Below are 54579 nucleotides of genomic sequence, written 5' to 3'. Positions count from 1 at the left end.
CGTGTAGCCAAGGAAAAGTCATCCCTTTCTTCTACTTATCATCAAAGGTTGGTGTGCGACATGGCTCACTCTGTTTGCGTCTATTGTGGATCTCGTGATGGCAAGAATCCTGCCTATGCCGCGGCAGCGGAGGCACTTGGCCACGGTCTAGCAGTGCGGGGCTGGCGGTTGGTGTATGGTGCCGGCGATGTTGGGTTAATGGGCCGGGTTGCGCGCAGCGCCCAAACAGCGGGCGGCGATACATTCGGCGTCATCCCCACGCACCTGCTGCAACGCGAAGTTGGCAAACGCGACTTGGGCACCTTTATCATCACCGAAACCATGCATGAGCGTAAAAAAGTCATGTTCATGAACGCCGATGCCGTCGTCGTTTTGCCCGGGGGCGCAGGAAGCCTTGATGAACTGATGGAGGTTCTTACGTGGGCCCAACTGGACCTGCACGCAAAACCTATCGTTTTGCTGAACACAGATGGCTACTGGAACCCACTTTTGACATTGTTGCAGCATGTCGTGGATGAGGGATTTGCGGACGCATCGCTGCTGTCACTCTTCACGGTTCGCGATGATGTTACTGGCGCATTGGATGCGACACAGCCTTAGCGCAATGTAACGGCTTTCATAGCGTCATGACGCCAATGTAAGCCCTTGCACAACGAAAAAGCACGCCCGAAGGCGTGCTTTTGTCTGGATCGTTCAGCCTGCACTTACATGCGGGATGCGACGTTTTCCCAGTTCACGAGATTGTCGAGGAAGTTCGACAGGTACGCGGGGCGTTTGTTGCGGAAGTCGATGTAGTAGGAGTGTTCCCACACATCACAGCCCAAAAGCGCTGTCTGACCAAAGCACAGCGGGTTCACGCCGTTTTCAGTCTTGGTCACCGCAAGACCACCGTCAGCCGTTTTCACCAGCCACGCCCAGCCAGAGCCGAACTGACCAGCACCCGCAGCAGAGAACTGCGACTTGAATTCTTCGACCGAGCCAAAGCTCTCAACCAAGGCTTTTTCCAGCTCACCCGGCATGGCCGATGCGCCTGGGCCCATCATTTCCCAAAACTGGTTGTGGTTCCACAGCTGCGAGATGTTGTTGAAGATACCATTTTGGGCCACGGCTGTTGCGTCGTATGTGCCCTTGATGATGTCTTCCATCGACTTGCCGTCCCACTCGGTGCCGGCAATCAGCTTGTTGCCGTTGTCGACATAGGCTTTGTGGTGCAGGTCGTGGTGGTATTCCAGCGTCTCTGCGGACATGCCTTTGTCGGCCAAAGCGTCATGGGCATAGGGAAGGTCAGGCAGTTCAAAAGCCATGTAGGTCTCTCCTGTAGGTCTTGTGGATCGTTAACGCTCAATGTCGTGTGACCGGCCCCAAGGTCAACCCCTGACGGCACGGTTTCACACCATCGGCGGGTTTAGCGGGCGAAAACCCCCACCTCAGACCCGGCACGCGCTGACATCTTGAGCGCGCCGAACACGTAATCCGCGACCGAGCGGAAGCAGATTATTTGCGCTGTCTCGGGGTCTTCTAGCCAAAACGCGGCAGCAACCTGTGCCAAGCGGGTGCGACGCACCTCACCGGGGGCGAGCGTGGCTATGTCAACGGGGCACAATTTGGCCAAGACTTCCTGAGTACCAGCGCCCTCAACGCGCACAACGGCACGAGCGTCCGACACCACATGCACCAACGCATGGGTTTCCGCCAACGCGGCCTGCACCTTTTGTGCAAGTTCGGGTGCGTCTGCGTACTCCGTAATCAGCAAAACCTCATCGGGTGCCATCCACGCCACGCCATCCGCAATCTGGCGCACCGCTGGTACCGTGATTCCACATGACCCAAGCGCCGCGACCGTCGCCGCATCGGACAAATCCGCGCGGACTGTGACCATGCCCGCCAGACCTGCATCCCTTACGGTTACGAAACCTTCGGCCACAACGCCCCCTAACACGCTCGCTGCATTAGACATTTTGCTTCTCCCCCTCAGGGTCATAGAACACAGGATCAACGATCCGCGCATAGGCAACCGTGCCATCAACACGTGGGAAGGCAAGCACCTCACCCATACGGTCCGGCCCGTGCAACACCAACCCCATCGCGATCCCGCGGCCCAGCGTGGGCGAGTAGTAGGTTGAGGTCACACGCCCAATCATATTGCGCTGCCCGTTTTCATTGTGGCCATCCGCAACGGCATAGGCACCATCCGGCAGAACACTTCCGTCAACAGTCTCAAGGCCCACCAGCTTCCACCGGGTCGGGTCCGCCATATGGCTGCGGCTGTGGGCGCGCTTGCCAAGGAAGTCCTCTTTCTTTTTCGACAGAGCCCAATGGAGACCAAGATCTTGCGGGATCACTGTGCCGTCGGTTTCATCACCGATCATGATAAAGCCCTTTTCGGCCCGCATCACATGCAGTGCTTCGGTGCCGTACGGGGTGATCCCAAAAGGTTCACCAGCCTCCATCAGCGCTTCCCAGAAAGCAAGGCCTTCGGACGCTGGCACCGAAATCTCATAGGACAATTCTCCTGAGAAACTAATGCGGTATACACGGACGTTAAAGTCACCGATCTTACCATCGGCCCAGCCCATGAAGGGCAGCGCCTTCGCGCTCAGATCCATGCCGCCCAGCGTTTCCAGCATCGTGCGCGCGTTCGGCCCAACAACGGCGACCTGCGCGAACTGCTCCGTCAGGTTCAGGGTCCAAACCTTCCAATCCCACCACTCGCACTGAAGCCAATCCTCCATCCACGCATGGATGCGATCGGCACCGCCAGTGGTTGTGTGGCACAGCCACGTGTCTTCATCGATGCGCGCGACCACGCCGTCATCCATCAAGAACCCGTTTTCCGAGCACATAAGCCCGTAGCGACATTTGCCCGGCTTCAGGTTCGACATCATGTTCGTATAGAGCATGTCGAGGAATTTGCCCGCATCAGGCCCCTTGACCACGATCTTACCCAAGGTCGAGGCATCAAGCAGGCCAAGGCTACTGCGGGTGTTCGTGATCTCACGGTTTACCGCGGCCTCAACGCTTTCGCCCGGCTGTTGGAAGCAATAGGGCCTCCGCCAATGACCAACAGGTTCCCAGTGTGCGCCATTCTTTTCGTGCCAGCCATGCATCGGCGTCCGGCGCAGCGGTTGGAAAATTTCACCCCGTGCTTCGCCCGCAATCGCGCCCATCGAAATGGGTGTATAAGGTGGACGGAACGTGGTCGTACCCACCTGCGGGATGCCTGTATCCAGTGCATCAGCCAAGACGGCAAGGCCGTTGATATTGCTCAACTTACCTTGATCTGTGGCCATCCCGAGGGTGGTATAGCGCTTGGCGTGTTCAACGCTTTCAAAGCCTTCTTGTGCGGCCAATTGAACGTCCGACACTTTGACGTCATTCTGAAAATCGAGCCACATCTTGTTGCGCGTCGCGATCGAGGCACCTTGGGGCATGATCCAGACCGGGGCGATGTCACCTTGGTCGATCTCACCGTTGGCCCAACCGACGACCGACACAAAGCCTTCGCCCGTTTGGTTGGTGGGCGGTCGGTTGGGGTCGGGCCGGAACATCGCCTGACCTTCATCCCACGTCAGTTTGCCCCCACAGTGGGACCATAGGTGCACCACCGGGGACCAGCCGCCGGACATGGCCACCGCATCACAGTCGATAACCGTGCTCGCGCTTCCGTCGCTGTCTTGGGCGCAAACGGCAACACCCGTGACGCGGTCTTTGCCTTTTACCTTGGCAATCGCAGAGCCAACTTTAACCTCAACCCCCAAACCCTTGAACTTACTAATAAGGGTATCATCCACGCTAGACCGTGCATCGATGATCGCTGGCACCGTCAGGCCAGCGTTTAGCATCACCTCAGCGGTGCGGTAGGCATCATCATTATTGGTCACAACCACGGTCCGTTTGCCCGGGGCAACCGCATGGTTCACCACGTAATCCCGGACCGCAGAGGCCAGCATCACACCCGGCAGGTCGTTGCCCGCAAAGCTGAGCGGACGTTCCAGCGCACCCGTAGCTGTTACAACGTGGCCCGCGCGGATCCGCCACAAACGGTGGCGCGGCACGTCGCTGGCAGGTGCGTGATCAGTGATCCGCTCATACCCCAAAACATAGCCGTGATCGTAGACGCCCGCGCCCATGCACCGATCGCGCAGCGTGACGTTTTCATTGTTTTCAAGGCCCTGCAACGTAGTGCTGATCCACTCATCCGCAGGTTTGCCCTCGACCACAGCGCCGTCCACTGGCGCGCGACCGCCCCAGTGACCATTCTGCTCCAGCACGATGACCCGTTTCCCTTCGGCTGCGGCATCCCGAGCAGCCATCAGGCCTGCGACACCACCGCCCACAATCAACACGTCACAGAACGCATAAAAATGCTCATAGGTGTCGGCATCGGCTTCTTTGGGCGCCGCGCCCAAACCCGCCGACTGGCGGATGATCGGCTCAAACACGTACTTCCAGAAGTGGCGTGGGTAGAGGAACGTTTTGTAGTAAAAGCCAGCGGGCAAGAACCGCGCAAACTTAGCATTGATCGCGCCGACGTCGAACTCAAGGCTCGGCCAATGGTTTTGGCTGCGCGCAGCCATACCGTCGAACAGCTCTGCCGTGGTGGCGCGTTGGTTCGGCTCGAACCGGCCACCTTCACCGATGTTCATCAGCGCGTTCGGCTCTTCGGCCCCGCTGGCGACAACGCCGCGTGGACGGTGGTATTTGAACGAGCGCCCCATCAGCATCTGATCGCGCGCAAGCAGCGCGGAGGCCAGTGTGTCACCCGCAAACCCGCGCATGATGCGCCCGTTGAAGGTGAATTTTAGTTCGGACGTGCGGTCGATCAGGCGACCGCCGCTTGGCAGACGAAAGCTCATGTCTCTGGGCTCCAGTCGGGGCGTTTGGATTTGATGGCGTCGATGATCTCGGCCGGAGGTGCAGGTACTTGGGCCGAATAGGTGCCAAACACTTCTAATGTCGTGGTACAGCGCGCCGCGAGGAACCATTTCCCGCAACCATAGGCATGACGCCACCGCTCGAAATGGACGCCTTTGACGTTGGGGCGCGTGAACAGATACGTCTCAAAGTCGTCATCGCTGGAGCCAGGGCCAAAGCGTTTGAGGTGCGCTTCATAGCCGGGGGACAATTCTGTCTCACAGGCTTGGACGCCGCAGTAGGGGCATTTGAGGGTTAGCATGGGTGCATCCCTTTTTTAGTGATTGGTCGATGGGCGCAAGAATTGGACGGGACCGGGCGGGATGTAGCAATCATCAGTGTGCCACCCCAGCCGCAACGCTTTCGTCGATGAAACGGCCTTCGCGGAAACGCTCCATCCCGAATTCGGCCGTGAGTGGCGAATAGCCCTTGGCCATTAATTCCGCGAACCCAAAGCCCGAACCCGGGATCGCCTTGAACCCGCCGGTGCCCCAGCCGCAGTTGATGTAGCATCCCTCTAGCGGTGTTTTAGAAAGGATCGGAGACCGATCCCCCGTGACATCCACAATCCCACCCCACTGGCGCAACATCTTGAGCCGCGAAATCATCGGGAAGGTTTCGATCAAGGCACGTACGGTTTCCTCAATATGGTGGAACGAGCCGCGCTGCGTGTAGTTGTTATAGCCGTCGGTGCCGCCACCGATCACCATCTCACCTTTGTCAGATTGGCTCATGTAGCCGTGGACGGTGTTGGCCATAACGACCACATCCATGCAGGGCTTGATCGGTTCAGAAACAAGGGCTTGCAAGGCGACGCTTTCGATTGGCAGGCGGAAGCCCGCCATTTCGGCGACATGGCTCGAATGACCCGCCACGACGATCCCAAGCGAGTTACAGCCAATGTCACCAAGCGATGTTTGCACGCCCGTCACCTTGCCCCCCTCAGAGGTCACACCCGTCACTTCGCACTGCTGGATGATATCCATCCCCATGTCCGAACACGCCCGCGCATAGCCCCAAGCCACAGCATCGTGCCGCGCAGTTCCGCCACGGGCCTGCCACAAGCCGCCCAAAACAGGATAACGCGGCCCCTCGATATTCATGATCGGACACAGCTGTTTGACACGCTCCGGCCCGATCCATTCGGTCTTGACCCCTTGCAGGGCATTGGCATGAGCCGTGCGTTGATAGCCGCGCACCTCGTGGTGGGTCTGCGCCAGCATGATGACCCCGCGCGGGCTGAACATCACGTTATAATTCAGGTCCTGCGACAGCGTTTCATATAGCGATCGCGCTTTTTCATAGATCGCCGCGGATGGATCCTGCAAATAGTTGGACCGGATGATCGTGGTATTGCGGCCCGTATTGCCGCCCCCCAACCAACCTTTTTCCAACACGGCCACATTCGTGATGCCATGGTTTTTGCCAAGGTAATAAGCGCTGGCCAGCCCGTGGCCACCAGCCCCTATGATAATAGCATCATAGCGTTTTTTAAGCGCGCGTTTGGCCCACGCGCGTTCCCACCCTTGGTGGTAATTCGCGGCCTCACGGGCAATAGCAAAGGCAGAATAGCGTTTCATGCGCACAGGGCTCCCGGGTCAGTCTTGGATGAGGGTATCTCTCGCAAAACAATCTTCAAGCCGCGCGCAGGCGTCTCTTAAATCGTCAATTGCGACATTGCCGAAAAACACGTCCGTTTTGCCGCAACTTTGGGGGTTTTGCCCAAGCCCCGTGCATACTAAATCTAATGAAACCGACGGGAGTGTAGGAATGATTTTTTGGCTGGTTGCTGGGGCGACCTTGCTTGTGGTCGTGGGGCTTTTGGCGCGGACGGTCTTTGGCGCCGATGCAGAGCAAAGCGGCGCCGCGCAAGATGTGGAAGTTTACCGTGATCAGCTGCGTGAGGTCGAGAAAGACGTTGCGCGCGGCGTACTTACGGCAGATGCCGCAGAACGCACCCGGCTAGAGATTTCGCGTCGTTTGCTAGAGGCCGACCGCAACACCGGGCTCGGCCACGGCGTGGGCCCCCGCAGCGTAGCGATCACTTTGGCTGCCGTGATTGTCATTGGCATTACAGTTGTCACCTATCTGCAAATTGGTGCGCCGGGATATCCTGACCTGCCGCTTAAGACCCGGATCGCACAGCTTGAAGATGCGCGCGCCAGCCGCCCCAGCCAAGCACTGGCCGAGGAACAAGTGACCTCGCGCCCTGCCCCGCAGATCGACGCCGAAGACGTCTCTGAACTGATGACCCAGTTGCGCGCAATATTGCAGCAGCGCCCCGATGATCTGCGCGGCCACCGGTTGTTGGTGCGCAATGAGGCGGGCCTTGGCAATATGGTCGCCGCCTACACCGCGCAGCAGCGCGTGATCGAAATTCTTGGTGTGAATGACGCCCCCGCAAGCGAGGTCGCGACGTTGGCCGAACTGATGATCCTTGCGGCTGGTGGCTATGTCTCACCCGAGGCAGAGGCCGTGTTGCAAAACGCGCTGGGTCGCGACCCACGCAACGGCACCGCGCGCTATTACACCGGCCTGATGTATGTGCAGGCCGGCCGCTACGATTTGGCTTGGCCCACATGGCGCCGCCTGCTCGCCGACAGCACGGCAGACGCCCCATGGCTTGAGCCTATCTTGCTTCAGATCGAGGATGTCTCGGCGCTTGCGGGCGATGCGACACCCCTTGATCAACTGCCGATCCCGCGCGCCGATGAACCCGTGACCGGAACAGGCGGCCTCCGCGGCCCTAGTTCTGACGATATCGAAGCGGCGGGCGAAATGTCGATGCAGGACCGTATCCAGATGATCCAAGGCATGGTGCAAGGGCTGGCAGAACGTCTTGGCTCCGAAGGGGGGCCGCCCGAAGAATGGGCGCGGCTGATCACATCGCTGGGTGTGTTGGGCAATACGGATGCAGCCTTTGGCGTCTATTCCGAGGCGATCTTGGTATTTGAGGGCGATCAAGGCGCGCTTGATATCTTAAACCACGCTGCAGACCAGGCAGGGGTGAACCCGGGATGAGCGTCTTTGAAACGCTAGAGGAATTCGCCACCGCCCTGCCCCCATTCACCGCAATCGCGGGGTTGGATTTGGGCACGGTAACCATTGGCGTCGCGGTCTCGGACAGTCTTTTGTCGATCGCCACGCCATTGGAAACGATCAAGCGCAAGAAGTTCGGCCTAGACGTGGACAAGCTGGACGCGATCATCGCAAAGCGCGCGTTGGGTGGGATCGTGCTAGGAATGCCCCGCAATATGGACGGATCCGAAGGGCCACGGGCGCAATCCACCCGCGCCTTTGCACGCAACCTATCCGCCCGCTGCCCCCTGCCGATCACCTTTTGGGACGAACGGCTGAGTACCGTGGCAGCCGAACGCGCCTTGCTAAAGGCGGATACGTCGCGCAAACGTCGCGCAGAGGTCATTGATCACGTCGCCGCTGGGTTTATCTTGCAAGGGGCGTTGGATCGTCTGCGCAATCTAAGGAACACTTGAACAATGACCGACACCCCGCCCGTCTGGCGTCGCGCCGAGATCGAAAGCCCTTGTGTGCAGGTCTGCGTTGTCCACCCCGAGACACGTCTATGCATCGGCTGTTCGCGGTCCATTGATGAAATCGGTGCGTGGTCCAGCATGGCGCCCGATGTACGCCAAGCCATCATGGCCGAACTACCAACCCGTGAGCCACAGCCCAAAGGGCGGCGCGGCGGGCGCACCGGGCGGCAGGCACCCCAGCTTTAGGCAAGCCAATCTGTGATCGTCGGTAGTTCTGGACGGAAATAGACCGCGCGGCGTGGCTGTGCCGTGGGGCTGCCCCAAGGTGCGATGCCGTGCAAAAGTGCGCGGTGCAGAACAATCATCTGCCCCGGCTTGACCCCTAGCTCAACGCGTGGACATTCCGCAAAACACGCCTTGCGCGTGGTTGCGTAAATATCCGTTAAATCAATGTCAGACATTTGCGGTTCCGGGACATCGCGCAGGGCTGTCCGCATCATATCCAGCAAGCGAAGATGGCTGCCCTCCCACACCACGAGAGGGCTGCGCCCCCCGCGACTGTCATCAAGAGCAATTCCAACGATAACCCCATGAGGTTCCATGAACTTTCGCCGCCGCATTGGCCCAACGGGAAGCAAACCATCCAGATGGGCGCCGTCACGCATCGCCCTGAATCGATGGTTGGCCACGCTTTCCTGTGGATCGCGGCGCGGATAGCCGGGATAGGCAACTGACAATTGCCCGCGCCCCCAATCCCCGCTCCAATCGTCTGACATTTGGGTGGCTGCAAACTCAATGCCAGCGCCGCCCAGTTTGGGTCCGCCGGGCATCGCACCAGACGGCGCGCAGCCCATCACATCCACACCCACAAACCACGTCCGTCCATGGCGCAGGTTTTCGCGTGAACGGCGTGGGTCGCGCATTACGGCCCCGGCGCGAATGTCTGCTGCCGCACACCATGCCTCAACCGCTGGTTCTGGATCAAAAATCGCCCAGCCTCGGCTTTCGAACAACGCGCCAGTCATCCCATGATTGCTTTGCGGATCATGTTCAGCGCCACCAAAAACAGAAACACCGCGAACACGCGTTTTAGCACGTTCGGGTTTAACCGATGCGCAAGATTGACGCCAATTGGCGTGGTGATCGTGGTCATCGCCACGATGATCGCAAAAGCCGGGAGGTTCACCAAACCCACAGTTCCGGGGGGGGCACCAACGCTCGTCGGGCTAAGCAAGAAACCAATCGCGCCGGGCACCGCAATCAGCAAGCCAAAGCCCGCCGCTGTCCCAACTGCGCTGTGGATTGGGCGGCCATGCAGCTTCATCAGCGGCACCGCAATGCCGCCCCCGCCGATCCCCATCAGGACGCTCAGGAAACCAACGCCGACGGACATTGCCACACGGCGCGCGCCCTGTGGCATCGCTTTCGCCAGCCGCCAGTGGTCTTTGGACAGCCCCATATAGGCCGCAACGCTCAGCGCAAGGCAGGCAAAGATCACCACCATCGTGTCTGAGCGGAGTTGATTGGCCACCAGCACACTTGTGGCCGCGCCCGCGACGATCCCGGGGGCCCAGGTGCGCAATATCTGCCAATCGACCGCGCCCTTGCCGTGGTGCGCTCGCACGGACCGCACCGATGTTACGATGATGGTCGCGAGCGACGTGGCCACGCACACCTGCATCAACTGCGGACCGGTGTATTCAAGCTGTTGAAACACAAAGTAAAACGCAGGCACCAAGACGATGCCGCCCCCAACACCCAACAATCCAGCCAAAACACCCGCAAAGGCCCCAACGACCAAGAGAAACCCCACAAAGGGGAGCAGAATTGAAATATCTGGCACAGTGATTTCCGATGCTTAGGAGGTCGTCTGCGGCATGACATGAGCCAGTGCCGCGTGCAACACCTCTACTCCGGCGCTCGGCTGAGCGGCCCCCTCGGACAGCGTCCGCCGCCATGTGCGCGCGCCCGGCTGACCCGTAAACAGACCCAACATATGCCGCGTAACCTGACCCAATTTTCCACCCTCGGCCAGATGCGCTTCGATATGCGGGACCATCGCGAGTGCTGCGTCATGACGCGAAATCACGGGGCGGTCTTTGCCAAACACCCGCTGATCGACCTGCGAAAGAATGGCGTAGGGTTCATGATACGCCGCGCGCCCGATCATCGCACCGTCCAGCCCGCCGTTGATGAACGCCAGCGCCTCATCCAACGACCCGATGCCCCCATTGACCGAGATATCAAGGTGCGAAAACAGCATCTTCATCTCACGCACGAGGTCGTAATTGAGCGGTGGGATATCGCGGTTTTCCTTGGGCGAAAGACCCTGAAGCCATGCTTTGCGGGCATGGATCGTCACGCGTTCACACCCGGCAGCCACAATGCGCGACAAAAATTCGGGCAGAGTATTTTCAACCTCTTGATCATCAACGCCGATCCGACATTTGACCGTGACAGGCACATCCCCTGCCGCTGCCCGCATGGCCAAGACGCACTCGGCCACAAGGCCCGGGCTTTCCATTAGGATGGCGCCGAAACTGCCCGACTGCACCCGATCAGAAGGGCAGCCAACGTTCAAGTTCACCTCCGCATAACCGGCCTCAACACACAAACGCGTAGCGGCAGCCAGTTCCACCGGGTCGGAGCCGCCAAGTTGCACCGCAACCGGGTGTTCAGAGGCGTCAAACCGCAAAAGATGCAACGCCCCACCACGCACCAGCGCGGGTGCGGTGACCATCTCGGTGTATAGCAACGCTTCTTGCGACAAAATCCGATGGAACGCCCGACAATGCCGGTCGGTCCAGTCCATCATCGGGGCGACGGACAGTTTGCTGCTTTGGCCGATCTGGGGTGTTGGGCTTGTGGGCACTGGTGCGCTCCGCGTTTTCGAGGGGGCCTGCGTCGGCGTTGGGATGCTTTAAGCCCAATTTGGGGGGTGGGTTCAACGGTGTTGTCACGCAAATGAACAACACCGGTTTGAAGGTGGCTCGCGGACAGTTCGCGCGAGGTCGCCCGAGCCGCTGATTATGATCGAGCAAACGGCATCTAGCGCACCGCCGGCCTTTAAGGAATTGACGAAAATCAAACCGCGAAATCAGCCGCCTGATACTTTCCCAAAGTACCTTACAATCCTTAAGGAGCACACAATGTCTTATCAAGATTACCTCCCCACAAACTGGATCCGCCACCGCAAAGACGACGACCACCCCTTGGTCGCGCTGCGCAAAGAAGTGGACAGCCTGTTTGATGATTTTGGCAACGGCTTTTTCAACGGCGCGACTGAGATGAACGTGCGATCCAATGTCAGCGAAACCGATGCCGAATTTTGCGTCACCGCCGAATTACCCGGCATGACAGAGGCAGATGTTGACGTGTCCATCGCCGGGGATCGCATCATTATCAAAGGCGAAAAGAAATCCGAGAAAGACGAAGAAAGTGACGAAAAGGGTCGCCATTTTCATCGGATTGAGCGGATGTCAGGCGCATTTCAACGCATGATGACCCTGCCCTTTGTGATCGACGCAGACACCGTCGAGGCAGTAGTCAAAGACGGTATCTTGACCGTGACAATCCCCAAACCGCCCGAAACTGTGGCCGGTAGTAAAAAGATCAAAGTGGCCCACGGAAAATAACACAATCGCGGCTTTTCCTGTTGGGGCGAGGCCGCAATTCTATCTTTTTCTGACGAAAGCGGCACCATGATTGAAAAAATTCTGTTGGCCTATGATGGCTCAGACACGGGTCGCCGCGCCCTGCGCGTGGCGGCAGAATTATCATCGAAAATGAAGGCAGAGCTTTGCATCGTTCACGTCCTCATGCATGGGCGGCCCAGCAAGGAATTGGTCCGCATGGCTGAGGTGGAACACCTTGTGGCCCAAGCGCAAAAGGCCCTGCCCCCAAGCGAAACCACCGTGACCGGCCGCCCCTATGATCTGCTAGGCATGCGAACTGGCGGACAATCGGCGCGCGTTATCTCAGTGATTGGGGATCTCCTGCTCGATTTCGCAAAAGCCACGGCCACAAGTTTGGGGGCCACCGTCGGTGAAACGGCAGTCCTCTCAGGCGATTTCGCCGACGAGATCATTGAGGCCGCAGAAAATATGGGTGCCGATATGATTGTGCTCGGGTCGCGGGGGCTGGGTGCCGTTCGTGGGGCCGTCTTGGGCAGCGTGTCGCAAAAAGTGCTCCACTACGCAGAGCAAATGGTGCTCACCGTGAAATGAGCACAGTTTCTAGCGCAGCTGCCAAATAGCGCATAGCTTAGTGACTGACGCCGCCGACAGGTCAAAATAACGCGCGATTTCTGCGTCCGACAGGCCGAGGTCCACAAACGCCGCAAGCGTTCGCATAGGCGATGGGCCCAATGCAGCCAGATCCTTGCGCAGCTGCTCTGGAAGATCTCCCACGCTAACCAACCTCGGTTGGCATATAGTTTGGGCAGCGTAGTCCGGCTGTCTTGGGATATCGATGAGCTTTTCCATTTGTAACATCCTGCATTCAAATAAATTTAGATCAAAAACTTTCGATACATCGTCGCAGTGCCGTTGAACTTGCTTTCAATCAATGATCGATCAAATCCATTGTAAATACGGCGAAAATCAGCCGACGATTGGTCCAGCGCGTGATCTTGCACAGTCGCCCACCGGGGAGCAGTTTGGCTATAACAATGCATCTTTTGATCCGTATTGAGCCACTTCACGGCATCACATAATCATTCAGCCGCACAGTTTTATGACAGAACCGATGACGATCCCGTGAGTAGATGCATTTGCAGGAAAATATGGATCACATGATATGACCTCTTCTCCAGCACCTTTGCCACTCATCCCGCAGACGCGCTTGGAAAGCGGACCGACGTCACTTCTGCGATGTAGAACGGAAAATAGTCTTCTGTGCCAAAATGGTTTCCGGCTTCAACACGGGTGGGCAGGCGAAAGCCGTCAAAGGTTTGAAACGTCGACAAATACGCGCCGAACGGTTGCACCCGATAAACACCCTCTGGGTTGGCATTGCTCCAGCGCGGAAACACAACTTTGCTTGGGCAGCCGTCCGTTTCAACCGTGACTTCAACGCTTTGCTCTAGGCCGCCATATTGTATCGACACGCGAAAAGTGGTGTCACTCACACCCTCCCACAGCACGTTTTGCATTTGCAAATAGGCCCCCGGCGTCCAAAATAGCGCCTCAGCCATATAGCGTCCGAAGGCCGCGCGCCGGTGGTTCAACGTCCCACCGAACCGCGCGACAGGGACTATCCCCCCGAGCCAAAATCGCGTCCACCCAGCACTGTCTGATCCTGACATGCGCCCGAGGCCTGAGCCGCACACCATCTTCCAAACGAAACCCTCTGGCGCGGCCAAGACTTGGGACGCGGACATCGTTTGATAGTTGGGCGAGGCCTTGGAGCCGAGAGAAAACCGGCCCTGCATTTCAAGGACCGCGACCTTGAACAAAGGCGTGCCCTCGGCGATCGCGTAGGTAAAATACCGGCGCGCGGGATCTGGCAAATCGGCGACCATTGCGGCGGTGAACCGGTCCGGGTCTTTGGGTTGGCATGCGAACAGCCGCGCCATCTCTGCGCGGTCGGCGCGATGATCCAACATTCGCCAACCGCACAAAACGAACAAGCCCACCCCCACAAAGGCGAGCACACCCCACATAGCGAACGATCCCAGCATCACACGGTTGCGAGCGAGATCAAACCGGCGGCAAGCAGTCGCTTGGGCTGAGATCTTTTACCGGATCATCCGGGCCGCACTCTTGGCCAGATATAGGGTAATGATCCGGGTCGGTGCACCCGCTAAGGCCGAGTATGGCAAACACCAAGACGAGGGCTGCAATGCGTTTCATGGTTGTGTCCTTTCTGTTGAAAAATCTGGTGAAATGGGTGCCTTTGCAGCCCTGCGTCGCCTTTTGCGCTCCGACGCCCCAAGCGCTTCGAACCCGACGATGACATCCAACAATTCCGTAGTGATCTCATCTTGGCGCAGGGTGTTTGCCTGAGATTTCAGCGCCTCCAATCGCTCCTCAACGGAGCGCTCTGCTTGCTGCATCAACGCAAGACGCGCGGCGTTCTCTGCCAACATCGCCTCAGCCGCAGCACGGACGAGGCTTGCGAAAACATGCGCCCGGATTAGCGCCCGAAACAGGGCGTCAGGTGGCATCGCGAAAGAGGGCCGCGCGCGGGACTGCCACGGTCTGCCGCTAAGCTCAGACACCAAAGCATTGCTCAGCGGCAGAAGCGGCACGACACTAGGTCGTTGCGTGCCATCCGCGGCCCGTGACACGTATGCAAGTTCAACCGAACTGCCTCGTGAGCTACTGGAGTTTTGCGCCGTTTCAATGTGTTGCGTCAAAAGGTTTGCCAACCGCGCCAAGCCATCAACCGACGCGGCGGGTAGAAACACGTGCCCAGGCCCCAGCCTCCGATCGCGCAACACATCCGCCATTTGCGCGCCAACACAGTCAATTTGACGAGCCTCAGCCGCAATCCCATCAAGGTCCTTTGCGATATGGACCGCTATAGCCTCATTATAGGTGCCGCACAGCCCATGGTCCGAGCCAAACACCACGATATGACGCCGCCCCAAAGGCTCATTCGGCAGTTCCGCCCCACCAGTCGCCACGAAAAACGCATGCAGGCTATCCAAAACCGTCTGGTGATAATCCTGAACAGCGCGTGCGGCCTGCTCAAAGGGGGCAGCATTCAGGAACGAGAGCGTTTTCATGGTGTGGACCACGCTATGAATGCTCTCCATCCCGGCCATATGTCGGGTCAACGTCTCAAGCGAGTGGGACATCTTGGCCCCCTTTTACCGCTACGCAAGCGTGTTGGGCCAACGCACACATTTCCGCTTGGGCATCGTCGTCCAATTCAGTGCCCTGCGCGATCTTCTGGGCAATCTCAGGCAATGCATCGGGGGCCACATCGTTTATCTGGTCCATAGTCGCGCGCAGGGCCGCCTCAGTGAGATCGTCAAACACACCAGCCTGCGCCGCTGTCAGGATCACGAGTTGAGAGATCGCCGGCATCGGGTTCCGCTCAGCCTGTCGCAAGGCACCACGTACCGCCGCCCCACGCGTCAGACGCGCCCGCGTCGCGTCATCCAACCGGGTGCCAAAGCGCGCAAAATCCTCAAGCTCTTCAAACTGTGAAAGCGTCACACGCAGGTTGCCCGCCACCCGTCGAAACGCCGCTGTCTGTGCCTTGCCGCCCACACGACTGACGGACTTGCCTAAATCCACGGCCGGAAACTGGTTTTTGCGGACCAAACGGGGGGATAGGTATATTTGTCCATCAGTGATCGAAATCAGGTTGGTCGGAATATAGGCAGACAGGTTTTCAGCCTGTGTTTCAACAACCCCCAACGCCGTGATGGATCCGCCCCCCACCGCATCGGCGAATTGACCCGCGCGCTCCAAAAGACGGGCATGGATATAGAAAATATCTCCGGGAAAAGCCTCACGGCCCGGAGGGCGGCGTAACAGAAGCGACAACTCTCGGTAGCTGCGCGCATGGTGTGTGAGATCGTCAAAAACGATCAACACGTCTCGCCCCTGCCGTGAGAAATACTCGGCCATCGCCATGGCGCTGTAAGGGGCGATATAGGCCAGCCCCGTGGCGTCCTCGTCCCCGGCGGCCATTACGATGACGCGCCCCAACATGTCTGCCGCGCGCAGAGCCCCGATCACCTTGGCCACGACATCGCCCCGCTGTCCCACCGCGCAATAGATGCAGATCACGTCGCTTTGGGCTTGGTTCAGCATCGCATCGACGCATAGGGATGTTTTGCCGGTTTGCCGGTCACCAATCACCAACTGCCGCTGCCCCAATCCGACAGGTACGGCCGCGTCAATCGCCTTGATCCCCGTGGCCAAGGGGCGTGTGATGGCGTGGCGGTCTCGGATGGCGGGCGCCTCAGACTCAACCGGATACAGGGCCGCGTATTTCACCGCACCAAGCCCGTCGCGCGGGATACCCAAAGGGTCCACAACCCGCCCCAAAAGCCCCGGCCCCACCCGGGTGCTGACAACCTTGCGGGTGCGTTTGACAGCCTCGCCAATCGTGATCTGATCTGAAGGCCCCAGAACCACAACACCCAAGCGCCCCGGCTCTAGGTCCAAAACGATGCCGCTAAGCCCACATGCGAATTCAAGCACTTCATCGGCCAATGCACGTTCCAACCCGATCACGCTAGCGATGCCGTCACCCACCTGTGTGACGGTGCCCACTTCGCTCAGCAGCGGTGCGGGCGACGGGCTGCGCAGTAGCAGATCAAGCACCGCTTGAGGCTCAATCGGTTGCGGGCGGAGCGAGGCGTTCATACCGCCCCCAAATGAGCGTCATGGCCCCGGCTCAGTTGTTCGCCAAAGGCCGCGCCCAAGCCCTCAATATAACTATCGACGGTCCAAACGATTTGCGCGCCACCCAGTTGCACCGCTACGCCCGGGGCCTGTGTCGGGTCCGTTACAAAGCGCGCTTTGGTCTGAGGGAAATGCTGCGCCAACGCGGTCCGAAATGCATCTTGTGCTGCGTCAGGCAGTGTCGTGCTGCTGGTGACAATCGCTTCTGTTGGCTCCCCTGCCGCATGGAGGACATCGTCCTTCATCGCCGCAAGCTCTGAGCCCATATGTGCAGCCATCTGCGCCTCAAGACTGGTTCCGGCCAAATCGCCCAATGCCTTGCGCGTCATCTCTAACAGGGCCTGGCCACCCGCGCGTTGTAGTTTGACCGCAAAGCTATGAGCCTCAGCGTCTTGGTGGGCCTGCCACGCGGCGCGCTCTCGGTCGATACGCTGGTGTGCCTCGGCCAGTAGTGCGTCACGCTCCTGCTGGGCCTGATGCCGGATAGCCTCAGCCATCTTGGCGTGTTCGGATTGCAGGGCATCACGCTTAACCTCAAAAGTTGCTTGCACGGCGGCGGCGTCCTCCTTGGCACGGGTCGCGGCATCCATCCGCTCGGTAATTTCCGCTTCGCGCGCATCGATCCCATCTAGGATCGGGCGGTACAAAAACCGTTTGAGCAGCCACACCAGCACGAGGAAATTGGCGATCTGAGCCGTGACTGTGATCCAGTCGATGGACATGATTTCACCCGCCCGCCGTCGTTTGCGCCACCGCGAGGGCCGCGTTCCAGAACGGGTTGGCAAAGATCAAAATCATCGCAACCACAAAGCAATAAATCGCAGTCGACTCGATCATCGCAAGGCTGACAAACAGCGTCCGCGTCAAGTCAGAGGCCGCATCAGGTTGCTGGGCAATCGCGCTTAGCGCTTGGGACGCCGCCCGCCCCTCACCCAAGGCGGGGCCAATTGCCCCGAATGACACCGTCAACCCGGCGGTGAAAATGGAAATAGCGGCGATGATCGCAAGGTCAGTCATTTCGCGTCCTTTTGTGGTGAAGATTGGGTTTGCGGCGCCGTCGCGCTGGAAATGTAGACCGTGGCCAATATCGCAAAGATGTAAGCTTGGATGATGCCCGTCAGCAGCCCCAAAAGGTCCATCACAACCGGAAAAAAGAACGGTGCCACGCTGAGCAGAATGGCCGCGATGACCGCGCCGCTCATGATGTTGCCATAAAGCCGGATCGCGAGCGAAATACCGCGTGAGGCTTCGGCAATGATGTTGAACGGCAGCATCACTGGTGACGGCCGCAGATAGCTGCGCAAATAGCCCCCAACCCCTCGGCTGCTGATGCCAAACAGCGGCACCGCCACCAGAACCGATAGCGCCAGCGCAGTCGTCGTGGACAGCGAAGATGTCGGTGGTCGGAACCCCGGGATCACCAGCAAAAGGTTGGATCCTGCAACGAACAAAAACAGCGTCCCCACAAAGGACAAAAGGTGTCTTGAGGGCGCTTGCGCGATCTCGGCGATTTGGGTCTGGATGCCTTGAACGACTACTTCTAGTGCCGTGCGCCAGCGGTTCGGCGGGACATCCGGGCGCAAGTTTCGCGTGATCAACATGGACGCGCCGGTCAGCACCGCCATCACGATCCACGTAAAGAAAAGCGTGGCATTGATTGGCACCCCCCAGAGGGTGAACATGGTGATTTCATCGGGCGATAGCGTCATGGTGCACCTTTTGCGGCCACGCGGCCCCCGACCATATATGTGGCCACCCGGCGGCTCAGCACAAAGCCTATGCCAAAACCTGCGAACCCCCACAGTCCAAGCTGCATCAGAACAAGCCAAGCCGCGCCCACGCAGGCCGCAATCCGCAACACGGCGCTGATCGAAAAGATAGCCAGCGCGTGCACACTCAGCATCGCCCGACGCACGCCAACCGCGAGCCCCGCAAAGAACAAGCCACCAACCAGGAACCCCACCAAGCCCCCAAAAGCCAGTAGGCTCCAATCCACATGTCCCATCATCGTCCCCCTTCTTTGTTGACCCAAGCCGCCGCAATAAACGCGCCGATGACGACCCCGCCCAAGATCAACGCAATCGTCCATGAAAACCCCTGTGGGGCCACCCGATCCAACCACAGGCCTAGGAATGCGCCGCCCACCGTCGGCACCGCGATCGACCAGCCGATCATCCCGAATGTTCCGATGCCGCGAAGCGGGCTGGCGCTTGGGTGATCGCGTGCGGATTTCATGCGTCGGGCTGATCCGACGATGTCGCGACTCGGTTTGTCGGGGCTTGGGGTCATGGCTGCGGCCTGTGCAAATCGGCAAACCGTCGGACCATATCCGCCTCTAACCGCGATAGCGCGGCGCGGGCCTGACGCTCCTCTTCGTCCATCTGGACAAAGGTGGTTTCGACGGTTTTTTGCAGGCTCAGCAGATCGTCCCCCGAAACGCCGCGCAACGCGCTCATCGTGACGACATGCCCCTTTTTCAACAGCACGCCTTCGTCGAGGCCAAAGAACCTTTCACGGCCGTCAACGGCTTGTAACGTCAGAACAGACGGCACCAGGGCAGTCACGAAATCCACATGATTGGGCAACATCCCGAACGCGCCCGTGGGTCCAACAGCCCTAAGGCGCTGCGCACGCCCTTCAAACAAAGTGCGGGTTGGCAGGCGCAGGATCACCTGCATGTCGGTGGCCATGCTCACGCCGATGCCTCCTGCGGGGCGCACGCGTCATCCAAGCCGCCGATCATGTAATACGCGCTCTCGGGCAACGCGAATTCGGTTTGCGTCAGGATTGTTTCGCACCCATCAAGGGTTGCAGCGATGGGCACGGATTTGCCCGCCATGCCGCTAAACCCTTCGGTCGTGACAAACGGCTGGGTCAAAAATCGCTCTAGCCGGCGGGCGCGTTCCACGGTCAGCCGATCGGCAGAGGACAGCTCCTCTAGGCCCAGCATTGCGATGATGTCGCGTAGTTCCTCATATTCGGCCAGAGTGCTACGCACCGCGCGCGCGATATCATAATGCCGCTGCCCCACCACCGCTGGCGTCAACATCACCGAAGCCGAAGCAAGTGGATCAACCGCAGGGTACAATCCCTCGCTTGCCCGTTTGCGCGACAAAACCACCGAGGCCGACAGGTGCGAAAAGATATGCGCCGCCGCCGGATCGGTGAAATCATCCGCCGGTACATAGACCGCTTGGATCGAGGTAATCGCCCCAGATTTGGTTGACGTGATCCGCTCCTGCAAGGCTGCCAATTCGGTGGCCAGTGTCGGCTGATATCCCACCCGCGACGGCATCCGCCCCATCAGGCCGGACACCTCTGAGCCCGCCTGAACAAAGCGAAAGATGTTATCGATCAACAGCAGGACATCTTGGCCTTTGTCGTCACGAAAAAACTCGGCCATGGTCAAGGCGGTGTTGCCAATCAAAAACCGAACACCGGGCACCTCATTCATCTGGCCAAAGAGCATGACGGTCTTTTCGCGCACGCCCGCGGCCCCCATTTCGCGGTAAAGCTCTTCGGCCTCGCGGGAACGTTCGCCAATGCCGCAAAACAGACTGACGCCTTGGTGGTGCTGGACTGTGTTGTTGATCAGCTCAGTGATCAGAACGGTTTTGCCGACACCAGCCCCTCCAAAAAGCCCCGTCTTGCCCCCGCGTTCAATCGGGGACAACAGGTCAATCGCCTTGATCCCGGTTTCTAGAAACGCGGCGTGAACGACGCGCTCGCTGAGCGGTGGGGGTGCTTGATGGATCGCCCGTGTGATCGTCGCATGTGGCGCGGGGTGGCCATCAATCGGCGCGCCAAACACGTTCAACATACGCCCCAAGACTGCCTCACCCACCGGCACTTTGATGGGGCCGCCACTCGCCCGTACCCGCATCCCCAACCCCAGACCGCGCACCGGAGCCATGGCCATGGCCCGAACCATTCCGCCGCCGATCAGTGACGCGACCTCAAGCGGCACGTCACCTGCGTACAACAAGTCGTAGATGCGCGGGACACCCCCCTCAAACGCCACATCGACAACGCCACCTCGGATGGCCGTGATGATACCATCGGTCGTCTTTCGCTGATCTGCTTGGCTGGTCCTATCCGGTCCCTCGGATCGCGGCTCAGCCGATTGGCTCTTTGTCATGGTGTTGCCTTCTGTCAACGACGCGGCGACGTGCAGCCGAAACAACACGCGCCCCCACCCCAAGGGTTAGCCCGTACCGTGACAGAGATTGGCGACGCCCAATTGATGCACATCAATGCAGGCGTCAGCCGCTGCGATACATGGGTGCAAACTGCGAACCGTTTCCGTCTGCGCAGTGATGAAAGGGCGCAACATGGCGCATGTCAGCTCTGTCTTTGATCAGGCAAACCACAATGCCGCCCCCAAGGGTCGTGCCCTGAATATGACCGCTAACGCGGCACCTTTGCCACATTCCCACACCACGTTAGAGCAAGCCTTGGACAAGGGCCTAAAGGCCGCGCTGGCCAAGGTCACCGCGGGGTTGTCGCCCATCGCATTAATGGCCGCCTACTCTGATTGGGCGCTGCACTTGTCTGCGGCCCCCGGCAAACGGCTGGAGTTGATGGAAAAAGCCAGCAAAAAGGCATGGCGGCTGGCCAGCTATGCCGCGTTTTGTGCCGCGGCCCCAAACACCCAAAAAACCTGCATCACCCCCCTGCCGCAAGATCGCAGGTTCCGCAGCGAGACGTGGCAAAATTGGCCTTTCAATTTGATCCACCAATCCTTTTTGCTGAACCAGCAATGGTGGCATAATGCGACAACCGGGGTCGAGGGCGTCACCAAGCAACACGAAAACGTTGTGGAATTCGCCGCGCGTCAGATGTTGGATGTGGTGTCCCCCTCCAATTTCATTCTGACCAACCCCGACGTTTTGCAGCAAACGATACGCGAAGGGGGCTTGAACCTTGTGCGCGGCTGGCAAAATTGGATTGAGGACGCCCAACGCCTGAATGCCGGGCAAAAACCCAAAGGCGCAGAGGGTTTTGAGGTTGGCCGCAATATGGCCACTACGCCGGGAAAAGTTGTTTACCGCAATCGACTGATTGAGCTGATCCAATACACACCCACGACCCAATCCGTTCGACCAGAACCCATATTGATCACGCCAGCATGGATCATGAAATACTACATACTGGACCTGAGCGAGGAAAACTCCTTGGTTCGGTTCCTGACGGATCAGGGGTTCACGGTATTCATGATCTCTTGGAAAAACCCCGACGCAAGCGACCGTGACCTTGGGATGGAAGACTATCGCACCCTTGGCATTGAAGCCGCACTAAAGGCGGTCCAGCGGATCACCGACGGGCAAAAAATACACGCGATTGGCTATTGTTTGGGCGGCACTCTTCTGACGATTGCGGCAGCTGCGATGGCGCGCGATGGCCGCGATACGTTAAAGTCCCTGACGCTTTTGGCCACACAGATCGATTTTACCGAAGCGGGTGAATTGCAGCTCTTTATCAATGACAGCCAGCTGACCTTCCTTGAGGACATGATGTGGGACCAAGGCTATTTGGATAGCAGTCAGATGACCGGTGCCTTCCAATTGCTCAGATCCAATGACCTCATCTGGTCCTACATGATCCATCACTATCTGATGGGAGAACGCGCCCCGATGATTGATCTAATGGCATGGAACGCCGACGGAACCCGCATGCCCTACCGCATGCATTCGGAGTACCTTCGGCAATTATTCTTGAACAATGATCTGGCCGAGGGTCGGTATCATGTGGGGGATCAACCCGTCACAGTGTCGGACATTCGCGTGCCGACCTTTGTGGTCGGGACAGAGCGAGACCACGTCGCGCCTTGGCACTCCGTCTATAAGTTCAACCTGCTGTCGGACACAGATGTGACCTTTGTCTTAACAAACGGGGGGCACAACGCGGGCATCGTGTCCGAACCGGGGCATCCGCGTCGCTACTACCGGATCGAAACACGGGCCGATCATACCCCCTATGCCGACCCGGACCGTTGGCGCGATCAAACTGAGCCAAAGGACGGATCGTGGTGGCCTGCCCTCACCGATTGGCTGAATGCCCAATCGGGTGAGCCAAAGACGCCGCCCCCTTTAGGTGCCGCGGACCAAGGATACCCACCGCTATGCGATGCGCCCGGCACCTATGTCTTTCAGCAGTAAAGGCCGTGCGCTACCCTGCGACAAACATCTAAAATCACACATGAATGAGCAGTCATGACCGGCGATATTCTGACCCTTAACTGCGGATCGTCCAGCGTGAAATTCGCGGTATTTGACGCCGACGCGCCAGCCGCACCCGCAAAGATCACTGGCAAGGTTGCCGGCATCGGTCGGGCGCCCTCATTCCGTGCGCAGGATAGGAATGGCCCGCTAACCACGCCCGTGCCGTTGCACGCATTAACCCCGACCGACACCCACGAAGACCTGATCCCGCTGTTGCTCGATTGGCTTGCGGAGCATCGCGGCGCGCACCCTTTGCGTATGGTGGGCCACCGGGTCGTACATGGCGGCACAACCTATACAGAGCCGACGCGCATCACGTCGAAGGTTATGGCAGACCTAGACGCACTTTGTGCACTTGCTCCGCTGCACAAACCGCACAACCTAGCCGCAATCCGCGCCGTGGCGGCGTGGCACCCGCACATCCCTCAGATCGCGTGTTTCGACACGGCGTTTCACCGAACCCAAGACCGCGTCCAAACGCTCTTTGCCCTGCCCCGTGACCTAACCGCAGAAGGCATCGTGCGGTACGGGTTTCATGGGCTATCTTACGCCTATATCGCGGGCATCTTACCCCAGTATTTGGGCGCCCGCGCGAAGGGTCGTGTCATTGTGGCCCACCTTGGGAATGGGGCCAGCATGTGCGCGATGCACAACCGTCAAAGCAAAGCCACCACTATGGGCTTCACCGCCCTTGATGGGCTAGTCATGGGGCGCCGCTGCGGCACGCTTGATCCCGGGGTGATCCTGTATCTGATGCAATCCAAAGGCTTGAGCACCGCTGATGTTGAAACACTGCTTTACCGTAAATCAGGGCTGCTTGGGGTATCTGGCATCAGCAACAACATGCACGATCTCGAACTCAGCCACGCCCCAGAAGCCCAAGAGGCGATTGATCTGTTTGTCAGCCGGGCCGCCCGTACATTGGCTGGCCTAATCCCCACGATTGGCGGGCTTGATGCGGTGGTTTTCACCGCCGGGATCGGCGAAAACTCGGCCCACATTCGCACCGCGATCTGTGCGCAACTTGACTGGATGGGCCTGCACCTAGACCCCGATGCCAATGCGCGCGGCGATATCAAGATCAGCGCGAACAACTCCGCCATCGATGTCCTTGTTTTGCCCACGGATGAAGAAGCGATCATCGCTGATGCCTGCCGCGCGCAATTGCAGATCTAACTCCGCCCATATTGAGCAATATCAATGCGGGACGCGTCTGGACTGTCATAGACTGGCAACAGAGGGGTCATTTTCGACGTATTGTTCGCGCCGTTGATCACATCCCTGCCCGCCAACCGCACACCAAGGAGTATGAGATGTTAGACCTGAGAAAGACGATCGAAGACATGCAAGAGATCGCCAAATCCACGAATTCCGCGCTCACGGCTCTGCCAACGGCGGGCGCACAGAGTACACATTTCTGGAAGGCGCAGGATACCTTTTTGAGCGAGTTTGAGGAGTTTTCTTCAGCGTGGTTCAAGCGCAGACATACCGCCACCCGCACCGCGATTGAGACCAGCAAACGCCTGTCAGAGGAGGCAATGGGCAATCCGACGGCCGCGATGGGCATTTTAGCCGATTGGCAAAAACACTCGATGGAGCGGCTGGCAGAGGACACCAAGGACTGCATGGAAATGATGACGCGCTGTGCCGCAGCCGCCGTCACGAATGAGGTCGAAGCGGTAGAAGAAACCGTCGAAGGCGCCAAACGCGCGACCAAGGCCGCAAAGTCGATGCCCGTCTAGTCAAACTAGGCGTCATTCCGCTTGACGTCACAACCATCCCGCCATTCTTGCGTGCGCACCGACGTGTCCCCTTCGGTACGTGCCACGGGCGTCCAGTCTCTCCCCCCTGGCTGGACGCCCATCAATTTGGTGGCGGCTTGCGCTGTTGAAAGGCATCCGCATCCCCATATTCAAAAAACTCGGAATAATGCCCGTGGGTGCCCTTCATCTTGGCCGCATGTTTGATCGGGCACCAATGACGCTCGGTTCGGGCGGCGATTTCGCGGGCGTAGGCGAGCAATCCGTTGCCGTAGCCACAATAGACGCAGTTCAGTTTTTCAAGCCCGTTCAAATAGCCAAGGTGGCGGCGATCAAGTGAGATATAGTCACGGCGGCGAACCTTTGGGATGCCATAGATCGGAAAACAGATCGCCTGATAGAGCGTCACAAAGACGTCCAGCACAACCAAGGGCAGGATCACCGAATAGATCACCGGCGCAGTCAGAACCACAAGAGGACGTGCATGGGCTATGTAACTGCCCAGCTTTTGGCGCAGCGCGCGATGATGTTCGCGCATGTCTTGTGCAAAAGTCACGCGGCCATGTTCAATCGTATAGTTGAACGCCGCCCGGCGACGGGCAAATTCGTCCTCTAGCTCTTGCTCAAGGTCGCGTATTCGCTCCAGCAAATTGGACACATTATCACGCATCGTGGTCTCCCGGTGGGGCTGTTGCTCACTTGATGCCCGCTCGCGCGGCTAGTTACTGAACGCATCAAAGGCCTTCAGCGCCTCAACCCCGTAAACGGCAGACGGACCACCGCCCATCAGTACGGCCACACCAATCATCTCGGCGACCTCCTGCCGTGTTGCGCCTGCATGCAACACGGCCTGCGCGTGGTGTGCAATACAGCCGTCGCAGCGCACGGCAATCGCGATGGCAAAGGCGATCAACTCTTTGGTTTTGACGCTCAGGTTGCCATCCCGCGTGGCCTCCTCAATTAGTTTGCCGAAAGCCGCTGCCGTGTCCGGAATTGCCTTGCTGAGATCGGCGTACCCTGTATCGAACCCGTCTTTGATGGCTGCATAGTCTTTCATTTCAACTCTCCTTTTGCTGAAAATCGTTTGGTCAACACGCGCCAGTCGAATGCCGTGAATGGCCGCAATTTCGCACCAACGCGTCTGTCCAACCTGCGCCAAACGCCCCAAGGGGCTGCGTTAGACAACCGCACTCATTCGCAGCTCAGCCAAGCCGGTTGCGTCGCTAGTTTGAATAAATTTGATCTAGCGGATGGCGATCATGGCGGACCTTTGGCAGATTTGAACCATCCTACCATCCGCCTGTTCCATCGATTGACGTGGATCAATCGCCAAGGCTTAGCGCCCCTTGAACAATCCGCCCAGAACACCGCGCACAATGGCTGTACCTGCCCGGGTGCCCAGTGACCGCGCCATGGATTTGGCAAAGGCTTGGGCTGCGGTATCCCCTCGCCGTTTCTTGGGCGTGCGAGAAGTTGAGCGCCCGACACCTGTACCGGTATAGCGCCGCGCAGATCGAAATTCACGTTCAGCCACATCTGCGGCATCCTCTTGCGCCTCGGCCGCCTCAGCCTCAAGGGCCGCCGCTTTGGCCCGCGCTTGCAGGATTTCAAAGGCAGACTCGCGGTCAATCCGGGTCTCGTATTTGCCCGCCACCGGCGAGGTCGCAATCACCTGCGCGCGCTGCGCCGCCGTTAGGGGGCCAAGCTGTGTTGAGGGGGGCCGGATCAACGTCCGCTCTGCCACGCCGGGAATGCCCTTTCGCTCTAGAAACGAGGTCACAGCTTCACCCACGCCGACCTCTCGGATGGCATCTTCGGTGTCAAAGCGTGGGTTTTCACGGTAATTTTGAGCCGCGCGGCGCAGAGCCTGCTGATCCTTGGCCGTAAAGGCCCGCAGCGCATGTTGCACCCTATTGCCCAATTGGCCGAGGATGTCTTCGGGCACATCTTCGGGGTTTTGAGTGACGAAATAGACACCGACCCCCTTTGATCGGATCAGCCGTGCCACCTGTTCGACCTTATCCACCAAGGCTTTGGGCGCGTCATCAAACAGCAGATGCGCCTCATCGAAAAAGAACACCAACTTGGGTTTGTCCGGGTCACCCACCTCTGGCAGGGTCTCAAACAGCTCGGACAGGAGCCACAGCAGAAACGTTGCATAAAGCCGCGGCGATTGCATCAAACGCGCCCCAGCCAACACAGAAATACGCCCCCGCCCATCAGTATCCGTGCGCAGAATGTCGGCTAATTCTAACGCAGGCTCGCCAAACAACAGATCACCGCCCTGCCCCTCAAGCACTAGAAGCCGCCGCTGGATGGCTCCGATGGACGCTGTTGAGATATTCCCATAGCGCAGCATCAAATCTTTACGGCTTTCCCCCACAAACACCAACAAGGCTTGTAGATCCTTCAAATCCAAAAGCGCCATGCCTTCTTCATCAGCCATGCGAAACGCGATGTTGAGCACACCTTCTTGGGCATCCGTCAACTCAAGCAGACGTGCCAGCAAAAGCGGCCCCATGTCTGAAACCGTGGTGCGGACCGGGTGGCCTTCTTCTCCAAACAAATCCCAAAACGTGACGGGTGCGGCCCCATAGGCGTAGTCCGCAAAGCCGATCGTTTCGGCGCGTGACGTAAACGCGTCGTGCAGCTTGAAGTCTTGGGTGCCAGCCCGCGCCAACCCCGACAGATCGCCCTTAACATCGGACAAAAATACCGGCACACCATTGGCAGAAAAACTCTCCGCTAGGATTTGTAGCGTTACCGTTTTACCTGTGCCGGTCGCCCCCGCGATCAGCCCGTGCCGGTTCGCGTATTTCAGCAAAAGCCCCTGTGCATCGGCGTAATCAGGCCCGCCGCCACCGACAAAAATACTGCCGTTATCCATAATAATATCCTTCTCGTCGGGCTTCTGCACCCTCATCAAAAATAGTTTGCGCCTGTTCGGGTTTTCTTAATCATTGTCTGGCAAAACTCATCTTGTCCATGTGAAACCAAATTGGGGCCACATCGGATTTTTCCTCCCTGTCGACTGGCCGCGCCTCTATGGCGCGGCTTTTTTTACTATATCTTGGGCGTGCGCGACTGCGCGGACCAAGACGCGTTCTCCTCACGCATTTTTCATACAATTGCCTGTTGACGGTCTTGCAAAGCTGCCCTAGCGTCCGCTTACAACAAGTCGGCCAGTCCGACGGGGAGATAAAAAACGATTGGAAAAGGACCTTCTCACGGGTCCTTTTTCACGTTTGGTCAATTAATTTGCAGCAGGACCAAGATACCCCACCGGCTGCAATATTCCCTGCCCCACAACGCAGAAATTTGCCCCTGACACTTCCAGCGCCCCATGCTAGCACGGGCGCAATGAAACAGCCCCAAAGGGAAGAGCATGACCCGTATCGTGACACTCACAGCCTGTTTGGCCACCCTCGCAGTGGGCCCCGTGTTTGCTCAAAGCACCGATGATGTGGCACCCACGGCGCCGGAATTGCCTCTTGGTCAAACGGCTACGGCCCAAGCCCCCCAAATATATGAGCGTGAAACTCACGGTGCGTTCTCAGTCCGCTGCGCCCGTGTCCCCGATACTGACGTGGAGCCGTGCCAATTGTTCCAACGGTTGACGGACGCAAATGGCAACCCCACAGCAGACGTAAACTTCTTTGACGTGGCCGGCGACGGGCAAGTTCAGGGCGGTGCAACCGTGGTGACGCCGCTGCAAACACTGCTGACATCACAGGTAACACTGTCTGTGGATGGCGGTGCCGAGCGGCGCTATCCCTTCGCGTTCTGTGACACGCAGGGCTGTTACTCGCGCATGGGGTTCACCGCCGCTGAAATGGCTGAATTTCGCGCAGGCGCAACCGCCACGATCAGCGTCCGTCCCGCGCTTGCCCCCGAACAACTGGTTGTGATGAACATGTCGCTTTCTGGTTTCACTGCAGGTATGCAGGCGATTGCCGTGGCCGAAGGCCAATAGACAGACCTCGGCGACCCTTGCCAAACATGATGCAAAGGTCCCCACGGGGGCCTTTTCCTTTTTGATAAAGGCTTATGGCGCTTTGCGCAGCGCCAACACCGCGTTCATCCCCCCAAAAGCGAACGCGTTGGACAACACGACCGAGACGTCAGCCTCACGCGCTTCATTCGGCACCACATCCAGCGCACATTCAGGGTCGGGCTCTTCGTAGTTGATGGTTGGGGCAATGACCCCCTCGCGAAGCGCCATGATGCAAGCCAACAGTTCAACAGCGCCCGTGCCACCGATCAGATGCCCGTGCATTGATTTCGTGCTTGAAATCATGACCTTGTCTGCATGCGCACCCAAGGCCCCTGCCACGGCCGCACATTCCGTCTTGTCGTTCGCCGCCGTTCCCGTGCCGTGCGCATTGATATAGCCCACCTCCGACGGATCGATCTGCGCGTCCCGCATGGCCGAAACAATGCACCGCTCCGCACTGATCTTGGAGGGCATAACAATGTCAGAGGCATCAGAATTCATTGCGACACCAATGACTTCCGCCAGTATCTCTGCCCCGCGCGCCTTTGCGTGGTGATAGTCCTCAAACACGAAAATTCCTGCGCCTTCGCCCTGAACCATACCGTTGCGGTTCGCCGAGAATGGACGGCAGGCGTCACGCGACATGACCCGCAAACCTTCCCACGCTTTGACCCCACCAAAGCACAGCATCGATTCCGAGCCACCGGTGACCATCACCTGCGCCATGCCGTGGCGAATGAAATTGAACGCCTGCCCCATCGCGTGGTTCGACGACGCGCAGGCCGTTGCCACCGTGAAACTTGGCCCCTTTAGGTTGTGCTCCATCGAAATGTGCGCCGCTGCCGCATTGTTCATCAGCTTTGGCACGACAAACGGATGCACCCGGTTTTTGCCTTCTTCGTAGACCGTGCGGTAGTTTTCATCCTGCGTGGTCAGCCCGCCACCAGATGTGCCAAGGACGACACCGGTGCTAGCGGCCAAGTCACCCGTGAACGTTAGACCGGCTTGGCCAATCGCCTCACGCGCAGCCAGCAGCGCAAATTGCGTATACCGATCATAAAGAGAGATCTGCTGGCGGTTAAAATGCGCCTGCGCGTCATAGCCGGTCACCTGCCCACCGATCCGGATCGACAAACGCTCCACGTCTCGGATATCCAGCGCGCCGATCCCGCAGCGACCCTCGCGCATGGCCTCCCATGTTTCGGGAACCGATGCCCCCAGCGCCGAGATCGTGCCCGCGCCGGTGATGACAACGCGCTTCACGATTGGGCCTTCACCAAGCCTTCGACCGCGGCAACAATTGCCGCCACAGAAGAAATGTCGAACTCGCTTTTTTCAGGCTCATTCGCATTGAAAGGCACTTGGATATCAAAGGCTTCCTCAATAGCGAAGATGCTCTCGACAAGACCCAGGCTATCGATGCCTAGATCCTCAAGCGAGGCCGTTAGCGATACGTCTTCAACCTCAAGCATTGCCTGTTCTGCGATGATCGCGATCACCTGATCCTGAACGTTGTCAGACATGCCTCGTTCCTTCTTCGACCCGTCAGGCGTCATCTACGCATTGCCAGTCAGTTTTGCCACTGTTTTCCGAAGCTCTGCGACCTGTGCGGCAATGCGTGGCAGACGACGGATGGCCTTGTAGCTCTCTACGTGGCTGTCCATTTTGACCGCCGGATAACCAAGGATCACGCGACCGCGGGGCACGTTGGTGAAAATCTTGGATGCGCCGCCAGCAACCACATCATCGCCCACTGTGATGTTGTCATTCACGCCGACTTGTCCGGCCATCACAACCCGGTTGCCAATGCGCGAACTGCCCGCCATGCCGACCTGCCCACAGATCAGGCAATCCTCACCGATCTGGTTATTGTGTCCAATGTGCACAAGGTTATCGAGCTTGGTGCGATGGCCAATCACCGTGTCCGCAATCGTTCCGCGATCGATGCAGGTGTTTGCACCCACTTCGACATCGTCACCGATCCACACAGCCCCGAGAGAATGAATTCGCGTCCAGCTTTGCGGCTTGATATCCCCCTGATCGCCCAAGGTTTTTCGGCTACGTTCAACACCGGATTCTTCGGGTGTTACAAAGGAAAACCCGTCCCCACCGATGACCGCACCGGGCTGCGCGATGAAACGCGCCCCGATTACGCAACGTGCGCCAATCCGCACGCCTTGGCATAGCAATGCGTCTGCTCCGATCTGGGCGTCTTCCGCAATGCTGACATGGCTCGCGATCCGGGCGCCTGAGCCGATTGTGGCACGCGGACCGATATGCACAAACGGCCCTATGGCCGCCCCCGCGCCGATCTGTGCGGTGGCATCAATCACTGCCGATGGATGAATACCTGCGGCGATTTCGGGGCCCGCGTCCAAAGCTGTCGTGATACCGGCCATCGCAACACGCGCGCGCGGCACGAACACCGCCGCCTCCAGGCCTAAGTCCTGCCAATCTGCGCCGGGCCAAAGAACCGCAGCCCGCGCGTGCCCCGCCCGAACCTGCTCCCCGTATGCAGGCGACATCGCCAAAGCCAGATCATCCGGACCCGCCGATGCAGGCTCCGCCGCGCGACTGATCGCAATTGCAGTATCACCTACCGCCTCCGCGCCGAGAGAGGCCGCAATTTCGGCAATAGTAAATGGCATGACGATCTCCTGACCCGGGGGCGTTTTGGCCCTTCTACCCGTGCCCGGCGGGCAAGACCAGCGTCGCGCGCAGGATCGCCGCCACGTCTAGCTGACGTCGCCACGCAACCCCACGCCCACATCCTCAAGCGCCGCCAGCACCGCACGGTCTCGACCGTAAACGTCATCGCGGAATTGCACGCGCCCCTCTGGTGTCACCCACGATGTCCAATAGACAATGTGTACCCCAACGGGTTGATCCAGATAGACATATGTCTCTTCTCCGGTGTCCAAGGTAGCTTGGAAAAAGCCAACCGGATCACGTTCTTGTGGTGCCAAAAGGTGATGCGCCAGCTCAAATGGCCGCTGCACCCGCACACACCCATGTGAAAACGCCCGAACATTGCGCCCAAACAGCGACTTTGACGGCGTATCGTGCAGATAAATGTTCCACCGATTGGGGAACATAAATTTAACCAATCCCAACGCATTCCCCGGTGACGGAGGCTGTTTGAGCTCAAAGGGAAACGTTTCAGCGTCGAATTCCAGAAAATCCACGCCGTCACGACTGACTTCCGCACCGTTCTGGAACAGGCGCAAGTAGCTTGCCCCGCCTTCTTGCAGCACCGGCAGGTATTCCTTGGTCGCGATGGAACGCGGCACGTGCCACGTCGGATTGATGACCAGGTATTCCATCCGGTCCGAAAACTCTGGCGTGCGGCGGTCCTTGTCATTTGCACCCACGACAACCACCGTATCAAAGCTCTCTTTCCCGTCATCAATAACACGGGCGTGAAAATCGGCGAGGTTCACGAGGATATGGCGTTTTTCCAGTGGCTTATTCATCCAACGCTGCCGCTCCATCCCCACAAGGATTTGGCCCAGTCGCCCCTCAACCGAAACATTCAACGCCTTGAGCGTGGCTGGGCCAACCGTACTGTCCGGGGTCAATCCGTGATCAAGCTGAAACGCGCGCACGGCTGCAGTCAGTGTGGGATCAAAACTGCGCACAACAGAGCGGTCCATGTACCCCATCCGGACCAGCCGGTTGCGCAAAGCAATCACAGCATCCCCGGTATCACCCGGTTCCAATTTGCGCGCGCGCACGTCAGGCCCCCAGCCGCCCGCTTCGCGCACCGCTTCTAGCCGCAGTTTTTCGCGCAATAGGCGGACATAGGTTGGAGAAGACGGCCATAAGCCCTTGATAAAATGATGAGGATCCGCGCGCGCAAAGCCTGTTAACGTTTCTAACGGGTCACGGCTGGGCTTCTTCAGGACAAGGCCCGGATCAATCTGGTGCGGTTCGGTCACGCCGCAGGATACATCACTGGCGTAGGCCACAAACATCTCGCTCAGCGCGACTTCTAGCAGGCCTTGCGCGCGGGGGTTATTTGCCGCCCGAAATGCAGCCCGCACCTCAGCCGCGTCGTAACGGGCGCGCGGCAGACCATGATCCAGCGCCGTATCGAGCGCCCACATAAATGCAGCCCGCCGGTCATCAGCGGCCGCATCCATCCACAATGGTGCGAAATCGCGCGCGCGATAAAACGCTGCCAAAGCAGGTGTTTGCGCAGATTTTTCGGCAATAGCCTGGGTAAAAGCCGACACCAAAGCATTGGCAGGACTGGCCACGCTAACCGCAGAGCCCATCGCCATCCCCAACGCTGCGCGCCGCGTCACATGCATCATGTCCGTTTTACCTGCCATTTTCCGACCTCCTGCCCGCAACACCGATGTCGCACTTTGGATTTAACATAGGATAAACGACACAAATCGCATGTCCATTCACGTTATCGCAATGTTCTGCTTTTACACCTGCTTCGTGGCCAGAATATGCCACGCTGAAACCTACTTTTTGCGCCCCGCTTTGCCACGTTTTGGCCCCGTTTCCGGGGCACAGTCACATCAATGCGCGGAAACTTGCCCAATTATGCGCACTTTTGACGTTTTTGACCCAATGCGGCTTTGAGCTTCATTTCAATCATGTCATAGAGTGAGCGTCACATGGGGATGAGGCGCAAAAATAGCCGGGCTACCGGCACGTAAGCGAGAGACAGAGGCACGGTACGATATGAGCACGGATTTTTCCCGCCGGGGTTTACTCGGGGCATTCGCCGCGACACTGGTAACGGCAGCGCCCACATACACGCAGGCTGCGGGCTTTTTGCGCGGCAGTGGCGATATCCGACGGTATCGCGCCTCCAACCCGCGCACCGGCGAAAAGATTGACATCATCTACTGGATTGACGGGGACTACGTTAGGGACGCCCTCAAAGAGGTGAATTGGTTTATGCGCGATTGGCGCCGCAATGAGGCCATCGCAATCGATAACCGCACCATCGACATCATGGCCGCCGTCCACCGCCTTACCGGTACGACCGAGGCTTATACACTTTTGTCCGGCTACCGCTCTCCGCAAACGAACAACGGGCTTCGGTCCAAATCCCGCGGGGTTGCCCGCAACTCGCTCCACATGAAAGGTCAGGCCGCTGACCTTCGTTTGAGCAGCCGCAGCGTTGCTCAGGTCGCAAAAGCTGCACAATCATGCCGCGCAGGCGGTGTTGGCCGCTACTATGGGTCCAACTTCGTGCACATGGATTGCGGCGATGTCCGGACGTGGCGCGGCTAAACCATATCTAATCGCAGTCTAGTCACGCGCGGCCGTTGAGCCGCGCGTTGTCGTTTCAAACACTCAGATCGCGCGAACGCGCTCCAAGATTGCCGCGCTCACGTCCACACCATTTTGTGCGGCACGCTCCATCGCGGTCTGGCGGTTCACACCAGGCAAACGCGCGCCGGGCTGTGCGGTGATCGCATCGGTCAAAGCCGCCATACGCCCCGCAAATTCTCTGCCGCTGGTGGCATCAGGGTCGATCAGGACAAAGCATTGACCCGTTGCAGGTGGCCCACCAACAGGCCCCGAAAACGGGCTTGCGTCTTTGCCCAAAACCGCCCCGCTCAACGCGGCGGCAAAGGTTTCAACGATCAGCCCAAGACCCACCCCCTTGTAGCCACCCGCCGGCGCCATCGATCCCTTGAGACCGACATTCGGGTCTGTTGTTGGTTGCCCATCTGCATCCAATGCCCAGCCTTCGGGGATCGGCTTGCCCTCACGCGCGTGCTTCATGACTTCGGACTTTGCGATGGCACTGGCACTTTGGTCGATCAAAAGGCTCGCACCCCCGGCACCATCGGGCGCGCCCAAGGCAATGGGGTTTGTCCCGACAACCGGCGTCGCCCCGCCCGATGGCGCGATCGAGGCCGGGGCGTTCGTAAAGCACAGGCCGACCAAGCCAGATTGCGCAATCCGCAAGGCATGCACCCCCAAGACGCCGCAGTTATAGCTATCGCGGATCGCCAAAATCGCGATCCCTTGGCTGCGTGCCGCCTCCATTGCCAACGGCAGGCCCGCATCGATGGCCGCATGAGCAAACCCGTTGCCAGCCGACACAACGACCGCTGCCGGACGCGGAGTTTCGACCGATGGAACTGCCTCCCCCAGCACCTTGCCGCAGCGCAAATGCTCCGAGTAAATCGGGATATAGGCCAACCCGTGCGAGGCCACGCCCATCGCTTCGGTCACCGCCGTGTCACGCGCTAGAGGTCGTGCTTGCGCGTCGGATGCTCCCGCCCGGCGTAGGGCGTCAAACGACAATGCCTCGATGGCCGCCAGTGATAGGTTTTCGGTCTCGCTCATGGTCTATTCCTCGGTAAACTATTTATTATCAGGGGCTTTCGCGCTTGGTCCCGACCCATCAATCCGCACCCCCGGCCCCACGTGCGCGCGACGCCTCGGTCGCGGGAGCATAGGTGGCAGCGGCGAAAGCTTCCAGCCGTTTTAGGTGATCGATGTGCACAAAGGCGCGGGTTGAGCGCGCGATGGGCGCCCCCGCAGGCGCATCTACCAATGGCATAATCGAGAGGCGTGCGGCCCCGTGGGTTGCGGGCGACCCTGCGCACCAAAGGCATGGCTCAGAACCGCCGCGCACAGTGACCTGCGCACTGGCATCGTGCGTCCGCCATTCAATCGAATAAACCCCAGACAGATGCGCCACAAAGGGCACCATCAACAAGGACCCCACGACCGCAGGCAAATGCAGCCCCTCTGCCGGTATGCGTCCGTGATCGGACAGGGCCGCCCCAGCGTGCAACACCGACAGGCAAACCACATCCGCCGGGCCGTTGACCGTACCTTGCATGGGCTTCAGCCCCGCCTCCAAAACGGATAACAAAGCCGGCAGCCCCGGCAAACCGTGGCTGTTCACCCACGTCACACTTACGCGTGCCTCCTCCGCGAGGCCCCACTCCATGCCCGCGCCGCGCGCGGCTTTGAACGCCAGCGCACCCGCCTCCGAGAGCGACATCTCACGCAGCGTCAGGCTCACGCCCCCTCCCAGGGGGCCTGCCAATAGGGCCAGCGGCATTCGGATTGCGCAGATAAATCAGGGGGGAGCGGCGCACCCGCGAACATACAAATTCGCACCCACCGGTCTGAGCGCGGATCAAACCGCTGCGCCCCAAAGAACGAAAGCTTGGCACGCAACAGATCAATCGGCATCATGTGTGCGGCAATCGTATTGTCTTGGATTTCACCAAACGGATGGGCGGCGATAATCTGCACCCGGCGCAATGCGTGCCGCAGGGCCGGGTTGGCCAAGGCGAATTCGGCAACTGGCGCATCCTCGGGCCAAGCGGACAGAATCGCGTGCAACTTGGCGATGTCGCGGCCGGGTGCCAGCGGTTGCTCATACTCTTCAACCGGCTCTTCAGCGCGCTCGCCCAAACGCGGCTCAAGCTTCTCAGCTGAGGTATACCAGACCCGCGCCTGCGCCTCTGCGGCATCCCAGTCTATTTCAGTGGCCCAAGAGTAATGCAGCGCAATCAGCGCCTTTAGCGCGCCGACAGTCATCTGACCATCAATCCGGTGCGCCTCGGTCGGTACCGACATTTCGGCGGCAATCGCGTCTAGATGCGCAGCATAGGGCTCAAGTATCGCGCTCACCAACCACTCTTGCCCCTCAAGCGTCAGTGCCGTTTCGGCCCAATCGATCAGAGTGTCCCAAGTGGTGCCCCCCGCCTCCAATCGGGTGATGATCCGCGCCAGATCATCGCTAAATCCAGCATCACGCTCCTGTTGACGGGGGTGATCGGTGCGCCATGTCGCGACCTTTGCCGACATGATCTGAGCAAGGGTCAGAACCAACGCCCACGCCTCTGGGTCGGGGGTCTGTTGCGCCCGGACCAACGCCAAGGCGCTTTCACGCGCACTGACCCACGCATGGATCAATTTGGGATGCGTCATCAAGAACGGCGCCATACCAAGGCCGGTTGAATTGCCGATCCCCAAGCCCCGTGCAATGTCAGGATCAAGCGCGGCTGCCTGCGTGCCCTGTGCCGCTGCCCGGGCGCGGGCCATGTGTTGCACCAACTCCGTCACGGCCCAACGTATCAAATAGACCGTCAGCATCTCGGCCTGAAACGGGGCCGCAACTTCTGCGCGGGTCGAGATCGTCTCGTAATCCGCCGCGCCGAATTTGCCGGACCCATAGACAGCCGTCGTGCGCATCAAATAGCCCACTTCGCCTAGCTCCGCCGTGTCGGGCTGCTGCCCGTTGGCAAGGGCACTGACCACCTTTTCCCACAACCGGACGGATCGGTTGGCACGGCTTAACGTCAGCTCAGTTTCGGAGATGCGGCCCGCCTCTTGGACCGGCACATTCGCCGCAAGCCGCGTCAGATCGGCCTCATCAGGCACACCGTCAAACAAGGTAAACGTCGCATCCCAAGCCGTCGCGATCACACGATCAGAGCGAAGTTCATCCGGTAAATCGTGAAAAAACGCCACCAGTGAATAGGTCCGTGCCCCCGTCTGCGCTCGCAAAACAGCATGTCCCACGCCTTGCGCATCGACCTGCCAATCGGCCATGAAAAATTGCCAGTCATCACGCACCGCGCGTGCCGTCAGTTGGCGCATAAATGACAGGGGCGAGGCATGAAAACACCCCATCCGCTCCAGCCGCATCACCTTGCTTGGCGGACGTAGGCCGGACAACGTGTCGGCCAGCGGAGGGGCTGCGCGCTTAACCATCCACCGGCCCAAAACTGGTCTCATAGAAGCGTGCCCAATTGCCGCCCATCAGGCCCGCGACCTCAGCCGCGTCAAACCCAACGGCAGCCAGACCGTCGGCCAGCCCGGGAAAATCGCGATTATCACGGAACCAATCGGGCTGCGGCGGGAAGCCCGGTGCAGAGGCCGACCCCTCACCATAATCGATTTCCTTGGTCCAACGCCCAACGCGCATCCACTCCACGATGCTATCGGGTTGGTCTTGGCACAGGTCTGAGCCGATCCCGAGGCAATGCGTGCCGTACCGGTCAGCAGTCCGCGCGATCATCTCACAAAAGTCGGCGCGCGAGCACTCTGTGCCGCCCTTGAGGTGATGCGGATACAACGAGAACCCCAGCATCCCGCCGTGATCCCCTTTGGGGCCCAAGACCGCATCCAAAACTGCGTCGGATTTATTGCGACGAGCGGCGTGCCACCAACCTGGATTGGCATGCGTGATCGCGATAGGGCGGCTCGAATGTTCTGCCGCCTCAATCGTCGAGCGATCAGCAGAATGGCTCATGTCAACCACAAGGCCCACTCGGTTCATCTCGGTCACGACCTGGCGGCCCATCCGCGTCAGCCCGGTGTCATTCTCTTCGTAGCACCCCGTCGCGAGCAACGATTGGTTATTGTAGGTCAGCTGCATAAACCGCAGGCCAAGCTGATGCAGGATCTCGATCAGGCCGATGTCATCCTCCATCGGACTGGGGTTTTGCGCCCCAAAAAAGATCGCCGTGCGGCCCGTAGCCTCAGCCGTTTTGAGATCCTCGGCTGTGCGGCCCGGAAAAATCAATTCGGGAAAGCGTTCGAACCACCGGTTCCATTGCTCCAGATTGGCGACGGTTTCGCGAAACGTCTCGTGATAAGCGACGGTCACGTGAACGCCCGTCAGCCCGCCTTGATGCATCTGTTCAAAGACGGTCTGGGACCAATTGCAGTACTGTAAGTTGTCTATGCGCATAACGCCTCCCGCATCGCTTGTCCCCCACGCGGGGCGATTCCGTCAATTCGTGATCGCATCAGACAGATAATTTTTACACATTTTGGCACATCTGGCCTGCCGAAGTCCGAAAACTGGTCTTATCAAACCGCCCCAGCGCCGAGCATGCTTGACCAGACCCGCGCGGCGTGATCCACCCATTTCATGATCCGCGCACGCACCCATATCCCGCTTTTTGGCGCCACAGCCCAAGCCGCCTTTTGGATGCTTGGGGCAATTGTTTCGTTTACCTCAATGGCGGTTGCCGGGCGCGCCGTCAGCCATGAGCTTGATACGTTTGAGATTATGCTGTTTCGGTCCATGGTGGGGATTTGCGTTGTTCTGGCGGGTGCGCGGCTATTGGGAACGACCCAAACGATCACACATCGCACGCTGGGTCTGCACACAATCCGCAATATCGGCCACTTTACGGGGCAAAACCTGTGGTTTTTCGCCATCCCCATGGTACCGCTGATGCAGGTTTTTGCTCTCGAATTCACGTCGCCTTTGTGGGTCGTACTGCTCGCGCCGCTCATCTTGGGTGAGCGGATCACGTGGGACCGCGTGGGCGTTGTGTGCCTTGGGCTGGTCGGGGTCGCTCTGGTCGCCCGCCCGTGGGAGGCCGCCCCGTCGTGGGGGTTGGTGGCCGCGGGGCTGGCCGCCATTGGTTTTGCGGTTTCGGCCCTGTTCACACGCAAATTGACCCGCACCGAAAGCGTGACCTGTATTCTGTTTTGGATGACCTTGATGCAAGCGGTCTTTGGCCTGATCTGCGCGGGCTTTGACGGCGATATTTCCCTGCCGTCTGCAACGGTGGCGCCATGGCTGGTCCTGATCGCGATGGCCGGATTGCTGGCGCATCTTTGCATGACACAAGCCCTGTCGCGCGCCCCTGCCTCCGTGGTCATGCCGTTCGACTTTGTGCGCCTGCCGGTGATCGCATTTGTTGGCATCTGGCTCTACGCCGAACCATTCGATCTCTGGGCGCTATCGGGCGGGGTCATCATCTTTGCCGCCGGATACATGAACGTCCTGACAGCCGGGCGCGGTGAAAAACGGCTCAAACGCTTGCGGACCTAGTAACCCCGCGCGTTAACCAACATACACCCTCAGGTTGATGCATATTTGCCACCGTTCCCTTGCCACAAAGGCCCAAGAGCCCTTTTACGCTGGGTAACATTTGACGGTTTCAATTTAGCTCAACTAATAAGCAACGATCCAGAGCAGGGGAGCTCTGCTGCGCCAACTCACGGCGCGCAACTTGGGAGAAAGACATATTATGAAACGCATCGCACTTGCGGCTCTACTCACGACCGCTACCGCCACCTCTGCTCTTGCGGGTGGGATTGACCGCTCCGGGCAATTTCTGGCGCCACTGTTCCAAGACGGTGGAGAGACCGGCAGCTAGCTCCAGTTTAGTATCGGGTCGGTTGAGCCTTCGGTTGGTGTGACTGACGGTACCAACACCGGCGCTGATCCGCTGGACACTTACGTGCCGTGGAGCGCAGCTATCAAGTTAGACATTAACGACAAGCTCAGCTTTGCAATCATTGGCGATCAGCCGTTTGGTGCGAATGTGAATTACGCAGGATTGCCCATCCAAAGTCCGCTACTTGGCGGAATCCAACCCGGTGCAAACATTGAAAGCCAAGCTTGGACCGGTCTTCTACGCTACAAGTTTAACGACACATGGAGCGTTCACGGTGGGATCCGCGGCCAAATGGCAAGCGGTAAAGTAAACACCACTGTGGCCGGCGCATTTCGTTTACTTGATGTCGATAGTGACATGCGCTTTGGCACAATAGCTGGTATCGCATACGAGCGCCCTGACATCGCTATGCGAGTTGCTCTAACCTATCACTCTGAAATTGAACAAGATCTGACAGGATCAGAAGTAACTCTGACAGGTGGGGGGCCCATTGCCGCAACCACTGCATTTACAGTCACAACCCCAGCAAGCCTCAATCTTGAGTTCCAAACCGGTGTTGCCGCAGATACATTGTTGTTTGGTTCTGTTCGCTATGTTGAGTGGGACGGCTTCAACTTAACTACACCCGGTGCCGGACAATACGTCAATTTCGATAAAGATACTACAACTTACGCACTAGGTCTGGGCCGGCGCTTCGATGAAACATGGTCTGGAGCAGTCACTCTAGGCTTCGAATCCGAGGGCGATTTCTTGAGCAACACGGCGCTCGCTCCAACCACAGGCTCGCAGAGCATCGGCCTCGCGGCCACGTACACCCAGGGCAATACGACGTTAACGACAGGCGTCACATATGCAAAATTGGGTGAGCGCGAGTTTGATCTTTCGGGAAATACAATCAGCTTCACCGACGGCGAAGCCATCGGCGTTGGCGTGCGGCTGGGCATCAACTTCTAAACACACCCAACGAAACCATCCCAAACGCCCCGGCCAACCGCTGGGGCGTTTTTGTTTGTCGCAACTTCCGGGTCGCCTCCATGTCGCCCGCTTGTTAGAGCGCTGCTATGACACCGCAAAAAACCATCTCACCGCGCGCATGGGCGGAACTGATCCTGCTCTCGGCAATTTGGGGCGGCTCGTTTCTGGCGATCCGTACCGCATTGGATGAAATCACCTTTGTCACATCAGTCGCATACCGTGTCGCCATTGCGGCGGCTGCACTGTGGGTGGTGACGCTCATCCGCCGCGCGCCCCTTGGGATCACACGGCGGCATCTGATTGGGTTTCTGGGCATGGGTGTGCTTAACAACGTGATCCCTTTTACGCTCATGGCATGGGGTCAGTTGCATATTGAGAGCGGTTTGACCTCAATCCTCAATGCAACCGCTGCCATCTTTGGCGTGCTCGTCGCGGCGATATTCATGGTAGATGAACGGTTAACCCCGCGCAAAACGATCGGAGTGGGCATCGGGTTCTTGGGCGTTGCCACCGCCATTGGATTCGGCACCTTGATGCAGTTTGACCTACGCAGCTTGGCACAGCTTGCGGTGGTCACAGGCACCCTATCCTATGCGCTGGCAGGCGTCTGGGCGCGGCACTGGCTGGCGGGTCTGTCGCCGTTGGTTGCGGCGGCGGGAATGCTGAGCGGCGCGAGCCTTGTGATGATCCCCGCAGCGCTTGTCTTTGACGGCGTGGTTGTCCCGCAAAACCCGATCACATGGGCCGCGATCCTCTTTTACGCTCTGATTGCCACCGCCTTTGCCTATATGCTCTATTTCAGGGTGTTGGGCATGGCTGGCAGCGGCAACTTGATGTTGTGCACGTTGATGGTGCCGCCCGTCGCCATCACGCTTGGCGCGTGGATCCGGGCCGAAACGCTGGCCCCCAACGCCTACGCGGGCTTTGCCGCACTCGCGCTGGGGTTGGTGATCTTGGATGGGCGCGTCATGACACGCTTGCGCGCCCGTCCCCGCGCGCGTAGCTAGGGGCAGACCAAACGAAAGACCCCGCCATGACCTATGATACCCCCGCCGCTTGGCACCAAAGCTCCAACAAACGGGTCCTATTTTTTGGCATGTCGGGGCTGGGAAAAACCCACCTAAGCAACATCTTGCGCCATGCGGATGACGGCTGGTTTCACTATTCGATCGATTATCGCATCGGCACCGCCTACATGGGCGAATTCATTGCCGACAACCTCAAGCGGGAGGCGATGAAGGTCCCGTTCCTGCGGGACCTCTTGCGCTCCGACAGCGTTTATATCGGGTCGAACATCACCTTTGAAAACCTTGCGCCGCTGGCCACCTATCTGGGCAAACCCGGCGATCCGGACAAAGGCGGGCTCAGCTACGCAGAATACTGCTACCGGCAGGAACTGCACCACCGGGCGGAGCGGAACGCGCTGCTGGACACGCACCATTTCATTGAGCGCGCGATTGAGTTGTATGGTTTTGATCACTTTGTCTGCGACACAGGCGGGTCGATTTGTGAGGTCGTGGACCCGGATGACCCCAATGACGAAATCCTTGCGCATCTGCATGACCACACCCAGATGATCTGGATCGAGGGCACCCCCGACCACACCGAAACGCTGGTTAAACGGTTCTCAGCCGATCCCAAACCGATGTGCTACAGGCCCGCGTTTTTGGACCAGCTTTGGCACGAGTATCTGACCGAACACGATTGCACCGAGGCCGAGGTCAACCCCGACGCCTTCATCCGCTTTACCTATGCCCGCGCGATCGAAGCCCGTCAGTCCCGCTATGCGGCCATGGCGCGCAATTGGGGCCTGACAGTGCAGGCGGCAGACGTGGCGCAGGTCCGCGATGCCAAGGACGTGACCGATCTTGTGGCCGATGCCCTTGGCAAACAGGCCGCGCGCGCCTAGATCAACGATCCGATCCAAAAGGATACTTGCCGATATGCCCATCACCCTGCCCCTCGACCTGCCCGCCTTTGACGTTCTCGGCAACGAGGGTGTCTCGGTTATGGACAGCACCGCCGCCACGCGTCAGGACATCCGCCCCTTGCAGATCGGGCTCTTGAACCTGATGCCGGAAAAAATTCAGACCGAGACGCAGTTCGCCCGGCTGATCGGGGCCACACCGCTGCAAATTGATCTGACGCTCATCAAGATGACGGAGCATTTCTCAAAAAACACGTCTCCCGCCCATATGGAGGCGTTCTACAAACCGTTTGAGGACGTCAAGCTGCACAAGTTTGATGGGCTGATCATCACCGGCGCGCCGATTGAACATTTGCCGTTTGATCAGGTCACCTACTGGGACGAACTGACCGAGGTGATGGATTGGACCCAGACCAATGTGCACACCACGCTGGGCGTGTGCTGGGGCGGCATGGCGATGATCAACCATTTCCACGGGGTGCAAAAGCACCTGCTGGATCACAAGCAGTTTGGCTGTTTCAAGCACCGCAACCTTGCGCCCGCCTCGCCCTATTTGCGCGGTTTCTCTGACGAATGCGTGATCCCGGTAAGCCGCTGGACCGAAATGAAGCGCGACGAAATCTATGCCGCGGGCCTGCCCGTTTTGCTGGACAGTGACGATGGCGGCCCGTGTCTGGTCGAGGACGTGGATCATAGATCGTTGTATATTTTCAACCACTTCGAGTATGACAGTGGCACGCTCAAGGGCGAGTATGATCGCGACATCGCGGCAGGCAAGCCGATCAACGTGCCGCAGAACTATTACCCCGGCGATGACCCAACCAAAGAGCCGCTCAACCGCTGGCGATCCCACGCGCATCTCCTATATGGAAACTGGGTGAACCAAATTTATCAAACCACACCCTACGACATGGAGATGATTGGAGGGTAGCGGCCTGCGCAAAGCGGTTAAAATTGGAGCAGTGGCCGGGCTTTTGGCCGGATGCGGGGCGATCGTGGATCAAACCTTTGACAATCGAATGATGCGCATCGTGGCAGATTATCCGCCCGAGGGGCAGATAATCGACGTGGGCGGCGTGCCAGTTCACGCAGTGGTTCGCGGCACAGGGCCGGATGTCGTGTTAATCCACGGGGCATCAGGCAACACCCGCGATTTTACCTTTGATCTGGTTGACCGACTGGCAGACAGCTACCGCGTTATCGTGATGGACCGTCCCGGCCTTGGATACACCGGGCACACACGGGCGCACTACGCACAGATCACCGCAACCACCTCTGATACTCCGGCGGAGCAGGCAGAGCTTTTGGCCGCTGCCGCGCGACAGTTGGGGGCCGATGCACCCATCGTGGTCGGTCAAAGCTATGGTGGCGCCGTCGCCCTGGCGTGGGCTTTGGACCAACCCCTATCGGGCTTGGTGACCCTGGCGGCAGTGTCCAACGTTTGGCCCGGGCCGCTGGACGCGATATACCGCATCAACGGCTCACGGCTTGGGGCGTTCACCACAGTGCCCCTAATTTCGGCGTTCGCGCCGCGCGCCCGCGTCGATGCGGCGGTTGAGGCCATCTTTGCCCCCAATCCTGTTCCCGCCGGCTACACCGAGGCGATCGGTGCACCCCTCTCGCTGCGCCCAATTTCGCTGCGGGCAAATGCGCGCCAGATTAATACCCTCAAGCCGCTGATCGCGGCGATGGTGCCGCGATATGGGCACATCACGGTCCCGACCGAGATCTTGCACGGCGATGCCGACACCATAGTGCCACTTGATATCCACTCCGCCAGATTGGTCGACCAAATCCCAGACGCACGCCTGACCGTTCTGCCGGGCATCGGGCACATGCCCCATCACGCCGCACCCGACGCGGTGGTCCATGCGATCGGGCGCGCCGCCGCCCGCGCCGGATTGCGTTAACCACGCAAGGCGCCCATAAAGGGCAAAGTAAAGGGAATTCACATGACCGACCCCGCCACCCTGCCCTTCGACGGTGCCATCACCGCGTTTTTCGAAACCGATGCCCCCGCCCCTGTGCGCCAAGCCATCAAAGCCGCGGGCCGCAAAGATATCCTCGCGGCCGATTGGCCCTATAAATCTCGGATGAGCCGTGCGGGTTATGACGCACAAATGCAGCACCTCCAGATCCAGTTGGTCCGTGCACAAGCCGCGATCAAAAACGAGGGCAAGCGCGTTATCGTCATCTTTGAAGGACGCGATGCAGCAGGCAAAGGCGGTACCATCAAACGGGTCCGCCAAAACCTGAACCCCCGTGTGGTGCGCACCGTGGCCCTATCAAAGCCGACCGAAGACGAAGCCGGCCAATGGTATTTTCAACGCTACATCAAGCACTTGCCAACGGCGGGTGAGATGGTGCTGTTCGATCGGTCTTGGTACAATCGGGCGGTGGTCGAACATGTGTTTGGTTTTTGCACCCCGGAACAAAGGGCACATTTCTTTGCCCAAGTTCAAGGATTTGAAGACACATTGGTCGAGGACGGCGTGACGGTGGTGAAACTGTGGCTTAACGTTTCTCAGCCAGAGCAATTGCGCCGTTTTCTTGCGCGCGAAGGCGACCCACTTAAGCAGTGGAAGCTGTCGCGTATCGACGTAGAGGGACTGAACCGCTGGGATGCCTATACCGCTGCAATATCAGAAACTTTTGCACGCACTCATTCCGACAGCACACCGTGGACCGTCATTCGATCCGATGACAAACGACGCGCTCGCCTGAACGCTCTGCGCGCGATCCTTCTACAACTGGAATATCCCGACAAAGACCTGATGCCGTTGGACCCGCAGATCGCGGGCGGGCCAGAGGTGTGGCACACCGGTGGCTAAGCGCGGATATCACCACGGCAACCTGCGCCAAGCCCTTGTGGACGCAGCACTTGAGCTGATCGAGGAGAAAGGCCCCACCGGCTTTACCCTGTCGGAAGCCGCGAAACGTGCAGGCGTCACACCTGCCGCCGTTTATCGTCACTTTGAAGGCCGCGAGGACCTCATCGCTGAATGCGCCCTCCAGGGACACATGATCTTTGGCGACTTGATGGAATACGCTTATTCCACCGGCGGCCCTTCGGCCTTATCTGCGTTTGAGGCGACAGGCCGTGCCTATCTCGCCTTTGCGCGCAAATACCCCGGACACTACATGGCCATGTTCGAAAGCGGTGTATCACTGCACGCGTCCGCTGAACTGGCGGCTGCGGTCAAACGCTCCAAGGCGGTGCTTGAAACTGCCGCCGCCGCACTGTCCGAAAACATCCCCGTTGAAAAACGCCCTCCCGCGGCGATGTTTTCCGCACACATCTGGGCGATGAGCCACGGCGTCGTAGAGTTGTTTGCGCGTGGTACCCCGGGGGCAAACACACCCTTTCCGCCCGAGGACCTGTTAGAAACCGGGATCGGCATTTACCTACGTGGACTGGGACTGGTCGCACCAGACGCGTGACATCGAAAAAGTCTTTTTGAAGACTTTTCGGCCCCGAAAACTCTTTTCAAAGAGTTTTCTACCGGCCCTCGTAACGCGCAGGTCGCTTTTCCAAAAAGGCCAAAACGCCTTCCTTAAAATCGCGTGTACGCCCACACTCACCCTGAAGCCGGGCTTCTACTTGAAGCTGCTCGGACAACGTATGATCATAACTTCCACGCAAAGCCTTCTTCACATTTGCATAGGCCGCGGTCGGACCATTTGCCAAATGGGCCGCGCGCGCGCGCCAATGGCTGTCAAAGGTTTCATCTGGAACCGCTTCCCAAATCATTCCCCAATCGCTTGCGTCTCGGGCTGATATTGGCTCCGCGAACATAGCCGCGCCCATTGCTTTGGCCGCACCCATCTGGCGTGGCAACCAATAGGTCCCCCCCGCGTCCGGGATCAAACCAATCCGGGTAAAAGCTTGAAGGAAAACCGCCGATTCCGTAGCAATCACCACATCCGCAGCAAGCGCGAGGTTTGCACCCGCTCCCGCAGCCGCGCCATTTACGGCCGAAATCGTTGGGATTTTGCATTCGTAAATCGCCATGAGCATAGGCTCATATTCATCGCGCAATGTCCGCTCTAGGTTCAGGTTTGCAGCCGACCCTTTGTCCCCCAGATCTTGGCCAGAGCAAAACGCACGCCCCGCACCAGTCAGAACCAGAACTCTCGCCTCCGCCTCAGCAGCACGTACAGCATGTGTGATCTCTGCCCGCATCTGGGTGTTGAGCGCGTTCATTACATCTGCGCGGCGCAGTTCAAGGACCGCCTCTCCGTCACGGATCGTCAGATCAATGGTTTCGTACTGCATGATGCCTCCCAATTTTTTATGAACGTGACGGGTCCGCACCAGCTAGGAAAGCAAAACCTTGCGTCAGTCCTTCAGCAGGGCTTTGACCCGGTCTTCCTCTGCCTGAGACAACCCCGTGACAGCGGCTTCTTTGGCGTTTTGGCGCCCTCGCAAGTATCCAATCGCAACCACAAGCGCGAGGAGAAAGACGGCAGGTCCCGCGTACCAAAGCACGAAATTCGAGCCCGTCTTCTGCGGTGTCAGCAGCACGAATTCACCGTAACGATCCACAAGGTAATCAATCACATCCTGATCGCTATCGCCTGCCACAAGGCGCTCACGCACCAAAACCCGCAGGTCACGGGCCAATTCGGCGTTGCTCTCGTCAATGCTTTCGTTCCGGCAGACGAGGCATCGGATGTTCGCCGACAGATCGCGTGCACGCTCTTCTAGAACGGGATCATCCAGAATTTCGTCGGGTTGAACCGCAAAAACCGGCCCTGCCGTCAGCAGGGCCAGTGTCAAGATAAGGGCACGGATCATTCGGCAGGCACCCCTTGGGCTGCAGCCTCACGACGACGCCGGGCGCCCGCGGCCACGCGGTAACGACGGTCCGACAGGGACAGGAGGCCCCCTAGCGACATGATAATCGCGCCACCCCAAATCCAATTGGCGAACGGTTTGATGTATACGCGCACAGCCCAGCCACCGCCTTGCTGTGGATCACCGATCACCGCATAGACATCACGCCAAAAGCCATTGTCGATCCCGGCTTCGGTGGTCGGCATCGCGGCCACTGGATAAATCCGCTTTTCGGGGAACAGAACGCCGATATCGCGGCCTTCCTCATACACGTGCATGCGTGCCATCGTACTCAGGTAGTTGGGGCCTTCAACGCGGGAAACATCCTCAAGCACGACTTCGTACTTACCAACCGTAAGGCTTTCACCAACCTGAAGCACACGGATATCTTCCTGCTCCCAAGCCATCAGCCCTGCAACACCGAAGATCGTGATCCCAAAGCCGGCATGTGCGACGGCTTTGCCCCAATCCGCACGCGGCAAGCGAACCACCCGGCCAAACCGTTGCGAGAGAGAGCCTTTTTGCCCCGTCCGCAGATACAGATCCACACCTGCACCGACAACGAGCCAAACACCCAACCCCGCACCCAGTGGAGCACCAGCAGAACGTCCGGTTTGCATCGCCCAAACCAACGCGCCAACGAAGACGGCCAAAGCTAGGGCATACCACAGCGGCTTCATCGCACGCACGGCATCCGCCCGCTTCCACGGCAACACCGCGCCCAAGGGCAACAACGCCGCCAAACCTATGACAAAGGGTGTGAAGGCTGCGTTAAAGAACGGTGGTCCGACAGACAGCTTTCGGTCAAACGCCATCTCCGCAATCAGCGGCCACATCGTTCCGATGAAGACAACAAAACAAGACACCGCGAGCAGCACATTGTTGAACACCAACGCGCTCTCTCGGCTAACCGTTGAGAACACGCCCTTGGCCTCCATCGCGCCGCCACGGATGGCGAATAGCAGCAGAGCGCCACCTGTGAAAAACACCAAAATTCCGAGGATATACACACCACGTTCGGGATCATTGGCAAAGGCGTGAACACTCGTCAAAACGCCTGAGCGCACGATAAATGTCCCGATCAGGGAAAACCCAAACGCTAAGATCGCCAGCAGGATCGTCCACGACTTCAGCGCCTCGCGCTTTTCCACCACGATTGCAGAGTGCAGCAGAGCCGCCGCAATCAGCCATGGCATGAACGATGCGTTCTCAACCGGGTCCCAGAACCAAAAGCCGCCCCAGCCCAACTCATAATACGCCCACCACGACCCAAGTGCGATGCCAACGGTCAGAAACAGCCAAGCCGCCAAGGTCCATGGCCGCACCCACCGGCCCCAAGCCGCATCAACACGGCCCTCCAACAGGGCGGCAACCGCAAAAGAATACGCCATGCTCAGGCCCACATAGCCCAAGTATAGGAAGGGCGGGTGAAACGCCAAACCGGGATCCTGTAGCAACGGATTTAAGTCTTCGCCGTTAAAGGGCGGGAATTCGAGGCGCAGGAACGGGTTCGACGTGAACAGGATGAACGCCAAAAAAGCGACCGAGATAGAGCCCTGAACCCCCAAAACCCGCGCGCGCAACGTCGGAGGCAACTGGTTCCCGAACCAAGCCGCAGTCGCCCCAAACAGCGCGAGGATCACAACCCACAAAAGCAAAGACCCTTCGTGGTTGCCCCAAACGCCGCTGATTTTGTACAGCATCGGTTTGTCGGTATGTGAATTCATCACCACCAATTGAAGCGAAAAGTCTGACGTCACAAAGGCGTACGTCAGCGCGCCAAAGCTGAACAAAACCAGCCAGAATTGCAGGCTTGCTGCCGGGCGCCCAAGCGCCATCCAATCCGACCAGCCTTTGTGCGCCCCAACAAGGGGCACAACCGTTTGTGCAATGGCGACTGCAAAAGCCGCGATAAGGGCGAAGTGTCCGAGTTCTACGATCATGCGCAAATACTAGGCCGGGAACAGGGCCGCGGCAACAGCCCTAATGCCTCTTTCAGGGCGATCTGAGGCTTTCCTCTTGACCTGCCTGCCAAGCGCTCAAGGCCGGGTTCGGCTCAACCTCTGGATCAACCCGCTTAACATTTGATTTTGATGACTTTTTCGCATTTCTCCACGCTGAAATAACAGTTTCGTGAGCCGCGACACCCGCACGCAATGGATTGCGAAAATAGTGCATTTCACGCGCCCCAAAATAGAAGGAAACTATCGCCCCCAAAAGCCACCACAATGGATCGGGAATATAGGCCAAACCGGCCATACGCTGCGCAAACGCAATCGGGTCCGTCATGGCATAGACAAACAACCCCAACGTCCCCAACGCCAACAAAGGCCGCGGCAGCCGGTTCAACCCGTTCACAAAGCGATCGAACCAGTCGTCCCGGATCGTCTTCATCTCTGTCTCTAGCTGGGACAGCGCCGCTTGCTGCGCCTCATGGTTCAATTCCATTTTGCGCGTGGCATTCGGCGTAAACACCTCGGCCACCCCTTGCGCTGTCGACCCCAATGCCGTCACCGCCTCTGAGCCCCCAAAAATCTTGCCAATCAAACTCATACCCAACCCTCCTTTGTTCCCAAAATACTCATTAAACGCTCACCACCCCGCGACACGCTTGGCATGTTCTTGCGGACTAAGGTGATACCGGACCGAGATGAATTCCTCTGCCCTCCGTATCCAACCGCCCTTGCCACCGTCTCGTCTGCGGGCAAACTTACGACTGGCGGGGCGACGATCCGCAATTCGGTAGTAATAATTGCGCCGTGCGATCCCATAGGCGTCGCCCAGATGATCGCCACCTTCGCGCACAGCCATATGGCTGACCCGAATGGTTTGTGGCCCGATCACACCATCAAGCGACAAATCATAGCCCATATCCCTCAGCAATCGCTGAAGAATCCGCACCGCGTTACTGCCCGCGTTGACGTACATGTCAAAAACTGTGGCGTGCAAAACGCGCGGCAACTCGGCGATGCGTGGCCGGTCAAAATAGTGCTGGATAAAGATCTCAATCGCCTGATCTTGGCTCAGGCGCCGTACATCGGCGGGATTGATTTTGCCGTCCCCGTTTAGGTCCAACCCAAGGCGCCGCATGGTGTGGATCGTCACACCATGGTTCGTAGCCCCGCCCGGATCATCGGGATCGTTCACGTAGCCGCCTTCGCGGCGAATGATATCTTCTGCAAGTGCGCGCACCGACTGCATGGTGCTGGCCCTCCATACTCGGTTGCGAATGGAGGGACGAAACGGCGGAGCAAGTTAACAGTTGGTTAACAGCACGCCGACTAAAAAGAGATGCAACAGCTCAGGAATTGCTCTCAGAACCGGGTTCGACATAGACGCCCTGCTCTTTCAACGCATCCACAACCTCGGCGGGCATATATTGCTCATCGTGACGGGCAAGGATTTCAGTGGCTTGGAACACTCCATCCACGTAACTGCCCGTACCGACCATGCCTTCGCCTTCCCCGAACAGATCGGGCAAGACGCCAGTATAGGCCACCTTGATCGACGCATTCGTATCGGTCACAGAAAACGTAATCGTTTTGCCCTGCCCGCGTATCAGCGTGCCTTCTTCGACCAAACCGCCGATTCGGAACACTTCGTTGGGCGGAGGCGGCGCCTCTGTCACCTCCGAGGGTGAGCGGAAAAAGTTGATCCCGTCGCGCATCGCGTAGCCGATCAGGGCCGTCGCCCCGATCAAAGCCACGGTCAGGATCGCGACCACCTGAATCCGACGTTGTTTTTTCAGCCCACGCATCGTCTACGCCTTTTCAAAAATCATCTGTTCACGCAGAAACTGCGTGGCCCGTTGCGACACCCGGTCCGGGTCTCCGGTCGTCAGCATAACGCCCGCACGCCCCTGCCCGATCATGTCTGGCTTCCGCTCAAGATAGTCAGCCAGGCTTTCGGCAACAATATCCGCTTGGCTGAAAACCTTAACATCGGAACCCAAGGCATCCTGAAAGATGTGTTCCATCAGCGGGTAATGCGTGCAGCCCAAGATCGCGGCTTGGGGGTTGGGCATTTTGCGTTTGAGTGCATCGACATGGCTGCGCACAAGCGCTTCGGCCAAAATCATATCGCCGTCTTCGATCGCATCCACGACACCGCCACAGGCCTGCGCCTCAACATCCACGCCCACGGCGCGAAACGCCAATTCACGTTGAAACGCGCGGCTGGCAACGGTGGCGGGCGTTGCGAATAACGCCACCTGTTTGACGTTAACCTCGCGCGGGGGAGAGTTATCGCCCCAGCCCCGCTCTGTCATGGCTTCGATCAGCGGGACAAACACCCCCAACACGCGCTTGCCTTCCGGCACGCCTGCCTCTTGCATCCGGCGCAATGCGGCCGCGGATGCCGTGTTGCAGGCCAAGATCACAAGATTGCAACCATCGTCCCAAAGCCGCTCAACCGCAGCTTTTGTCAATTGATGCACATCATCGGCATCCCGCACCCCGTAGGGTGCATGGGCGCTATCACCAAAGTAAGTTAACGGCACATCAGGCAGACGGTTGCGCACAGCGCTCCAAACCGTCAGCCCACCTAGCCCGCTGTCAAAAATCCCAATGCTCATCCGTGCCCATTCTTTTGCCCTGACTTGGGCTTATGTACTTCTGTGAATTCGAACCCGTAGTGCGATGTATCAATCGGACGGGATGACAATTTGTAAGTCTCAGCGCGCAAAAAGTCCATCATTCCGCGCGGATCGCGCAAGTATGGATTGAGGGCATCACGGGTCAAAGGCTGCCCCACGGCCAAGCGAACTGGCGCATCGACGCGCGACTTGAATTCTTTGATCAGCAACGCCATTCGCAGTGTTGTGTGCAGATGGGACGCCAGTTGGAACAGCCGTGAATTGGCCCCATCAAAATAGATTGGCACCACGTGCGCATCAGATCTCGCAATCATCTTGGCGGTAAAGCTGCGCCAACTGGGGTCTAGCGGACGCCCAAACGGCTTGTTAGCCGTGCTGACCGTGCCGCCCGGAAACACGCCAATCGCGCCACCGTCTGATAGATAGTTGAGAGCCGTGCGGCGCGTTTCGAGGTTCAGCGCAATGCCGGCTTTCGTCTCATCAAAAGAGACCGGCAAGATTACTTCGTTCAATTCCTCAGCTTTGCGAAAGACGCGGTTGGCCAAGATACGGAAATCACCACGCACCACGCTCAGGATGTGCCCCATCATTAATCCGTCCAGAATACCGTAGGGATGATTGGCCACTACGACCAGTGGGCCTTCGCGGGGGATATTGTCCAGCGAGCCCGCCAGCAACTCAAGGGTCAGGCCGTAACGCTCGACCATCACTTCCCAAAAGTCGCGCCCTGCGCCGACTTCACGCTCATACCCATCCGCCCGTTTTATCAGCCGCAAACGCCCTGTCGCGTTCTCCATTGACCGGATGAACGCCTGGCCCGGACGGGTTTGCGCCGAAAATGAATAGGAAATGTCACGCGCGACGTGTTTGGACGATGGCTGCACGGTGTTGTCTCCTCTCCGGCGGTGGCTCATTTATACATGCACGCAGGAATACGCTAGGTTCGTTAACAATCCTGTGACACCACACCGCCTTAGGTTTTTTCTGCATGCCCTGAAACTGCGGGATCAAATGTCAGACATTTGCCTATACTGCACCAAAGGCCATCAATGCCGCCGGATCCCAGACGACACGCGCCGCATCCCCTCGGGCCAAAACAGGCCGTCCCGGCAAGTTCCGCATTGAGACGTTCACCGACCGCGGCGCGCCCGCAAGGCGCACCTCATACATCGTCATATCGCCGTAGTAAGCAAGGTCCTCAACCGTACCTTGGGCCACCCGGCTTACAGGCTCAGCCCCTGTCTCATCAAACAGGATTGTCATGCTCTCGGGGCGCAACCCAACGCGTACGTTACCTTCGGCACCGATGATCTGATCAGGCGACAGCGTCACATGGCCTAGCCCAGCCACCTCAAGGGTGTTCGCACGCCGATTGCCGGGGAGAAAAGTCATAACTCCAATGAATTCTGCGACTTGGCGGCTTGCAGGTCGGGTATACAACTGCTGCGGCGGATCCAGCTGCGCGATCTTGCCATCAAACATCACCGCAATCCGGTCAGACATGATCAGGGCTTCTTCTTGATCATGCGTGACAAGGATAAAGGTAATACCGACCTGCCGCTGCAACCGGCGCAGCTCAGACTGCATCTGCTCACGCATCTTTTTGTCGAGCGCGCTCAGCGGCTCGTCCAACAGCAGAACCTTGGGCTTTAGGATCAAGGCACGCGCTAATGCCACGCGTTGCCGCTGCCCCCCGGACAATGCATGAGCCGCACGCGCCCCAAAACCTTCTAGCCCAACCATTTCAAGCGCTTCGCCAACGGCCGTTGCCTTTTGCGCACTAGAAAGCGGTGATTTCCGCAGGCCAAAACCTACGTTTTCCGACACGCTCATATGGGGAAAAATCGCATAGGATTGGAAAACCATATTGGTGGGCCGCTGGTTCGCAGACACTCCGATCATTGAGGCACCGCCAATACGAACCTGCCCTGATGACACGTCCTCAAATCCCGCGATGGTCCGCAACAGGGTCGTTTTCCCACAGCCAGATGGCCCCAAAAGTGAGAAGAACTCACCCTGCCCGACCTCAAGGTTGATGTCGCGCAGCGCGTGATAGTCACCATAGTGCTTGTGCACATTTTCGATGGAGATCAGGCTCATAGAAAGCCCCCTTTGTCTTTGACACCCGCCCGGCGCAGACCTCGGCGGCGACTAATTTCGGCCAGTGTCAGCAGCAAAACTGACAACACGACAAGGATCGTGCCAAGCGCCATCACCACCGGAATTAACCGTGGAAACCGCAGCATCGACCAGATGTAGACCGGCAAAGTTGGCTCGGATCCCGTCAGGAAAAACGCGATAATGAACTCATCCAATGAGATCGTGAAAGAGATCAGAAGTGCCGCAATGATAC

General features: G+C 58.7%; 60 protein-coding genes and 1 pseudogene. 20 read left to right on the top strand and 41 right to left on the bottom strand.

Going from position 1 to position 54579, the window contains the following annotated elements:
- Positions 1-60: 60 nt before the first annotated feature.
- Positions 61-600 carry an LOG family protein gene (locus AC4GMC_RS02495; RefSeq protein ID WP_487876195.1) on the top strand — a complete coding sequence of 180 codons (540 nt, stop codon included), beginning with the start codon at positions 61-63 and terminating at the stop codon, positions 598-600.
- Positions 601-704: 104 nt separating this feature from the next.
- Here the strand turns inward: AC4GMC_RS02495 and AC4GMC_RS02490 are convergent, their stop codons facing one another.
- The 5 genes from AC4GMC_RS02490 to AC4GMC_RS02470 all read right to left on the bottom strand — a co-directional run bounded on the left by AC4GMC_RS02490 (position 705) and on the right by AC4GMC_RS02470 (position 6494).
- A complete protein-coding gene (locus AC4GMC_RS02490; protein WP_038002796.1) occupies positions 705-1304 on the bottom strand; it encodes a superoxide dismutase in 600 nt (199 codons plus the stop codon).
- Positions 1305-1405: 101 nt separating this feature from the next.
- On the bottom strand, positions 1406-1957 hold the full coding sequence (locus AC4GMC_RS02485; RefSeq protein ID WP_487876709.1) for a sarcosine oxidase subunit gamma: 552 nt from the start codon (positions 1955-1957) through the stop codon (positions 1406-1408).
- Positions 1950-4856 (bottom strand): FAD-dependent oxidoreductase, encoded by a 2907-nt coding sequence (locus AC4GMC_RS02480; protein ID WP_487876710.1) that lies wholly within the window; start codon positions 4854-4856, stop codon positions 1950-1952. Before AC4GMC_RS02480 ends, AC4GMC_RS02485 begins: the two co-directional genes overlap by 8 nt.
- Positions 4853-5176 (bottom strand): sarcosine oxidase subunit delta, encoded by a 324-nt coding sequence (locus AC4GMC_RS02475; protein WP_487876711.1) that lies wholly within the window; start codon positions 5174-5176, stop codon positions 4853-4855. The genes AC4GMC_RS02480 and AC4GMC_RS02475 overlap by 4 nt, the downstream gene beginning before the upstream one ends.
- A gap of 73 nt (positions 5177-5249) precedes the next feature.
- Positions 5250-6494, bottom strand: a complete 1245-nt coding sequence (locus AC4GMC_RS02470) for a sarcosine oxidase subunit beta family protein (RefSeq protein ID WP_487876712.1) — start codon at positions 6492-6494, stop codon at positions 5250-5252.
- Between the two features lie 190 nt (positions 6495-6684).
- On the opposite strand from AC4GMC_RS02470, the gene ccmI reads away from it, so the two are divergent.
- Genes ccmI through AC4GMC_RS02455 form a run of 3 tightly spaced genes read left to right on the top strand, consistent with a single transcriptional unit; the run spans position 6685 to position 8654 of the window.
- Positions 6685-7935 (top strand): c-type cytochrome biogenesis protein CcmI, encoded by a 1251-nt coding sequence (gene ccmI, locus AC4GMC_RS02465; protein WP_487876713.1) that lies wholly within the window; start codon positions 6685-6687, stop codon positions 7933-7935.
- Positions 7932-8408 (top strand): Holliday junction resolvase RuvX, encoded by a 477-nt coding sequence (ruvX, locus tag AC4GMC_RS02460; protein WP_487876714.1) that lies wholly within the window; start codon positions 7932-7934, stop codon positions 8406-8408. The genes ccmI and ruvX overlap by 4 nt, the downstream gene beginning before the upstream one ends.
- Positions 8409-8411: 3 nt before the next feature.
- Positions 8412-8654, top strand: a complete 243-nt coding sequence (locus tag AC4GMC_RS02455; protein WP_487876715.1) for a DUF1289 domain-containing protein — start codon at positions 8412-8414, stop codon at positions 8652-8654.
- On the opposite strand, the gene AC4GMC_RS02450 is transcribed toward AC4GMC_RS02455, so the two are convergent.
- Genes AC4GMC_RS02450 through dusA form a run of 3 tightly spaced genes read right to left on the bottom strand, consistent with a single transcriptional unit; the run spans position 8651 to position 11223 of the window.
- Positions 8651-9433 (bottom strand): phytanoyl-CoA dioxygenase family protein, encoded by a 783-nt coding sequence (locus tag AC4GMC_RS02450; RefSeq protein ID WP_487876716.1) that lies wholly within the window; start codon positions 9431-9433, stop codon positions 8651-8653. The two genes, AC4GMC_RS02455 and AC4GMC_RS02450, sit on opposite strands and share 4 nt — an antisense overlap.
- On the bottom strand, positions 9430-10251 hold the full coding sequence (locus tag AC4GMC_RS02445) for a sulfite exporter TauE/SafE family protein (RefSeq protein ID WP_487876717.1): 822 nt from the start codon (positions 10249-10251) through the stop codon (positions 9430-9432). Before AC4GMC_RS02445 ends, AC4GMC_RS02450 begins: the two co-directional genes overlap by 4 nt.
- Positions 10252-10266: 15 nt before the next feature.
- The gene (dusA, locus tag AC4GMC_RS02440; protein ID WP_487876726.1) at positions 10267-11223 is read right to left on the bottom strand and encodes a tRNA dihydrouridine(20/20a) synthase DusA; all 957 of its coding nucleotides are present in this window, start codon (positions 11221-11223) and stop codon (positions 10267-10269) included.
- A gap of 334 nt (positions 11224-11557) precedes the next feature.
- Between dusA and AC4GMC_RS02435 the strand changes: the two genes are divergently transcribed.
- Together AC4GMC_RS02435 and AC4GMC_RS02430 are read left to right on the top strand one after the other, a co-directional pair.
- The gene (locus AC4GMC_RS02435) at positions 11558-12043 is read left to right on the top strand and encodes an Hsp20/alpha crystallin family protein (RefSeq protein ID WP_487876718.1); all 486 of its coding nucleotides are present in this window, start codon (positions 11558-11560) and stop codon (positions 12041-12043) included.
- Between the two features lie 66 nt (positions 12044-12109).
- Positions 12110-12634, top strand: a complete 525-nt coding sequence (locus AC4GMC_RS02430; RefSeq protein WP_487876719.1) for a universal stress protein — start codon at positions 12110-12112, stop codon at positions 12632-12634.
- 9 nt (positions 12635-12643) lie between these two features.
- Here AC4GMC_RS02430 and AC4GMC_RS02425 read toward each other — a convergent pair whose 3' ends face one another.
- The 12 genes from AC4GMC_RS02425 to atpD form a co-directional block, all read right to left on the bottom strand.
- Positions 12644-12817: a hypothetical protein gene (locus tag AC4GMC_RS02425; protein WP_487876720.1), complete on the bottom strand. Its 174-nt coding sequence runs from the start codon at positions 12815-12817 to the stop codon at positions 12644-12646.
- A gap of 416 nt (positions 12818-13233) precedes the next feature.
- Positions 13234-14070, bottom strand: a complete 837-nt coding sequence (locus AC4GMC_RS02420) for a DUF6544 family protein (protein WP_487876721.1) — start codon at positions 14068-14070, stop codon at positions 13234-13236.
- A gap of 37 nt (positions 14071-14107) precedes the next feature.
- The gene (locus tag AC4GMC_RS02415) at positions 14108-14260 is read right to left on the bottom strand and encodes a hypothetical protein (protein ID WP_487876722.1); all 153 of its coding nucleotides are present in this window, start codon (positions 14258-14260) and stop codon (positions 14108-14110) included.
- The gene (locus tag AC4GMC_RS02410; protein ID WP_487876723.1) at positions 14257-15210 is read right to left on the bottom strand and encodes a F0F1 ATP synthase subunit gamma; all 954 of its coding nucleotides are present in this window, start codon (positions 15208-15210) and stop codon (positions 14257-14259) included. Before AC4GMC_RS02410 ends, AC4GMC_RS02415 begins: the two co-directional genes overlap by 4 nt.
- On the bottom strand, positions 15194-16735 hold the full coding sequence (locus tag AC4GMC_RS02405; RefSeq protein WP_487876724.1) for a F0F1 ATP synthase subunit alpha: 1542 nt from the start codon (positions 16733-16735) through the stop codon (positions 15194-15196). Before AC4GMC_RS02405 ends, AC4GMC_RS02410 begins: the two co-directional genes overlap by 17 nt.
- Positions 16732-17496 carry a F0F1 ATP synthase subunit B family protein gene (locus AC4GMC_RS02400; RefSeq protein ID WP_487876725.1) on the bottom strand — a complete coding sequence of 255 codons (765 nt, stop codon included), beginning with the start codon at positions 17494-17496 and terminating at the stop codon, positions 16732-16734. Before AC4GMC_RS02400 ends, AC4GMC_RS02405 begins: the two co-directional genes overlap by 4 nt.
- A gap of 4 nt (positions 17497-17500) precedes the next feature.
- Positions 17501-17791 (bottom strand): F0F1 ATP synthase subunit C, encoded by a 291-nt coding sequence (locus AC4GMC_RS02395; RefSeq protein WP_487878884.1) that lies wholly within the window; start codon positions 17789-17791, stop codon positions 17501-17503.
- Entirely contained in the window at positions 17788-18483 is a 696-nt protein-coding gene (locus tag AC4GMC_RS02390; protein WP_487876794.1) for a F0F1 ATP synthase subunit A, read from the bottom strand. The genes AC4GMC_RS02395 and AC4GMC_RS02390 overlap by 4 nt, the downstream gene beginning before the upstream one ends.
- Entirely contained in the window at positions 18480-18782 is a 303-nt protein-coding gene (locus AC4GMC_RS02385; RefSeq protein ID WP_487876793.1) for an ATP synthase subunit I, read from the bottom strand. Before AC4GMC_RS02385 ends, AC4GMC_RS02390 begins: the two co-directional genes overlap by 4 nt.
- Entirely contained in the window at positions 18779-19063 is a 285-nt protein-coding gene (locus AC4GMC_RS02380) for an AtpZ/AtpI family protein (RefSeq protein WP_487876792.1), read from the bottom strand. Before AC4GMC_RS02380 ends, AC4GMC_RS02385 begins: the two co-directional genes overlap by 4 nt.
- A complete protein-coding gene (locus AC4GMC_RS02375) occupies positions 19060-19464 on the bottom strand; it encodes an ATPase (RefSeq protein WP_487876796.1) in 405 nt (134 codons plus the stop codon). The genes AC4GMC_RS02380 and AC4GMC_RS02375 overlap by 4 nt, the downstream gene beginning before the upstream one ends.
- Positions 19465-19466: 2 nt before the next feature.
- Complete coding sequence (atpD, locus tag AC4GMC_RS02370; protein ID WP_487876791.1) at positions 19467-20912, bottom strand: F0F1 ATP synthase subunit beta; 1446 nt, start codon at positions 20910-20912, stop codon at positions 19467-19469.
- 193 nt (positions 20913-21105) lie between these two features.
- On the opposite strand from atpD, the gene AC4GMC_RS02365 reads away from it, so the two are divergent.
- The 3 genes from AC4GMC_RS02365 to AC4GMC_RS02355 all read left to right on the top strand — a co-directional run bounded on the left by AC4GMC_RS02365 (position 21106) and on the right by AC4GMC_RS02355 (position 24737).
- Positions 21106-22932 carry a PHA/PHB synthase family protein gene (locus AC4GMC_RS02365; protein ID WP_487876790.1) on the top strand — a complete coding sequence of 609 codons (1827 nt, stop codon included), beginning with the start codon at positions 21106-21108 and terminating at the stop codon, positions 22930-22932.
- A 54-nt stretch (positions 22933-22986) separates the two neighbouring features.
- Positions 22987-24171, top strand: coding sequence for an acetate/propionate family kinase (locus AC4GMC_RS02360; protein WP_487876789.1), 1185 nt, complete (start codon positions 22987-22989; stop codon positions 24169-24171).
- Positions 24172-24308: 137 nt separating this feature from the next.
- Positions 24309-24737, top strand: coding sequence for a hypothetical protein (locus tag AC4GMC_RS02355; RefSeq protein ID WP_487876788.1), 429 nt, complete (start codon positions 24309-24311; stop codon positions 24735-24737).
- Positions 24738-24858: 121 nt separating this feature from the next.
- On the opposite strand, the gene AC4GMC_RS02350 is transcribed toward AC4GMC_RS02355, so the two are convergent.
- From AC4GMC_RS02350 to AC4GMC_RS02340, 3 genes are all read right to left on the bottom strand, one after another.
- Entirely contained in the window at positions 24859-25425 is a 567-nt protein-coding gene (locus AC4GMC_RS02350; protein ID WP_487876787.1) for a hypothetical protein, read from the bottom strand.
- A 48-nt stretch (positions 25426-25473) separates the two neighbouring features.
- Positions 25474-25812, bottom strand: a complete 339-nt coding sequence (locus AC4GMC_RS02345; protein ID WP_487876786.1) for a carboxymuconolactone decarboxylase family protein — start codon at positions 25810-25812, stop codon at positions 25474-25476.
- A gap of 279 nt (positions 25813-26091) precedes the next feature.
- The gene (locus tag AC4GMC_RS02340; protein WP_487876785.1) at positions 26092-27642 is read right to left on the bottom strand and encodes a helicase HerA-like domain-containing protein; all 1551 of its coding nucleotides are present in this window, start codon (positions 27640-27642) and stop codon (positions 26092-26094) included.
- A 498-nt stretch (positions 27643-28140) separates the two neighbouring features.
- On the opposite strand from AC4GMC_RS02340, the gene AC4GMC_RS02335 reads away from it, so the two are divergent.
- Positions 28141-28728, top strand: a complete 588-nt coding sequence (locus AC4GMC_RS02335) for an invasion associated locus B family protein (RefSeq protein WP_487876784.1) — start codon at positions 28141-28143, stop codon at positions 28726-28728.
- 72 nt (positions 28729-28800) lie between these two features.
- On the opposite strand, the gene AC4GMC_RS02330 is transcribed toward AC4GMC_RS02335, so the two are convergent.
- The 4 genes from AC4GMC_RS02330 to AC4GMC_RS02315 all read right to left on the bottom strand — a co-directional run bounded on the left by AC4GMC_RS02330 (position 28801) and on the right by AC4GMC_RS02315 (position 33083).
- Entirely contained in the window at positions 28801-30012 is a 1212-nt protein-coding gene (locus tag AC4GMC_RS02330) for a beta-ketoacyl-[acyl-carrier-protein] synthase family protein (protein ID WP_487876783.1), read from the bottom strand.
- A complete protein-coding gene (locus AC4GMC_RS02325) occupies positions 30009-30272 on the bottom strand; it encodes an acyl carrier protein (RefSeq protein WP_487876782.1) in 264 nt (87 codons plus the stop codon). Before AC4GMC_RS02325 ends, AC4GMC_RS02330 begins: the two co-directional genes overlap by 4 nt.
- A 33-nt stretch (positions 30273-30305) precedes the next feature.
- Entirely contained in the window at positions 30306-31397 is a 1092-nt protein-coding gene (lpxD, locus tag AC4GMC_RS02320) for a UDP-3-O-(3-hydroxymyristoyl)glucosamine N-acyltransferase (protein WP_487876781.1), read from the bottom strand.
- 87 nt (positions 31398-31484) lie between these two features.
- Positions 31485-33083 carry a L,D-transpeptidase family protein gene (locus tag AC4GMC_RS02315; protein ID WP_487876780.1) on the bottom strand — a complete coding sequence of 533 codons (1599 nt, stop codon included), beginning with the start codon at positions 33081-33083 and terminating at the stop codon, positions 31485-31487.
- 364 nt (positions 33084-33447) lie between these two features.
- Here AC4GMC_RS02315 and mepK point away from each other — a divergent pair, with 364 nt between their 5' ends.
- Complete coding sequence (gene mepK, locus AC4GMC_RS02310; protein ID WP_487877446.1) at positions 33448-34005, top strand: peptidoglycan L,D-endopeptidase MepK; 558 nt, start codon at positions 33448-33450, stop codon at positions 34003-34005.
- Positions 34006-34068: 63 nt separating this feature from the next.
- Here the strand turns inward: mepK and AC4GMC_RS02305 are convergent, their stop codons facing one another.
- The 4 genes from AC4GMC_RS02305 to AC4GMC_RS02290 are packed head-to-tail and all read right to left on the bottom strand — an operon-like array spanning position 34069 to position 38446.
- Positions 34069-35073, bottom strand: a complete 1005-nt coding sequence (locus tag AC4GMC_RS02305; protein WP_487877445.1) for an Ldh family oxidoreductase — start codon at positions 35071-35073, stop codon at positions 34069-34071.
- 58 nt (positions 35074-35131) lie between these two features.
- Positions 35132-35761 (bottom strand): DUF3726 domain-containing protein, encoded by a 630-nt coding sequence (locus AC4GMC_RS02300; RefSeq protein ID WP_487877444.1) that lies wholly within the window; start codon positions 35759-35761, stop codon positions 35132-35134.
- A complete protein-coding gene (locus AC4GMC_RS02295; protein WP_487877443.1) occupies positions 35758-37464 on the bottom strand; it encodes a hypothetical protein in 1707 nt (568 codons plus the stop codon). Before AC4GMC_RS02295 ends, AC4GMC_RS02300 begins: the two co-directional genes overlap by 4 nt.
- Positions 37457-38446, bottom strand: coding sequence for a membrane dipeptidase (locus AC4GMC_RS02290; RefSeq protein ID WP_487877442.1), 990 nt, complete (start codon positions 38444-38446; stop codon positions 37457-37459). The genes AC4GMC_RS02295 and AC4GMC_RS02290 overlap by 8 nt, the downstream gene beginning before the upstream one ends.
- A gap of 183 nt (positions 38447-38629) precedes the next feature.
- Here AC4GMC_RS02290 and AC4GMC_RS02285 point away from each other — a divergent pair, with 183 nt between their 5' ends.
- The 9 genes from AC4GMC_RS02285 to AC4GMC_RS02245 all read left to right on the top strand — a co-directional run bounded on the left by AC4GMC_RS02285 (position 38630) and on the right by AC4GMC_RS02245 (position 46236).
- Entirely contained in the window at positions 38630-39544 is a 915-nt protein-coding gene (locus tag AC4GMC_RS02285) for a DMT family transporter (RefSeq protein ID WP_487877441.1), read from the top strand.
- A 199-nt stretch (positions 39545-39743) separates the two neighbouring features.
- A complete protein-coding gene (locus tag AC4GMC_RS02280) occupies positions 39744-39872 on the top strand; it encodes a hypothetical protein (RefSeq protein ID WP_487877440.1) in 129 nt (42 codons plus the stop codon).
- Positions 39873-39911: 39 nt separating this feature from the next.
- Positions 39912-40847 carry an outer membrane protein transport protein gene (locus tag AC4GMC_RS02275; RefSeq protein WP_487877439.1) on the top strand — a complete coding sequence of 312 codons (936 nt, stop codon included), beginning with the start codon at positions 39912-39914 and terminating at the stop codon, positions 40845-40847.
- Between the two features lie 107 nt (positions 40848-40954).
- On the top strand, positions 40955-41875 hold the full coding sequence (locus AC4GMC_RS02270; protein WP_487877438.1) for a DMT family transporter: 921 nt from the start codon (positions 40955-40957) through the stop codon (positions 41873-41875).
- A 26-nt stretch (positions 41876-41901) separates the two neighbouring features.
- Positions 41902-42777 carry an ATPase gene (locus AC4GMC_RS02265; protein WP_487877437.1) on the top strand — a complete coding sequence of 292 codons (876 nt, stop codon included), beginning with the start codon at positions 41902-41904 and terminating at the stop codon, positions 42775-42777.
- Positions 42778-42811: 34 nt separating this feature from the next.
- Entirely contained in the window at positions 42812-43726 is a 915-nt protein-coding gene (locus AC4GMC_RS02260) for a homoserine O-succinyltransferase (RefSeq protein ID WP_058122712.1), read from the top strand.
- Positions 43727-43790: 64 nt separating this feature from the next.
- Positions 43791-44705, top strand: coding sequence for an alpha/beta fold hydrolase (locus AC4GMC_RS02255; protein WP_487884286.1), 915 nt, complete (start codon positions 43791-43793; stop codon positions 44703-44705).
- Between the two features lie 42 nt (positions 44706-44747).
- Positions 44748-45626 carry a polyphosphate kinase 2 gene (ppk2, locus tag AC4GMC_RS02250; RefSeq protein ID WP_487877701.1) on the top strand — a complete coding sequence of 293 codons (879 nt, stop codon included), beginning with the start codon at positions 44748-44750 and terminating at the stop codon, positions 45624-45626.
- Positions 45619-46236, top strand: coding sequence for a TetR/AcrR family transcriptional regulator (locus tag AC4GMC_RS02245; protein WP_487877700.1), 618 nt, complete (start codon positions 45619-45621; stop codon positions 46234-46236). The genes ppk2 and AC4GMC_RS02245 overlap by 8 nt, the downstream gene beginning before the upstream one ends.
- A gap of 58 nt (positions 46237-46294) precedes the next feature.
- On the opposite strand, the gene AC4GMC_RS02240 is transcribed toward AC4GMC_RS02245, so the two are convergent.
- The 10 genes and pseudogenes from AC4GMC_RS02240 to AC4GMC_RS02195 form a co-directional block, all read right to left on the bottom strand.
- A complete protein-coding gene (locus AC4GMC_RS02240) occupies positions 46295-47071 on the bottom strand; it encodes an enoyl-CoA hydratase-related protein (RefSeq protein ID WP_487877699.1) in 777 nt (258 codons plus the stop codon).
- A 63-nt stretch (positions 47072-47134) separates the two neighbouring features.
- Positions 47135-47593 (bottom strand): cytochrome c-type biogenesis protein, encoded by a 459-nt coding sequence (locus AC4GMC_RS02235; protein ID WP_487877698.1) that lies wholly within the window; start codon positions 47591-47593, stop codon positions 47135-47137.
- Positions 47590-49575: a heme lyase CcmF/NrfE family subunit gene (locus AC4GMC_RS02230; protein ID WP_487877697.1), complete on the bottom strand. Its 1986-nt coding sequence runs from the start codon at positions 49573-49575 to the stop codon at positions 47590-47592. Before AC4GMC_RS02230 ends, AC4GMC_RS02235 begins: the two co-directional genes overlap by 4 nt.
- A gap of 52 nt (positions 49576-49627) precedes the next feature.
- On the bottom strand, positions 49628-50185 hold the full coding sequence (locus tag AC4GMC_RS02225; RefSeq protein WP_487877696.1) for a holin family protein: 558 nt from the start codon (positions 50183-50185) through the stop codon (positions 49628-49630).
- Positions 50186-50224: 39 nt separating this feature from the next.
- Complete coding sequence (locus AC4GMC_RS02220) at positions 50225-50833, bottom strand: holin-associated N-acetylmuramidase (protein ID WP_487877704.1); 609 nt, start codon at positions 50831-50833, stop codon at positions 50225-50227.
- Positions 50834-50933: 100 nt separating this feature from the next.
- A complete protein-coding gene (gene ccmE, locus AC4GMC_RS02215; RefSeq protein ID WP_487878189.1) occupies positions 50934-51389 on the bottom strand; it encodes a cytochrome c maturation protein CcmE in 456 nt (151 codons plus the stop codon).
- 3 nt (positions 51390-51392) lie between these two features.
- Entirely contained in the window at positions 51393-52205 is an 813-nt protein-coding gene (locus AC4GMC_RS02210; protein WP_487878188.1) for a glutamate racemase, read from the bottom strand.
- A complete protein-coding gene (locus AC4GMC_RS02205; RefSeq protein WP_487878187.1) occupies positions 52202-53110 on the bottom strand; it encodes a lysophospholipid acyltransferase family protein in 909 nt (302 codons plus the stop codon). Before AC4GMC_RS02205 ends, AC4GMC_RS02210 begins: the two co-directional genes overlap by 4 nt.
- 142 nt (positions 53111-53252) lie before the next feature.
- Positions 53253-54326 carry an ABC transporter ATP-binding protein gene (locus tag AC4GMC_RS02200; RefSeq protein WP_487878186.1) on the bottom strand — a complete coding sequence of 358 codons (1074 nt, stop codon included), beginning with the start codon at positions 54324-54326 and terminating at the stop codon, positions 53253-53255.
- Positions 54323-54579 (bottom strand): annotated as a pseudogene (locus tag AC4GMC_RS02195) (ABC transporter permease); the annotation flags it as partial. The pseudogene AC4GMC_RS02195 and the gene AC4GMC_RS02200, both read right to left, overlap by 4 nt.

The sequence above is a fragment of the Thalassobacter sp. genome (genome assembly GCF_982993085.1).
The sequence above is the reverse complement of the archived record's forward strand: the minus strand, read 5'-3'. Positions and strand labels throughout refer to the sequence as shown.

Excerpts from the sequence above, each read along its gene's own strand:
- AC4GMC_RS02495 (WP_487876195.1), top strand. The coding sequence starts at position 61 with ATGGCTCACTCTGTTTGCGTCTATTGTGGATCTCGTGATGGCAAGAAT.
- mepK (WP_487877446.1), top strand. The coding sequence starts at position 33,448 with ATGAGCACGGATTTTTCCCGCCGGGGTTTACTCGGGGCATTCGCCGCG.
- AC4GMC_RS02230 (WP_487877697.1), bottom strand. The coding sequence starts at position 49,575 with ATGATCGTAGAACTCGGACACTTCGCCCTTATCGCGGCTTTTGCAGTC.
- AC4GMC_RS02415 (WP_487876722.1), bottom strand. The coding sequence starts at position 14,260 with ATGAAACGCATTGCAGCCCTCGTCTTGGTGTTTGCCATACTCGGCCTT.
- AC4GMC_RS02380 (WP_487876792.1), bottom strand. The coding sequence starts at position 19,063 with ATGACCCCAAGCCCCGACAAACCGAGTCGCGACATCGTCGGATCAGCC.
- AC4GMC_RS02325 (WP_487876782.1), bottom strand. The coding sequence starts at position 30,272 with ATGTCTGACAACGTTCAGGATCAGGTGATCGCGATCATCGCAGAACAG.
- AC4GMC_RS02365 (WP_487876790.1), top strand. The coding sequence starts at position 21,106 with ATGGCGCATGTCAGCTCTGTCTTTGATCAGGCAAACCACAATGCCGCC.
- AC4GMC_RS02240 (WP_487877699.1), bottom strand. The coding sequence starts at position 47,071 with ATGCAGTACGAAACCATTGATCTGACGATCCGTGACGGAGAGGCGGTC.
- AC4GMC_RS02355 (WP_487876788.1), top strand. The coding sequence starts at position 24,309 with ATGTTAGACCTGAGAAAGACGATCGAAGACATGCAAGAGATCGCCAAA.
- AC4GMC_RS02285 (WP_487877441.1), top strand. The coding sequence starts at position 38,630 with ATGATCCGCGCACGCACCCATATCCCGCTTTTTGGCGCCACAGCCCAA.
- AC4GMC_RS02420 (WP_487876721.1), bottom strand. The coding sequence starts at position 14,070 with ATGTGGGGTGTGCTCGCCTTTGTGGGGGTGGGCTTGTTCGTTTTGTGC.
- AC4GMC_RS02410 (WP_487876723.1), bottom strand. The coding sequence starts at position 15,210 with ATGTCCCACTCGCTTGAGACGTTGACCCGACATATGGCCGGGATGGAG.
- AC4GMC_RS02385 (WP_487876793.1), bottom strand. The coding sequence starts at position 18,782 with ATGATGGGACATGTGGATTGGAGCCTACTGGCTTTTGGGGGCTTGGTG.
- AC4GMC_RS02295 (WP_487877443.1), bottom strand. The coding sequence starts at position 37,464 with ATGGTTAAGCGCGCAGCCCCTCCGCTGGCCGACACGTTGTCCGGCCTA.
- ccmI (WP_487876713.1), top strand. The coding sequence starts at position 6,685 with ATGATTTTTTGGCTGGTTGCTGGGGCGACCTTGCTTGTGGTCGTGGGG.
- AC4GMC_RS02315 (WP_487876780.1), bottom strand. The coding sequence starts at position 33,083 with ATGGCAGGTAAAACGGACATGATGCATGTGACGCGGCGCGCAGCGTTG.
- AC4GMC_RS02200 (WP_487878186.1), bottom strand. The coding sequence starts at position 54,326 with ATGAGCCTGATCTCCATCGAAAATGTGCACAAGCACTATGGTGACTAT.
- AC4GMC_RS02270 (WP_487877438.1), top strand. The coding sequence starts at position 40,955 with ATGACACCGCAAAAAACCATCTCACCGCGCGCATGGGCGGAACTGATC.
- AC4GMC_RS02350 (WP_487876787.1), bottom strand. The coding sequence starts at position 25,425 with ATGCGTGATAATGTGTCCAATTTGCTGGAGCGAATACGCGACCTTGAG.
- AC4GMC_RS02345 (WP_487876786.1), bottom strand. The coding sequence starts at position 25,812 with ATGAAAGACTATGCAGCCATCAAAGACGGGTTCGATACAGGGTACGCC.
- AC4GMC_RS02400 (WP_487876725.1), bottom strand. The coding sequence starts at position 17,496 with ATGTCCATCGACTGGATCACAGTCACGGCTCAGATCGCCAATTTCCTC.
- AC4GMC_RS02485 (WP_487876709.1), bottom strand. The coding sequence starts at position 1,957 with ATGTCTAATGCAGCGAGCGTGTTAGGGGGCGTTGTGGCCGAAGGTTTC.
- ccmE (WP_487878189.1), bottom strand. The coding sequence starts at position 51,389 with ATGCGTGGGCTGAAAAAACAACGTCGGATTCAGGTGGTCGCGATCCTG.
- AC4GMC_RS02480 (WP_487876710.1), bottom strand. The coding sequence starts at position 4,856 with ATGAGCTTTCGTCTGCCAAGCGGCGGTCGCCTGATCGACCGCACGTCC.
- AC4GMC_RS02475 (WP_487876711.1), bottom strand. The coding sequence starts at position 5,176 with ATGCTAACCCTCAAATGCCCCTACTGCGGCGTCCAAGCCTGTGAGACA.
- AC4GMC_RS02280 (WP_487877440.1), top strand. The coding sequence starts at position 39,744 with ATGAAACGCATCGCACTTGCGGCTCTACTCACGACCGCTACCGCCACC.
- AC4GMC_RS02405 (WP_487876724.1), bottom strand. The coding sequence starts at position 16,735 with ATGAACGCCTCGCTCCGCCCGCAACCGATTGAGCCTCAAGCGGTGCTT.
- AC4GMC_RS02335 (WP_487876784.1), top strand. The coding sequence starts at position 28,141 with ATGACCCGTATCGTGACACTCACAGCCTGTTTGGCCACCCTCGCAGTG.
- AC4GMC_RS02470 (WP_487876712.1), bottom strand. The coding sequence starts at position 6,494 with ATGAAACGCTATTCTGCCTTTGCTATTGCCCGTGAGGCCGCGAATTAC.
- ruvX (WP_487876714.1), top strand. The coding sequence starts at position 7,932 with ATGAGCGTCTTTGAAACGCTAGAGGAATTCGCCACCGCCCTGCCCCCA.
- AC4GMC_RS02360 (WP_487876789.1), top strand. The coding sequence starts at position 22,987 with ATGACCGGCGATATTCTGACCCTTAACTGCGGATCGTCCAGCGTGAAA.
- AC4GMC_RS02265 (WP_487877437.1), top strand. The coding sequence starts at position 41,902 with ATGACCTATGATACCCCCGCCGCTTGGCACCAAAGCTCCAACAAACGG.
- AC4GMC_RS02235 (WP_487877698.1), bottom strand. The coding sequence starts at position 47,593 with ATGATCCGTGCCCTTATCTTGACACTGGCCCTGCTGACGGCAGGGCCG.
- AC4GMC_RS02260 (WP_058122712.1), top strand. The coding sequence starts at position 42,812 with ATGCCCATCACCCTGCCCCTCGACCTGCCCGCCTTTGACGTTCTCGGC.
- AC4GMC_RS02220 (WP_487877704.1), bottom strand. The coding sequence starts at position 50,833 with ATGCAGTCGGTGCGCGCACTTGCAGAAGATATCATTCGCCGCGAAGGC.
- AC4GMC_RS02430 (WP_487876719.1), top strand. The coding sequence starts at position 12,110 with ATGATTGAAAAAATTCTGTTGGCCTATGATGGCTCAGACACGGGTCGC.
- lpxD (WP_487876781.1), bottom strand. The coding sequence starts at position 31,397 with ATGCCATTTACTATTGCCGAAATTGCGGCCTCTCTCGGCGCGGAGGCG.
- AC4GMC_RS02305 (WP_487877445.1), bottom strand. The coding sequence starts at position 35,073 with ATGAGCGAGACCGAAAACCTATCACTGGCGGCCATCGAGGCATTGTCG.
- AC4GMC_RS02450 (WP_487876716.1), bottom strand. The coding sequence starts at position 9,433 with ATGACTGGCGCGTTGTTCGAAAGCCGAGGCTGGGCGATTTTTGATCCA.
- AC4GMC_RS02395 (WP_487878884.1), bottom strand. The coding sequence starts at position 17,791 with ATGACTGACCTTGCGATCATCGCCGCTATTTCCATTTTCACCGCCGGG.
- AC4GMC_RS02225 (WP_487877696.1), bottom strand. The coding sequence starts at position 50,185 with ATGAGTTTGATTGGCAAGATTTTTGGGGGCTCAGAGGCGGTGACGGCA.
- atpD (WP_487876791.1), bottom strand. The coding sequence starts at position 20,912 with ATGACAAAGAGCCAATCGGCTGAGCCGCGATCCGAGGGACCGGATAGG.
- ppk2 (WP_487877701.1), top strand. The coding sequence starts at position 44,748 with ATGACCGACCCCGCCACCCTGCCCTTCGACGGTGCCATCACCGCGTTT.
- AC4GMC_RS02290 (WP_487877442.1), bottom strand. The coding sequence starts at position 38,446 with ATGCGCATAGACAACTTACAGTACTGCAATTGGTCCCAGACCGTCTTT.
- AC4GMC_RS02490 (WP_038002796.1), bottom strand. The coding sequence starts at position 1,304 with ATGGCTTTTGAACTGCCTGACCTTCCCTATGCCCATGACGCTTTGGCC.
- AC4GMC_RS02435 (WP_487876718.1), top strand. The coding sequence starts at position 11,558 with ATGTCTTATCAAGATTACCTCCCCACAAACTGGATCCGCCACCGCAAA.
- dusA (WP_487876726.1), bottom strand. The coding sequence starts at position 11,223 with ATGATGGACTGGACCGACCGGCATTGTCGGGCGTTCCATCGGATTTTG.
- AC4GMC_RS02210 (WP_487878188.1), bottom strand. The coding sequence starts at position 52,205 with ATGAGCATTGGGATTTTTGACAGCGGGCTAGGTGGGCTGACGGTTTGG.
- AC4GMC_RS02375 (WP_487876796.1), bottom strand. The coding sequence starts at position 19,464 with ATGGCCACCGACATGCAGGTGATCCTGCGCCTGCCAACCCGCACTTTG.
- AC4GMC_RS02340 (WP_487876785.1), bottom strand. The coding sequence starts at position 27,642 with ATGGATAACGGCAGTATTTTTGTCGGTGGCGGCGGGCCTGATTACGCC.
- AC4GMC_RS02455 (WP_487876715.1), top strand. The coding sequence starts at position 8,412 with ATGACCGACACCCCGCCCGTCTGGCGTCGCGCCGAGATCGAAAGCCCT.
- AC4GMC_RS02390 (WP_487876794.1), bottom strand. The coding sequence starts at position 18,483 with ATGACGCTATCGCCCGATGAAATCACCATGTTCACCCTCTGGGGGGTG.